Annotated in this window: 44 protein-coding genes (1 of these 44 only partly in view); 26 read left to right on the top strand and 18 right to left on the bottom strand. The window is 65.3% G+C overall.

Annotated elements, in window-relative coordinates; genetic code table 11:
* Window positions 1-197 precede the first annotated feature (197 nt).
* Window positions 198-965, bottom strand: coding sequence for an HpcH/HpaI aldolase/citrate lyase family protein (locus RBB46_RS15395; protein WP_306029901.1), 768 nt, complete (start codon window positions 963-965; stop codon window positions 198-200).
* A gap of 104 nt (window positions 966-1,069) precedes the next feature.
* On the bottom strand, window positions 1,070-1,393 hold the full coding sequence (locus tag RBB46_RS15390) for a DUF1476 domain-containing protein (protein ID WP_306029900.1): 324 nt from the start codon (window positions 1,391-1,393) through the stop codon (window positions 1,070-1,072).
* 417 nt (window positions 1,394-1,810) lie between these two features.
* Between RBB46_RS15390 and purC the strand changes: the two genes are divergently transcribed.
* Window positions 1,811-2,608: a phosphoribosylaminoimidazolesuccinocarboxamide synthase gene (purC, locus tag RBB46_RS15385; RefSeq protein WP_306029899.1), complete on the top strand. Its 798-nt coding sequence runs from the start codon at window positions 1,811-1,813 to the stop codon at window positions 2,606-2,608.
* Window positions 2,609-2,703: 95 nt separating this feature from the next.
* On the opposite strand, the gene RBB46_RS15380 is transcribed toward purC, so the two are convergent.
* Window positions 2,704-3,468 (bottom strand): SDR family oxidoreductase, encoded by a 765-nt coding sequence (locus tag RBB46_RS15380; RefSeq protein ID WP_306029898.1) that lies wholly within the window; start codon window positions 3,466-3,468, stop codon window positions 2,704-2,706.
* A gap of 220 nt (window positions 3,469-3,688) precedes the next feature.
* Between RBB46_RS15380 and purS the strand changes: the two genes are divergently transcribed.
* The 4 genes from purS to RBB46_RS15360 are packed head-to-tail and all read left to right on the top strand — an operon-like array spanning window position 3,689 to window position 5,069.
* The gene (purS, locus tag RBB46_RS15375) at window positions 3,689-3,928 is read left to right on the top strand and encodes a phosphoribosylformylglycinamidine synthase subunit PurS (RefSeq protein ID WP_306029897.1); all 240 of its coding nucleotides are present in this window, start codon (window positions 3,689-3,691) and stop codon (window positions 3,926-3,928) included.
* A gap of 39 nt (window positions 3,929-3,967) precedes the next feature.
* Window positions 3,968-4,075: a phosphoribosylformylglycinamidine synthase-associated small membrane protein gene (locus tag RBB46_RS15370; protein WP_306029896.1), complete on the top strand. Its 108-nt coding sequence runs from the start codon at window positions 3,968-3,970 to the stop codon at window positions 4,073-4,075.
* A 39-nt stretch (window positions 4,076-4,114) separates the two neighbouring features.
* On the top strand, window positions 4,115-4,789 hold the full coding sequence (purQ, locus tag RBB46_RS15365; protein ID WP_306029895.1) for a phosphoribosylformylglycinamidine synthase subunit PurQ: 675 nt from the start codon (window positions 4,115-4,117) through the stop codon (window positions 4,787-4,789).
* A 22-nt stretch (window positions 4,790-4,811) separates the two neighbouring features.
* Entirely contained in the window at window positions 4,812-5,069 is a 258-nt protein-coding gene (locus RBB46_RS15360; RefSeq protein WP_306029894.1) for a DUF2164 domain-containing protein, read from the top strand.
* On the opposite strand, the gene RBB46_RS15355 is transcribed toward RBB46_RS15360, so the two are convergent.
* Window positions 5,066-5,860, bottom strand: coding sequence for an AraC family transcriptional regulator (locus RBB46_RS15355; protein ID WP_306029893.1), 795 nt, complete (start codon window positions 5,858-5,860; stop codon window positions 5,066-5,068). The genes RBB46_RS15360 and RBB46_RS15355 overlap by 4 nt on opposite strands.
* A 145-nt stretch (window positions 5,861-6,005) precedes the next feature.
* Here RBB46_RS15355 and RBB46_RS15350 point away from each other — a divergent pair, with 145 nt between their 5' ends.
* Window positions 6,006-6,545: a peroxiredoxin-like family protein gene (locus RBB46_RS15350; protein ID WP_306029892.1), complete on the top strand. Its 540-nt coding sequence runs from the start codon at window positions 6,006-6,008 to the stop codon at window positions 6,543-6,545.
* Between the two features lie 18 nt (window positions 6,546-6,563).
* Here RBB46_RS15350 and yegS read toward each other — a convergent pair whose 3' ends face one another.
* Window positions 6,564-7,460 carry a lipid kinase YegS gene (gene yegS / locus RBB46_RS15345; protein ID WP_306029891.1) on the bottom strand — a complete coding sequence of 299 codons (897 nt, stop codon included), beginning with the start codon at window positions 7,458-7,460 and terminating at the stop codon, window positions 6,564-6,566.
* A gap of 166 nt (window positions 7,461-7,626) precedes the next feature.
* Between yegS and purL the strand changes: the two genes are divergently transcribed.
* From purL to RBB46_RS15325, 4 genes are all read left to right on the top strand, one after another.
* The gene (gene purL / locus RBB46_RS15340) at window positions 7,627-9,825 is read left to right on the top strand and encodes a phosphoribosylformylglycinamidine synthase subunit PurL (protein ID WP_306029890.1); all 2,199 of its coding nucleotides are present in this window, start codon (window positions 7,627-7,629) and stop codon (window positions 9,823-9,825) included.
* Window positions 9,826-9,937: 112 nt separating this feature from the next.
* On the top strand, window positions 9,938-10,171 hold the full coding sequence (locus RBB46_RS15335) for a BolA family protein (RefSeq protein ID WP_306029889.1): 234 nt from the start codon (window positions 9,938-9,940) through the stop codon (window positions 10,169-10,171).
* Window positions 10,172-10,237: 66 nt separating this feature from the next.
* Window positions 10,238-10,570, top strand: coding sequence for a Grx4 family monothiol glutaredoxin (gene grxD / locus RBB46_RS15330; protein ID WP_306029888.1), 333 nt, complete (start codon window positions 10,238-10,240; stop codon window positions 10,568-10,570).
* 211 nt (window positions 10,571-10,781) lie between these two features.
* On the top strand, window positions 10,782-11,060 hold the full coding sequence (locus RBB46_RS15325; RefSeq protein WP_306029887.1) for an antitermination protein: 279 nt from the start codon (window positions 10,782-10,784) through the stop codon (window positions 11,058-11,060).
* 123 nt (window positions 11,061-11,183) lie between these two features.
* Here RBB46_RS15325 and RBB46_RS15320 read toward each other — a convergent pair whose 3' ends face one another.
* The 3 genes from RBB46_RS15320 to RBB46_RS15310 all read right to left on the bottom strand — a co-directional run bounded on the left by RBB46_RS15320 (window position 11,184) and on the right by RBB46_RS15310 (window position 15,387).
* Window positions 11,184-12,452 (bottom strand): Hsp70 family protein, encoded by a 1,269-nt coding sequence (locus RBB46_RS15320; protein WP_306029886.1) that lies wholly within the window; start codon window positions 12,450-12,452, stop codon window positions 11,184-11,186.
* A gap of 106 nt (window positions 12,453-12,558) precedes the next feature.
* On the bottom strand, window positions 12,559-13,488 hold the full coding sequence (ttcA, locus tag RBB46_RS15315; protein ID WP_306029885.1) for a tRNA 2-thiocytidine(32) synthetase TtcA: 930 nt from the start codon (window positions 13,486-13,488) through the stop codon (window positions 12,559-12,561).
* Between the two features lie 117 nt (window positions 13,489-13,605).
* Window positions 13,606-15,387 (bottom strand): sensor domain-containing diguanylate cyclase, encoded by a 1,782-nt coding sequence (locus RBB46_RS15310; protein WP_306029884.1) that lies wholly within the window; start codon window positions 15,385-15,387, stop codon window positions 13,606-13,608.
* Window positions 15,388-15,691: 304 nt separating this feature from the next.
* Between RBB46_RS15310 and RBB46_RS15305 the strand changes: the two genes are divergently transcribed.
* Window positions 15,692-15,865, top strand: coding sequence for a hypothetical protein (locus RBB46_RS15305; protein WP_306029883.1), 174 nt, complete (start codon window positions 15,692-15,694; stop codon window positions 15,863-15,865).
* Between the two features lie 29 nt (window positions 15,866-15,894).
* Here RBB46_RS15305 and RBB46_RS15300 read toward each other — a convergent pair whose 3' ends face one another.
* The 4 genes from RBB46_RS15300 to RBB46_RS15285 form a co-directional block, all read right to left on the bottom strand.
* A complete protein-coding gene (locus tag RBB46_RS15300) occupies window positions 15,895-16,863 on the bottom strand; it encodes an MBL fold metallo-hydrolase (protein WP_306029882.1) in 969 nt (322 codons plus the stop codon).
* Between the two features lie 151 nt (window positions 16,864-17,014).
* Window positions 17,015-17,632: a 30S ribosomal protein S4 gene (gene rpsD, locus RBB46_RS15295; RefSeq protein WP_306029881.1), complete on the bottom strand. Its 618-nt coding sequence runs from the start codon at window positions 17,630-17,632 to the stop codon at window positions 17,015-17,017.
* Window positions 17,633-17,888: 256 nt separating this feature from the next.
* Window positions 17,889-18,353, bottom strand: coding sequence for a hypothetical protein (locus RBB46_RS15290; protein WP_306029880.1), 465 nt, complete (start codon window positions 18,351-18,353; stop codon window positions 17,889-17,891).
* A 178-nt stretch (window positions 18,354-18,531) separates the two neighbouring features.
* On the bottom strand, window positions 18,532-19,743 hold the full coding sequence (locus tag RBB46_RS15285; protein WP_306029879.1) for an NADP-dependent isocitrate dehydrogenase: 1,212 nt from the start codon (window positions 19,741-19,743) through the stop codon (window positions 18,532-18,534).
* A gap of 320 nt (window positions 19,744-20,063) precedes the next feature.
* On the opposite strand from RBB46_RS15285, the gene RBB46_RS15280 reads away from it, so the two are divergent.
* A complete protein-coding gene (locus tag RBB46_RS15280) occupies window positions 20,064-20,609 on the top strand; it encodes a molybdopterin-dependent oxidoreductase (protein ID WP_306029878.1) in 546 nt (181 codons plus the stop codon).
* Window positions 20,610-20,713: 104 nt separating this feature from the next.
* Window positions 20,714-22,147, top strand: coding sequence for an ATP-binding protein (locus RBB46_RS15275; RefSeq protein ID WP_306029877.1), 1,434 nt, complete (start codon window positions 20,714-20,716; stop codon window positions 22,145-22,147).
* 120 nt (window positions 22,148-22,267) lie between these two features.
* Here RBB46_RS15275 and RBB46_RS15270 read toward each other — a convergent pair whose 3' ends face one another.
* Window positions 22,268-22,825: an HdeD family acid-resistance protein gene (locus RBB46_RS15270; RefSeq protein WP_306029876.1), complete on the bottom strand. Its 558-nt coding sequence runs from the start codon at window positions 22,823-22,825 to the stop codon at window positions 22,268-22,270.
* A 146-nt stretch (window positions 22,826-22,971) separates the two neighbouring features.
* Here RBB46_RS15270 and RBB46_RS15265 point away from each other — a divergent pair, with 146 nt between their 5' ends.
* The gene (locus RBB46_RS15265) at window positions 22,972-23,775 is read left to right on the top strand and encodes an RNA methyltransferase (RefSeq protein WP_306029875.1); all 804 of its coding nucleotides are present in this window, start codon (window positions 22,972-22,974) and stop codon (window positions 23,773-23,775) included.
* Between the two features lie 22 nt (window positions 23,776-23,797).
* Complete coding sequence (gene murI / locus RBB46_RS15260; protein ID WP_306029874.1) at window positions 23,798-24,607, top strand: glutamate racemase; 810 nt, start codon at window positions 23,798-23,800, stop codon at window positions 24,605-24,607.
* 125 nt (window positions 24,608-24,732) lie between these two features.
* Here murI and RBB46_RS15255 read toward each other — a convergent pair whose 3' ends face one another.
* The 3 genes from RBB46_RS15255 to recA form a co-directional block, all read right to left on the bottom strand.
* Entirely contained in the window at window positions 24,733-26,130 is a 1,398-nt protein-coding gene (locus tag RBB46_RS15255; RefSeq protein ID WP_306029907.1) for a cyclic nucleotide-gated ion channel, read from the bottom strand.
* 5 nt (window positions 26,131-26,135) lie between these two features.
* Window positions 26,136-28,814, bottom strand: coding sequence for an alanine--tRNA ligase (gene alaS, locus RBB46_RS15250; RefSeq protein WP_306029873.1), 2,679 nt, complete (start codon window positions 28,812-28,814; stop codon window positions 26,136-26,138).
* A 360-nt stretch (window positions 28,815-29,174) separates the two neighbouring features.
* Window positions 29,175-30,254 carry a recombinase RecA gene (recA, locus tag RBB46_RS15245; RefSeq protein ID WP_306029872.1) on the bottom strand — a complete coding sequence of 360 codons (1,080 nt, stop codon included), beginning with the start codon at window positions 30,252-30,254 and terminating at the stop codon, window positions 29,175-29,177.
* A 278-nt stretch (window positions 30,255-30,532) separates the two neighbouring features.
* Between recA and RBB46_RS15240 the strand changes: the two genes are divergently transcribed.
* The 11 genes from RBB46_RS15240 (at window position 30,533) to RBB46_RS15190 (ending at window position 40,944) form a co-directional block, all read left to right on the top strand.
* Window positions 30,533-31,444, top strand: a complete 912-nt coding sequence (locus RBB46_RS15240; protein ID WP_306029871.1) for a PfkB family carbohydrate kinase — start codon at window positions 30,533-30,535, stop codon at window positions 31,442-31,444.
* A gap of 193 nt (window positions 31,445-31,637) precedes the next feature.
* Window positions 31,638-32,591, top strand: coding sequence for a pseudouridine-5'-phosphate glycosidase (locus RBB46_RS15235; protein WP_306029870.1), 954 nt, complete (start codon window positions 31,638-31,640; stop codon window positions 32,589-32,591).
* A 196-nt stretch (window positions 32,592-32,787) separates the two neighbouring features.
* Complete coding sequence (locus tag RBB46_RS15230) at window positions 32,788-33,969, top strand: cell surface protein (RefSeq protein WP_306029869.1); 1,182 nt, start codon at window positions 32,788-32,790, stop codon at window positions 33,967-33,969.
* Between the two features lie 121 nt (window positions 33,970-34,090).
* Window positions 34,091-35,029 (top strand): DUF6384 family protein, encoded by a 939-nt coding sequence (locus RBB46_RS15225; RefSeq protein WP_306029868.1) that lies wholly within the window; start codon window positions 34,091-34,093, stop codon window positions 35,027-35,029.
* 46 nt (window positions 35,030-35,075) lie between these two features.
* Window positions 35,076-36,509 carry a hypothetical protein gene (locus RBB46_RS15220; RefSeq protein ID WP_306029867.1) on the top strand — a complete coding sequence of 478 codons (1,434 nt, stop codon included), beginning with the start codon at window positions 35,076-35,078 and terminating at the stop codon, window positions 36,507-36,509.
* Window positions 36,510-36,707: 198 nt separating this feature from the next.
* Complete coding sequence (locus tag RBB46_RS15215) at window positions 36,708-37,199, top strand: hypothetical protein (RefSeq protein WP_306029866.1); 492 nt, start codon at window positions 36,708-36,710, stop codon at window positions 37,197-37,199.
* Window positions 37,200-37,385: 186 nt separating this feature from the next.
* The gene (locus RBB46_RS15210; protein ID WP_306029865.1) at window positions 37,386-37,997 is read left to right on the top strand and encodes a CDP-alcohol phosphatidyltransferase family protein; all 612 of its coding nucleotides are present in this window, start codon (window positions 37,386-37,388) and stop codon (window positions 37,995-37,997) included.
* Window positions 37,994-38,941 (top strand): phosphatidate cytidylyltransferase, encoded by a 948-nt coding sequence (locus RBB46_RS15205; protein WP_306029864.1) that lies wholly within the window; start codon window positions 37,994-37,996, stop codon window positions 38,939-38,941. Before RBB46_RS15210 ends, RBB46_RS15205 begins: the two co-directional genes overlap by 4 nt.
* Window positions 38,942-38,954: 13 nt before the next feature.
* Window positions 38,955-39,593, top strand: coding sequence for a lysophospholipid acyltransferase family protein (locus tag RBB46_RS15200; RefSeq protein WP_306029863.1), 639 nt, complete (start codon window positions 38,955-38,957; stop codon window positions 39,591-39,593).
* The gene (locus RBB46_RS15195) at window positions 39,577-40,137 is read left to right on the top strand and encodes a hypothetical protein (RefSeq protein ID WP_306029862.1); all 561 of its coding nucleotides are present in this window, start codon (window positions 39,577-39,579) and stop codon (window positions 40,135-40,137) included. The genes RBB46_RS15200 and RBB46_RS15195 overlap by 17 nt, the downstream gene beginning before the upstream one ends.
* A gap of 84 nt (window positions 40,138-40,221) precedes the next feature.
* On the top strand, window positions 40,222-40,944 hold the full coding sequence (locus tag RBB46_RS15190) for a LuxR family transcriptional regulator (RefSeq protein WP_306029861.1): 723 nt from the start codon (window positions 40,222-40,224) through the stop codon (window positions 40,942-40,944).
* 347 nt (window positions 40,945-41,291) lie between these two features.
* Here RBB46_RS15190 and cckA read toward each other — a convergent pair whose 3' ends face one another.
* Together cckA and flhB are read right to left on the bottom strand one after the other, a co-directional pair.
* Entirely contained in the window at window positions 41,292-43,835 is a 2,544-nt protein-coding gene (gene cckA / locus RBB46_RS15185) for a cell cycle histidine kinase CckA (protein ID WP_306029860.1), read from the bottom strand.
* A 114-nt stretch (window positions 43,836-43,949) separates the two neighbouring features.
* On the bottom strand, window positions 43,950-44,298 hold the final stretch of the coding sequence (gene flhB, locus RBB46_RS15180; RefSeq protein ID WP_306029859.1) for a flagellar biosynthesis protein FlhB. 728 nt of this gene lie beyond the right edge of the window; 349 of the gene's 1,077 nt are visible here — the last part of the coding sequence; its start codon lies beyond the right edge, outside the window; it ends in the stop codon at window positions 43,950-43,952.

Genomic DNA, 44,298 nt, shown 5'->3' with positions numbered 1-44,298 from the left:
CCACACCCTCAGGCTGTCACCCCCGGCTTGACCGGGGGCCCATTCGTTTCCAGAGCGGAGGCGACGGGAACACGGAGGCCGCGTACCGGCACGGACCACTGACGCCGGGGGGCTTCACGCCTGCCGCAGGCAAAGGCGAGCCATCGCCTCTGCCGAGGTTGGAACGATCGGTCTCGACGGGAACCAACGCCCCGCGCTCAGTCGAGTTCGGCCAGCTTTGCCTTGGCGGCATCCATCAGCAGCGACATCTCGACACCGTGGGCGAGAAAGCGGAAGCCCATGTCGCGGGCCGCGCGCGCATCCGCTGTCGTATTGCAGAAGATGCCGGCGAACTTGCCCGCCGCCCGCGCCTTCGCGGCGATTTCAGCGGCCATGGACTGCACAGCCTCGCTGCTCGGCGTCACGCTCGCGCCGTCAGAAAGAGTAAGCGACAGATCGCCGGGGCCGACGAAAATACCGTCCAGCCCCTCGACGGCAAGGATTTCGTCAAGCGCCTCCACCGCCGCCGGCGTCTCGATCATCGCCAGCGCCACGGTCTCGGCGTTGGCGGCGGCGAGATAGTCGGCAGGGGACACGCCCTGCAGCATCGCCGCGCGGTGCGGCCCCCAGCTGCGGGCACCGACCGGCGGATACTTGGCTGCCCCGACCAGCGCCAACGCGTCCTCGACCGAGTTCACCATCGGCATGATCACGGCTTCCGCGCCAAGATCGAAGGCGCGGCTGACTGTGGCGAAATCGTCGACCGCCGGCCTCATCACCGCATGGGCGCCGCCGAGACGGGCAGCAGCGATGCCCTCCCGTACCGTACCGATGTCATGAGCACCGTGCTGCATGTCCAGCGTCACGGCGCCATAGCCGGCCCGTCCCAGCAGTTCCGCCAGGATCGGCACGGCCAGCGTCGACCAGGCGGTGACGATGGTTTCGTCGGCGCGCAGGCGCGCGGCAAGGGAGGGAGCGGCGGTCATCGGGACATCCTAGCGGGAGGGAAATGTCCGGCCCCAGAGAAGGTCAAGGAAGCCGGGAGGGTCCGGCGGCGCGGGCGCCGCCGGCATCGGCTCGCAGTGCCGCGTCAGCCTTCGCTCTGGATCTGCTCGGCCGCCTGATGCAGCAGCTCGTCCATGGTACGACGGATCTGATGGTCCGACTGGTCGACGCCCGCGTCGTCGAAATCCTTGCGGATCTTGCGGAACACGTCTTCCTCGCCCGGCTCCTCGAAATCAGAGCGCACGACCTCCTTGGCGTAGTCCTGCGCCTTGTCGGCATCGAGACCGAGCTTTTCAGCCGCCCAAAGGCCAAGCAGCTTGTTGCGGCGCGCCACGGCCTTGAAGCGGAGCTCCTCGTCGTGGGCGTACTTGTTCTCGAAGGCCTCCTCGCGACGGTCGAACGTGCTCATGCCTGTGTCTCCTGCCTCGTCTCGGGTGCGGCCCGCCATTGCCGGTGGCCGCTGGAAGGGTTGCGGATCGCGCCATTCACATGGGTGTCTGGCATATGGGTATCCGGTGCGCTCTTGCATATCCTTCGCAGGCGGCCAAATCAACGCGATAAGAACCCCTGCCCGGGCATTGACCGGCCATGTCCACGGCGTTTCCGGGGAAAGCGCCAGCCCGTCCGAACGGTCCGGAAATTCTCTTTTCGCGCTTCATTGTACTTTACCAAGCGATCGTGTAGGTTCCGCGCCATCGAGCGGGGGGCCGAAAGTGCAACTGCCGTTCTCGCGCCTTCCGATGACCGTCCCGACCAGCCCGCATGGCCGATCAGACAGCGTCCACCGGGCTCGGGACCGCAGTCAACCGGAGCAACTCCGCCAGTTATGGATTTTCTTTCTCCAACACGGTACGTGCCTATGAACCGCCGCAGGCGCATTTACGAGGGCAAGGGCAAGATCCTCTACGAGGGCCCCGAGCCCGGGACGCTCATCCAGCACTTCAAGGACGACGCGACCGCCTTCAACAACAAGAAACACGAGATCATCGATGGCAAGGGCGTCCTGAACAACAGGATTTCCGAGTTCATCTTCAATCATCTCAACGGCATCGGCATCCCGACGCACTTCCTGCGCCGCATGAACATGCGCGAGCAGCTGATCCGCGAAGTCGAGATGATCCCGCTTGAGGTGGTGGTCCGAAACGTCGCCGCCGGCTCGCTGTCCAAGCGCCTCGGCATCGAGGAAGGCACCCAGCTGCCGCGCTCGATCATCGAGTTCTACTACAAGAACGATGCGCTCGATGACCCGATGGTCTCCGAGGAGCACATCACGGCCTTCGGCTGGTGCTCGCCGCAGGAGATGGACGACATCATGGCGCTGGCCATCCGCGTCAACGATTTCCTCTCCGGCCTGTTCCTCGGCGTCGGCATCCGTCTCGTCGACTTCAAGATCGAATGCGGCCGGCTTTGGGAAGGCGACATGATGCGGATCGTCGTCGCCGACGAGATCTCGCCCGACAGCTGCCGCCTGTGGGACATCCAGTCCAACGAGAAGATGGACAAGGACCGCTTCCGCCGCGACCTCGGGGGGATGCTCGAAGCCTACCAGGAAGTGGCGCGCCGTCTCGGCATCCTCAACGACAATGACCGCGCGGCCGGTACCGGCCCGGTGCTCGTCAAGTAGCACGGCTTGCGCGCCGCATCCCCGCGGCCATCGAAAACCAGGAAAGCCCCGGCCAGCGGCCGGGGCTTTCTTGCATCTCGCAGACCTCATGCAGCTCAGGTGCGGTTGATCGAGACCCCGCCATCGACCAGCATCGCCGTGCCGGTGGTGAAGCTCGATGCGTCCGAAGCCAGATACAGCACCGAGCGTGCGATCTCCTCCGGGCTCGAGATCCGCTTCATCGCATGCAGCCCCTCGACGAAGCTTAGTGCCTCCGGTGTGTCGGCCGCCTCGCGTCCCATCGGCGTGTCGATGCCACCGGGCAGGATCGCATTGACCCGGATCGCCTGCTGTCCGTGATCGGCGGCCAGCACCTTCATCAGTCCGACCATCCCCGCCTTGCTCGCCGCATAGGCTGCCATGCCGGGAAAGCCGACCGTGTGCCCGACGATGGTCGAGGTGAAGATCAGCGATCCGCCGCCGCGCTCCTCCATCGCCGGCACCTGATACTTGGCGCCGAGGAAGGCCCCGGTCAGGTTGGTGGAAAGCGCCATGTTCCAGTCGTCAAGCGACAGCGACGCGGCCGGCCCCATCGGTCCGAGCGTGCCGGCATTGTTGAAGCCGATGTCGAGCCCGCCGAAGCGGTTCTTCGCCAGATCGACCAGCGCCTCGGCATAGGCCTCCTCACGGACATCCCCGGCAAGCGCCACGGCCTGGCCGCCATTGTGCGAGATTTCGGCCGCCAGCTCCTCCAGCTCGTCCTTTCGGCGAGCGGCAAGCACCACCGCGCAGCCCTCTGACGCGAACAGCCGCGCCGTTGCCGCGCCGACGCCAGAACTTGCTCCGGTGACGATCGCGACCTTGTTTTCCAGTACAGGCATGAAACTCTCCATTGCCGTTGCCAATGACAAGCTTGGTAGGCGGGGAGAGGCGGCAGCGACACCCGATTAGAGATTGCTCCAACCCTTGTGCGAAATGCATAGCGTCATGCAAAATGTATAGAAGGCCCTTCCTTCCGTACGGCCGCCGCGCTAGAAGCGGCGCGAAAGCCCGACCGGCAGCGATCCGTGCCGGTTCCCCAGTTCGCGGAGACGAGCCCTGATGAAAGCACGCGTGACCGTCACCCTGAAGACCGGCGTCCTCGACCCCCAGGGCAAGGCGATCGAGGGTGGCCTTGCCGCGCTCGGCTTTGCCGGCATCGACAGCGTGCGCCAGGGCAAGGTCTTCGACATCGAAATCAGTGGCCGCGACGCGGACAGCGCCCGCGCCGACCTCGCCGCCATGTGCGACAAGCTTCTCGCCAACACGGTGATCGAGAACTACGACATCGAGATCGTCTGATCCGCACAAGGACGGGGTCTCCGGCCATGCCTGCCAGCCATGGATGACGACAGCGCCCGGGCCCCGCGCTTCCTGCTGATCAAGGCTGCCGTCTTCGTCCTGCTGCCGGCCGCGCTGGCACTGGCAGCTGCACTGTTTCTGGTCTGAAGCCCGTTCTGGTCCGAACTCCAAGGGAGCCGTCCCGCCATGAAATCCGCCGTCGTCACCTTCCCCGGCTCGAATCGCGAGCGCGACATGATGCACGCGCTGGAGCTGGTCTCCGGTCGCAAGCCGGCCGCCGTCTGGCATGCCGACACGCAGTTGCCCGACGTCGATCTGGTGGTGCTGCCAGGCGGCTTCTCCTATGGCGACTACCTGCGCTCCGGCGCGATTGCCGCCCGCGCGCCGATCATGGATGCGGTCCGTGCCTTCGCGGAAAAGGGCGGCCTCGTCCTTGGCGTGTGCAACGGCTTCCAGATGCTGACCGAGGCGGGCCTGCTGCCGGGCGCCCTGATGCGCAACGCGGCGCTGACCTTTGTCTGCCGCGAAGTGCTGATGGAGACGGCCTCCACCGCCAACCGCTTCACCGCGGCAATGCAGAAAGGGGCGACCTGGCGCTGCCCCGTCGCCCATCACGACGGCAACTATTTCGCCGATGCGGACACGATCCGCGCGCTGGAGGATGGCAACCGTATTGCCTTCCGCTATGCGAAAGGCACCAATCCGAACGGTTCGATCAACGACATCGCCGGCATCACCAACGCGGCCGGCAATGTGCTCGGCATGATGCCGCACCCGGAGAACTACGTCGATCCGCTGCAGGCGAGCACCGACGGCCGTGCCTTCTTCGAGAGCATCTGCAACGCCTTCGCCGTCGCCTGAGACCGAACCGACACAGGACGCCATGACCCGCAACCCCTTCAGCACCGAAGAGAAAGCGGAACTGGTGCATCGGTTGCGCGCGCATCTGCACGATCAGCTCGATGTGGAGATTGGCACGCTCGAGGCGGAGGAGTTTCTGGATTTCCTTGCCGGCGAGATCGGCAACGCCTTCTACAATCGCGGCCTCTTCGACGCTCAGGCGGCCATCGCGACCCGCCTTGAGGAGGCCACGGACGCGGTCTATCAGCTGGAAAGGCCGACGACCGGCGGGGCCCGCTAACCGGCCCGCGCGCAGGCGCTCGGCGCATGTCCGAACTGGCGCGAGAAGGCGCGGCTGAAAGCGGCCGCGCTTGAGAACCCGACCCGCCCTGCAACCGTCTTGAGCGACCCGCCACGGCCGATTTCCTGGCGGGCGATGCCCAGCCGCCAGTCCTGCAGATAAGCTCCGGGCGTGCGCCCCACGACATCGCGGAAGGTGGTGGCGAAGGCGGTGCGCGACATGCCGCACAGTCCCGCAAGATCTTCCAACTTCCAGCGGCGCTCCGGCGCTTCGTGCATGGCAACCAGAGCCAGCATGATCTGAGGATGTCCCAGGCCGGCAATCAGCCCGTTTTCGGCGCGGCCGGTCTCGATCGCATGGCGCAGGAAACGGATCACCACGATCTCGCAAAGCCGGTCGACAATCGCCTTGCCGCCGCATCGCGGCCGCTCGACCTCCTCCAGCAGAACAGTGGAGACGGCAGCCAGCGCGGGCGCGTCCTCGAGATCGACGCGCACCTCCGCCGGCAAGGCCATCGCCAGCGGCGATCCCTCCCCGCCCAGATCAACCCGCGCGGCAACCGCGACATCGCCCTCCGGCGGCACCGACACGCCGCCCGTCGGGGCCCCTCCCGTGCGGAACACCAGCCAGCGGGGGCGCGAGACCTGCTCCGCCATGCCCTCGGTGATCAGGAAGAGATTGACGCAAGACGCCGCCCTGCCCGCGAGCGGGGCATGAAGAACGGAGGCGTCGATCCGGAACCGGTCGATCAGGGCCGACAGCCGGTCAACCCGCTTCTGCATGACATCCATGGCGCACCTGAACGATATGGCAAGAAATTAGCATCGATGTTGTTCAGGAATACACTATCTAGAGATTCCGGACAATGCGCGCCGCACCCGTCCAAGACAGCCCGGCAGCCGGCCGGGCGCCCCCTTTGCCCAGAAGGATATGCACATGCCCCTCCTCCCCCGCCAACCCGTTCCCGGCCTGATCATCGACACGCTCGACCACGGCACCTTCGACCTTGCGTCCGAAACTCCCGATTTCGCCACGCTCGTCGTCTTCTATCGCGGCCTGCACTGCCCGATCTGCGCCACCTACCTGAAGGAGCTGGAGCGGCTGACCCCGGACTTTGCCGAACGCGGCGTAACGACCATTGCGATCTCCTCCGACGGGGAGGAACGCACCCGTGCGATGGCCGAGAAGGTCGGCGCGACCGCCCTGCGCTTTGGCTACGGGTTGCCGCTCGGGCTGGCGCGCGAATGGGGGCTTTATGTTTCCACCGGTCGTGGCACGACATCGATCGGCATTGAGGAGCCGGAGCTTTTCTCCGAACCCGGCGTCTTCCTCGTCCGCACCGACGGCACGCTTTATTTCGCCTCGGTACAGACGATGCCTTTCGTCCGCCCGCATTTCCAGGAGATGGTCGGCGCCCTCGATTTCGTGCGCAAGAACGACTATCCGGCGCGCGGCGAATATACCGGCGCGGTCTGAACGGCCCGGAACCGGATCTCAGGCTCCGGTCACAAAACGAAGCGCTCCCGGCTCGACCTTGACGTCGAGCCGGGAGGCCGACATCGGTTCGCCGTCGAGATTGAGCGACAACTCCTCTTCCGCCTCGACGCGCAGCGACGTGAAGGTCGTCCGCCTCGCATAGCCTTGCAGGTTGTCATCGGGCTCGCGCAGCAGGCTCGACAGGAGCGACAGGACATCATCGGCCTCGGGTTGGGGAAACAGCGTCAGGTCGAGACGGCCGTCATCGACCTTCGCCTCTGCGCAGAGCGGCACGCCGCCCCCCGCCATCCGCCCGTTTCCGATGGCCATGGCAAGAAACTGCCCTTCCCAGTTGAACCCGTCGGCGGAAAAGGAGGCCCGACTCGGTGTCAGCTCGCCAATCCGGCTGGCGCCAGCGACAAGATAGGCCACCCCGCCGAGCAAGCGCTTGGCGCGCGGGTCGGTTTCGCGGGTGATGCGGGTGACGGTGCCGCCACTGGCGACATTGACGAAGACGCGGTCATTGATGCGGCCGACATCGATCTTGCGCGGGGTTCCGGAGGCTGCAAGGGCGAGCGCCGCATACGGATCAACCGGAAGATCGAGACCGGCAGCGAAATCGTTCGCGGTCCCCAAAGGCAGCAGCGCAAACGCGCAAGACGTCGCGGCATTCGCCGAAAGGGCGGCGGCGACAACCTGGTTGAGCGTCCCGTCTCCGCCCCCGGCGACAATCACGTCGGGCTGTTCCCCGGTCTCCCGGCACACCGCATCGCGCGCGAAAAGTGCTGCGTCTCCCGCATCGTAGGTCACACGCACCTCAAGCTCGGTGCCCTGCCCGCGCACGCGTTCAACGGCCGCCCGCACATCCTCGCGCTGCGAGGACTTGCCGTTAAGGATGAGATGCATGCGGTGCATGGAGGTGTTCCGGTCTGTTGGCGGAAGGGAGAAAACCGGGACGAGAAAGTGGTCGATCGCCCCGTGTTCGAGGATGGGTGTGACGACAAGGAATGTCTACAATTCCCTTTGGCCTCCCGGTTTGCTAAACGGGCGGCATCTTTCGCATCCAAGGCTGCAGGCGCCCATGATCCCCAACGACATCGCGATCACTCCCGAACTGGTCGAGGCCCACGGCCTCAAGCCGGATGAATACGAGCGCATTCTGGCGCTGATCGGGCGCACGCCGAGCTTCACCGAACTCGGCATCTTCTCGGCCATGTGGAACGAGCACTGCTCGTACAAGTCCTCGAAGAAATGGCTGAAGACGCTGCCCACGACCGGGCCGCGCGTCATCCAGGGACCGGGCGAGAACGCCGGCGTCGTCGACATCGGCGACGGCGAAACGGTGGTCTTCAAGATGGAGAGCCACAACCATCCCTCCTATATCGAGCCTTACCAGGGCGCTGCGACCGGCGTCGGCGGCATCCTGCGCGACGTGTTCACCATGGGCGCGCGCCCCGTTGCCGCGATGAACGCGCTGCGTTTCGGCGCGCCCGAGCATCCGCGAACCCGCCATCTCGTCTCCGGCGTCGTCGCCGGTGTGGGTGGCTATGGCAACTCCTTCGGCGTACCAACGGTCGGCGGCGAGGTTGAGTTCCATTCCCGCTACAACGGCAACTGCCTGGTCAACGCCTTCGCAGCCGGCATCGCGCCCGCCGACGGCATCTTCCTGTCAAAGGCCGAGGGCGTCGGCTTGCCGGTCGTCTATCTCGGCGCCAAGACGGGCCGCGACGGGGTCGGCGGCGCGACCATGGCCTCAGCCGAGTTCGACGAGACGATCGAGGAAAAGCGGCCGACCGTGCAGGTTGGCGATCCCTTCACCGAGAAATGCCTGTTGGAAGCCTGCCTGGAACTGATGAAGACGGGCGCCGTCGTCGCCATCCAGGACATGGGCGCGGCCGGCCTCACCTGCTCGGCCGTCGAAATGGGCGCCAAGGGCAATCTCGGCATCACCCTCGACCTCGACGCCGTGCCGGTGCGCGAGGAGCGCATGAGCGCCTACGAGATGATGCTCTCGGAAAGCCAGGAGCGCATGCTCATGGTGCTGAAGCCGGAGAAGGAAGACGAGGCCAAGGCGATCTTCCGAAAGTGGGGGCTGGACTTCGCCATTGTCGGCGTGACCACCGACACGCTCCGCTTCATCGTCAACCACCAGGGCGAGACGGTCGCCGACCTGCCGATCAAGGAGCTCGGCGACGAAGCTCCCGAATACGACCGCCCCTGGGCGGAGAGCCCCAAGCAGCCCCTGTTGCCGGCCGCGCAACTCCCTGAGCCCACAAGCTATGCGGATGCTCTCCTGACCCTCCTTGGCAACGCCAACGGCGCCTCGCGCCGCTGGGTCTACGAGCAGTATGACACGCTGGTCCAGGGCAACACCGTCGCCTCGCCGGGGGGCGATGCCGGCGTCATCCGCGTCGGCGACAACGGCAAGGCCCTGGCCTTCTCCGTCGACGTCACCCCGCGCTACGTCGAGGCCGATCCCTTCGAGGGCGGCAAGCAGGCGGTCGCCGAATGCTGGCGCAACCTGACCGCCGTCGGCGCCGAGCCGCTGGCCGCCACCGACAACCTCAATTTCGGCAATCCCGAGCGCCCCGAGATCATGGGCCAACTCGTCGGCGCGATCAAAGGCATCGGTGCCGCCTGCGAGGCGCTCGACATGCCGATCGTCTCGGGCAATGTCTCGCTCTACAACGAAACCAGCGGCGAGGGCATCCTGCCGACACCGGCCATTGGCGGCGTCGGATTGCTGCCGGACGTGACGAAACGCGCCAGCCTGGCCTTTTCCGGCGAGGGGGACGTGATCGCGGTGATCGGCGGCCATGGCAGCCATCTCGGCCAGAGCGCCTATCAGCGCGACGTTCTGGGGGAGGAAAAGGGCGCGCCGCCCCCGGTGGACCTTGCGGCCGAGCGCCGGCGCGGTGAATTCGTCCGCGAACTGATCCGTGCGGGCCGGGTAAGTGCCGTCCATGACATCTCCTCCGGCGGCCTCGCCGTTGCCCTCGCCGAAATGGCGATGGCCGGCGGCAAGGGGGCGAGCGTCGCGGTTCCCGCTCCCGCCCATGCCGCCCTTTTCGGCGAGGACCAGGCCCGCTATGTGGTGACGATCCCCGCCGAGAGAGCCGCTGCCGTTGTCGAGGACGCACTCGACGAAGGGCTCGAGATTGTCGAAATCGGCAATGTCGGCGGCACGGATTTGACGGTTGAGGACATTCTCACCATATCCGTTGCAAAGCTGCGCGAGACCCACGAGACTTGGTTCCCGCGCTACATGGCCGGCGCCTGAGGCAACGGCCGCATGGCGTCCGCAAGGATTGTCGTGAAGGAAATGCAAACCGAGGATTGCAGGGCCGGGTCATCCGGCCTTGCGGACTGCCCGACAGGAAGGACGTGACAGTATGGCGATGCAGGCGCGCGAGATCGAAGCCCTGATCAAGGAGGCCCTGCCCGACGCGCGGGTGGAAATCCGCGATCTGGCAGGGGACGGAGATCACTATGCGGCGGTCGTGGTGTCGGATGCCTTCAAGGGCAAGACGCGCGTCCAGCAGCACCAGATGGTCTACCAGGCCCTGAAGGGCAACATGGGCGGCGAGCTGCACGCGCTGGCATTGCAGACCAGCGCCCCCGAATAGCCGGCCGGCCCGCAACCAATTCCACGCTCGCCGGACCTTGACCCGGCGGAACGAAAGGACAGGAAAATGAGCATCAAGGACTGGATCAAGAACGAAGTCGACAACAACGACGTCGTGCTGTTCATGAAAGGCACCCCGGCCTTCCCGCAATGCGGGTTCTCCGGTCAGGTCGTGCAGATTCTCGACTATGTCGGCGCCACCTACAAGGGCATCAACGTGCTCGAGGATGACGAGTTGCGCCAGGGCATCAAGGAATTCTCCGACTGGCCGACCATTCCCCAGCTCTATGTGAAGGGTGAATTCGTCGGCGGCTGCGACATCATCCGCGAGATGTTCCAGAACCAGGAACTGCAGTCGCATCTTGCCGAAAAAGGCATCGAGACACGCCAGTCGGCATGATGCTCACCTGAATTGACAGGTTAATAAATAGTTAATAAAGGGCGGATCGAAGTCGATCCGCCCTTTATTTTTGCAAAATTTGAAGACTAGGCAAAATTTGCCGAATCACCCACGATGAACGTCAGATGAACGCTCGCTTCAGGTCGTACTCAGTCCGGGCGGGGTAGTCCTCGGTTGTATCAGGGGTTCCCGACACCGAAAGGATTGGCAGATGCGGATCGCGAAACTCGCCGTTACCGGTATCGCTCTCAGCCTGGGGCTGGGTCTTGCAACATTCGCTCAGGAGTCGGATGCCGGCCTCCGCCGCATCTCCTGCGTCAATCTCATGGTCTTCGCACCCGCCAACGGCATCAGCGATGCCGATACCTGCCGCGCCCATGGCGGGCTGGCGGCGGAAGGCGCAACGGCGGCCCCCGCTGCTCTCGTCATCCTTGTGCGCAACCGGCCCGCAGGTTCCGACCACGGCCTCACCGTCGGCAAGGGATCCTGAGAGGGCCGCAGCCCTGATACCGGTCGGACCACGTCGGAGTGACGCCTGCTTCCCCGCGAGACGTCACCGCCCTGCTTCAGACCCGGAACGGCACCGTTTGTCCCGACCACGACGCAATACGGCTCACGCGGGGCCGTATTTGCGTGCCGCGTCAAGCGCCAGCCCCGCCCCCACGCTCCCGAAGACATCGCCCTGCACCACCTCGGCTTGCGGAAACAGGCGGGTCAGCCGTTCGCGCACGAAAGGCACGGAAGCCGAACCACCAGTCAGGAACACGGACGAGATTGCCTTTGCCGGAACACCGGCCTGGGTGAGACAGCCGCCAAGCGCGCCCTCGATCCCGCCGACCGACTGCTCGATCGCCGCAATCAGATCCTCACGCGCCACATCGATGTCGAGATCCTCGTCGCGCATCGGAAAATGCAGCCGGTGAAGATCCTCGGCCGAAAGCATGATCTTCGCCTCTTCCACGGCGCTGGCAAGCGCATGCCCCTGACGCTCGGCGATCACCGCGATCAGCCGCTCGACGAGCTCCGGCCGGTCCGCGTCCTGCCTTAGCTCCCGCAACCTGGTGTCGACCTGCGGCGCATAGAGGAAATTGATCCTGTGCCAGGTGGCGAGTTCGAAATAGGCCCAGTTCGGCAGGTCGCGCCGACGGTCGCGCGCCAGCGTGCCGTATCCGAATGCCGGCATGAGCTTGCGCAGGCTGAGCAGCCGGTCGAAATCGGTGCCGCCGATGTGGATGCCGGCGCTGGCGAGAATGTCGTCGCGGCGGTCCGTGCTGCTCCGGCGCTCGGGCGACACGCGCACGATGGCGAAATCCGACGTGCCGCCGCCAAGGTCGACGATCATCGCAAGCTCTTCCCGCGACACCGAGCGCTCGTAGTCGAGCGCGGCGGCAATCGGTTCGAACTGGAAGGCGACGGAGGCAAAGCCCGCGGCGCGGGCGATCGCCTCCAGCTCCCCCTCGGCGCGGCGGTCGGCCGCCTCGTTGTCATCGACGAACCGGACCGGCCGGCCAAGCACCACCGTGTCGAGCGGCCGTTCCGCGGCCTGCTCCGCCCGGTGCTTCACCTGCCCGAGATAAAGCCCGATGATCTCGGAGAAGGTCCAGCGCTGCGCCCGTATCGTGGTTTTTTCCGCCATCGTGCTGGAGCCAAGCACGCTCTTGAGAGCCCGCATCAACCGCCCTTCGATCCCCTCGACATAGGCGCCGACCGCGGCGCGGCCGAAGCGGACATGCCGCTCCTCGAAGGGAAAGAAGATCGTGCTGGGCAGTACGACGCTGTCGCCTTCCAGGGGCAGGAGACGGGCCGAACCATCTCGATCCAGGATCGAAGCCGTTGAATTGGACGTGCCGAAGTCGATGCCGCAAGGCGTCTGGAGTGTCATCGTCGGGTCCCGGGAATTCACGCCGCCGATGGTGGCGCGGGAGAGAAAGGAAAAGCCGGGAAAGACGCCCTTCCCGGCTCAGCTTGTCGGTCTGGAACAGCTGGATCTATTCGGCGGCGAACAGCCGTGCCGTCATCGCAAGAGCGGCGCCACAGCCCTCCGCGTCCTCGCGCGCCTCCCCGCCGGCAGGAGCACCCGGTGCGAGACCGGCAAAATCGAACAGCGTCCCGTCATGCAGATGCGAGGGGCGAACCTGGGTCAGCGCCTTCGCCATGGTTGCGAGCCGCCCGGGATGCGCATGTTCCCACTCCTCCAGCATGCGCTTGACCTCAGCACGCTGCAGGCCGTCCTGGCTGCCGCACAGGTCGCACGGGATGATCGGAAACTCCATCGTCCGGGCAAACCGGGCGATGTCGGCTTCCGCGCAGGAAATCAGCGGACGCAGCACCATCAGGTCGCCATCGTCATTGACCAGCTTGGGCGGCATCGACGACAGCCGGCCGCCATGGAAGAGGTTCATGAACATCGTCTCGAGCGCATCCTCGCGGTGATGGCCGAGAACGATCGCCTGGCACCCCTCCTCCCGCGCCGTGCGGTAAAGCAAGCCGCGCCGCAACCGCGAACAGAGCGAGCAGTAGGTCCGCCCTTCCGGGATCTTCGAGGTGACGATGGAATAGGTGTCCTGATACACGATCCGGTGCGGGATGCCGTTCCCGGCAAGAAAATCAGGCAATACATGCGAGGGAAAGCCCGGCTGCCCCTGGTCGAGATTGCAGGCAAGCAGGTCGACAGGCAGCAATCCGCGCCACTGCAGCTCCAGCAGCACGGCCAGCAGCGTGTAGCTGTCCTTGCCGCCCGACAGGCAAACCAGCCAGCGCGGCCGTCCGCCGCTCGCCTCGACCATTGCATGACGGGAGATCGTCTCGCGCACTTCCCGCACGAGCCGCTTGCGCAGCTTGCGGAAACCGACCGAGGACGGCGCATTGCGAAAAAGCGCCGGTACGTCGCTCTCCGCGCTGTTGGCAAGATCGGTCATGGGACTATCCCGGGAATCTCGAAGTGTCGGCTGCTCGCCGTTGGCATAGCGGCTCGCGGCAGCCGCGCCAAGCGGAAAGCCGCTTCCGCGCGAACGTCTTCCCGATGCAGCGATCGTTCAGGCTTCGGCGGCAGCGTCCCGCACGGTCCGGTTGCGCCCGGACGCCTTGGCCGCGAACAGGGCCCCGTCCGCACGGGTGCGTACCGTGCGCAAGGACCGGCCGTCGCGGCTGTCCGCGATGCCAATCGACACGGACACCGTGCCGAGAATGCGGCCCGTATGGCTGAGCGACAGGGTGGCCGTGCGCGTGCGGATATGTTCGGCGATCTGGTAGGCCTCCTCCGCCGGAACATCGGGCAGGAGAACAGCGAACTCCTCTCCGCCGAAGCGGTAGCAGGTGCCACGTTCCCCGACGATCTCCGTGAGGACGCCGGACACCGTCTGCAACACCGTGTCACCGGCATCATGGCCGAACTCGTCATTGAAGCGCTTGAAGTGATCGATATCGATGACGAAGCAGGTCAGATCCGCTGCAGCGTCCTCGCGCACATGCGTCGCAAGCGCCAGGTCCAGCGAGCGGCGGTTCAGCAGGCCGGTCAGCGGATCGCGCACGGCAAGACGGGTCAGGCGCTCGCGGAGCTGCAGGTTGGCGACAGCAAGCGCGACATTCTCCGCGATCATACCGAGATAGGCCTTGTACTCCCTGATCGAGGCGGCATTGCCGGAAATGTCCGCGAAGGCGAGCAGGCCGAGCGTGTCCCCGTGGGCACTGAGCGGAATGCAAAGCGACGAGTTGCAGGTTTCGGTCATGTGCCGGCAGTCGATATCCTCGCCATCGGTCGAACTGTGATGCGGCTGGCCGCGGCGCAGACCCCAGCACTCCTCCGGATCGAAGTTTCCGACCGCATCTTCCGGCAGCCGCCAGCTGCCGATCCGGGTCTGCAACGTATTGGCCTCGTTGCGCACGAACAGCGCCCCGCCCAGTTCGGGAAAAATCTGCGGCGAGAAACGACCGACGACCTCCGCCACCTCCGCCACCTTCTGGCAGGCCTGCATGCGGTGCATCATTTGGAGAATGAGATCCTTCATCTTCAGGTCCCGGCGGCGCTCGGCATCGAGCCGTTCCCGCTCCAGCCCGTTCTCCCGGAAGATGCGGATCGCCGAGTTCAACTCGCCGATCTCGTCGCTGCGGCCGTCGTGGGGAACCTCGACCGCGAAGTCCTGCGTGGCAAGACGCTTGACGATGCCCGTCATCCGGGTCAGAGGCACGGAGACCCGGCGGCGCAGCACGAAATAGAGGACGGCGAGAAACACGACCGCGGTCACCCCCAGCAGGATGCGCGCGATGGATCCGAGCCAGTCGCTCCAGATCTGCGCACGCTGCAGCTCCAGCCCGGTCCTGACATCGACCATTTTGCGGAACCGTTCGACCTCGTCGACGAGACGAACATGCTGACCGTAATGTTCATCGCCGAAAAGCGCGGCACGCGCTGCCGTGACGTCTCCGCCCTGATACGTCTTGATCGCCTGCGTCTCGATTTCCTCCAGCCGGTCGATGGTGGCGGTCGTCTCCTTCAGCAAGGCGAGTTCCTCGTCCGTGCTGCCGAGGGCCTCTGCACGGCGGGCCAGTTCCTCGAGCCGGTGCTCCTCCTCGTTGATCTTGTCGAACACGGCAAGATGCGTCGGATCGCCCCGCATGACATAGAGGCGGGCCTCGTCCGTCCTCAGCTCTGCGTCAATCTCAAGCCGTGCACCAAGATCATTCAGCGCCATGTGCACTTCCACGGCCCGCCGCTCCTCGGCTGCCATCTGGCCGGACATGATGAACGCGAAACCCGACAGGACCGTGAGGACGACCGTAACGCCGTAGGCCAGATTGGTGATCGTGCTGATCTTCATGGTGAATGCTGGTACTTCCGGATTGTGGACTGCCACCCTGCATTAGCATGTGCGCAGTATCGGGAAAGCAAACAAGCGCCGTCAGGCGTGCAGGCTCGAAGATTTTCAGGAGATGTGGCAGTTTTGTTCCCCGCAGCCGGAACGACGAGGAGAGGCCCGACCGGACGTCGCTTGCCGCACGAATGCAGGCCCGCACCGCGGCTTGCAATCGCGGCCCCGATCCGTGACCGTCGGGAAGTCATGCCGCAGCCGAAGCAGGATGCCTCCCGGCACACAGCCCCGCTCAAACCGATCAAGGCCCGCCTTGCAACCACTTCTGCCGATCAGTCTCGCATTTGCCCTGCTCGTCGGGGCCTGCGCCTCCGCCTCGGTTGGAACGGTGGTGCTGAAGTCCGACGGACGCGGCGGCGCCACCATCGACACGCGCTCGCTGACCATCGGGACGCCGGGCAAGGCCGACATCCCGCCCCCGCCATGACCGGCGCCCGGTCCCCGGTGTAACTGGCGTCAGCCCGCCGGCACGTAGCGCCAGGCCGTATCCTTGACCTCGACCCTGCCAACACCCGGCCAGGGCAGGTGATACCCGATCAGCATCAACCCGTCCGTCGCCGCCCGGTCGAGCAGCGCGCGGCGGGTGGCGATCGCCTGCTCCGGCACCTGGTCGGAGGTCGGCTGCCAGTCGGGCCGCTCGAAGGAGATCGTCGGGTGGGTCAGCGCATCGCCAAGAACGAGGAGCTGTTCGCCGCCATCCTCCACCAGAACCGACATGTGTCCCGGCGTGTGGCCCGGTGTCGCGATCATCGTCACGCCCGGCACGACCGCATGATCCGCGCCAACTCGGGTGATCTTTTCCGCCACCGCGCCAAGATTGCGCTGCGCGCCCAGCCCGAAGGAATGCAGCTCTTCCGGGTTGTTGGCCAGAAAGTCCGGATCCATCCAGAAATCCCATTCCTCCGTGCCGATCAGATAGCCGGCGTTCGGGAACCGTTCCGCCTCGTCGAAGTCGTCGATGATGCCCCACACATGATCGGGGTGGGCATGGGTCAGCACCACATGCGTGACCGCTTCCCGGTCAAGGCCGGCCGCGTCGAAGCTGTCGGCAAGCAGGCCCGCGCTTTCGAAGAAGTTCATGCCCGCACCCGTGTCGACGAGCACCAGGGCATCGCCGGAGCGGATCAGGGTGATGTTGAGAGCGCTGTCGCGCATCGCCGTGTCGAAGCCGCCGGCTGCAAGAAAGGCGGACCGTTCGGCCTCTTCCACGTTGCCGGCCAGGGTCGAGGCCGGCAGTGACAACCCGCCGTCGCTCAGCACGACCAGTTCCGTTGCCCCGAGTGTCAGGCGGTGCGCGTCCTGCGCCGCACGCGCGGGCGAAGGCAGGAGCACACTTCCCGCCGAAGCCCCGCCGAGCGCGCCAAGCCCCAATGTTGCCGGCGCGGCGAGACCGCCGCCCAGAATTGTCCGTCTTGAAATGGTCACCGTGGCCTCTCCCTTTTGCAGACATCATATTCGAGCACACGAATATGAAAAGGGAAGAAGTCGCAATCGCACCGGCGGATCGCTCGCGCCAACGAGAAAGGGGCGCGCCGGTTGGCGCGCCCCTCTTGCAGGCCTGGCGAAACTGCAGGTATCAGCGCGAGTAGAACTCGACGATGAGGTTCGGTTCCATCTGGACCGGGTAAGGCACGTCGCCCAGCGTGGGAACGCGGGAGAAGGTCGCGCTCATCTTGCTGTGATCGGCAACGACATAGTCCGGCACGTCGCGCTCGGCGAGCTGGACAGCCTCGATCACGGTGACGAGCTGCTTCGACTTCTCGCGAACCTCGATCACGTCGCCCGGGTTGCAGCGGTAGCTCGAGATGTTGACCCGGCGACCGTTGACCTTGACATGGCCGTGGTTGATGAACTGGCGCGCGGCGAAGACGGTCGGAACGAACTTCGCGCGGTAGATGACGGCGTCGAGACGGCGCTCGAGCAGGCCGATCAGGTTCTCGGACGTATCGCCCTTCATCCGCGAGGCTTCCACGTAGATCTTGTGGAACTGCTTCTCGGAGATGTTGCCGTAATAGCCCTTGAGCTTCTGCTTGGCGCGCAGCTGCACGCCGAAGTCGGAGAGCTTGCCCTTGCGGCGCTGGCCGTGCTGGCCGGGGCCGTACTCACGGCGGTTGGCCGGAGACTTCGGGCGACCCCAGATGTTTTCGCCCATCCGGCGGTCGATCTTGTACTTTACGCCATGGCGCTTCGACATACGCGGTTCCTTCGTTGTATGTGCGTTTTTACAAGGAAACGCGACCTCCTCTCCTCATCCGCTGCAAGCATCGGAAGAGGCGACAGGACACCCGGCCAAACAGCGCCGGCGCGGGTCTCCACGGTTGCGTGAAATGCAAAGCGGGCCAACAGGGCCCGCCAAGCGACGCGATGCCTACCCCAAAGCAGGCCGCGAGTCAAACGGATCCGCCGGATTTCTCTCCTCTCGGAGCAGTGCTGCATGCGGCAAGGACCGTTCAGTCCGTGCCCGGCAGCAGGCCATGCGGTACCTGGCTGTAGAGCGGGTCGCCATCCCAGAACGCATCGGTCGGGCCAACCGCGAAATCGACCACGTTCCAGCGTCCATAGGCCTGGTGCATCAGGACATAGGTCTGCAACCCGTCCATGTAATCGACCTGCTCGCGATAAACCGTCCCCGCCATGTCGATCGCCCCGCCACCCGGACGCTGCGGCGCCACGACGGCAAAGGCCCAGCCGGCCGAGACCCGCAACCGGTCGATGACGAATTCGACCGGAGGACCGACCCGAACCTCGATCAGCGGCCGGATCGTGTTCATCAGCTCGGCACGCTCCGCCGTGCCCCGCGCCGGCTCGTAAGCCCCCTGCGCCAGAGCCCCCGCGCCGCCGCCAGCCGCCACCGACAGCATCACCAGCATGGCCCCTAGCCAGGCCGGCACGCTTCTCGTCCATGAAAACAGCATCTTGTCCCCAGCCCTTTCTGCTCCGGTCGATGCCGCGCACGAGCATCGCCGGCAAGCTTTTCACCTTGGTCGTCCTTCAGGCAAGACCGCACGCGGCCGCGCAAAGAAAAAGGCGCCAGGAGGCGCCTTTTTCCGGATTTCAGGACGTGATCGCCAAACGGCGCTCACGGGTTGGCACTCAGGCCATCGCCGTCTTCAGATTCTCGTCGATCTTGTCGAGGAAGCCGTTGGTCGTCAGCCACTTCTGGTCCGGGCCGACGAGCAGCGCCAGATCCTTGGTCATGTGGCCGGACTCGACCGTGTCGATGCAGACCTTCTCGAGCGTCGCGGCAAAGTTCGCCAGTTCCGGCGTGTCGTCGAGCTTGGCGCGGTGGGCAAGGCCCCGGGTCCAGGCAAAGATCGAGGCGATCGGGTTGGTCGAGGTCTCCTCGCCACGCTGGTGCTGACGGTAATGGCGGGTCACCGTGCCATGGGCGGCTTCCGCCTCGACCGTCTTGCCGTCCGGAGACATCAGCACCGAGGTCATCAGGCCGAGCGAGCCGAAGCCCTGCGCGACGATGTCCGACTGCACGTCACCGTCGTAGTTCTTGCAGGCCCAGACATAGCCACCCGACCACTTCAGCGCTGCCGCGACCATGTCGTCGATCAGGCGGTGCTCGTATGTGATCTTCTTTTCCTCGAAGGCGTCCTTGAATTCCGTGTCGAAGATCTCCTGGAAGAGATCCTTGAAGCGGCCGTCATAGGCCTTGAGAATGGTGTTCTTCGTCGACAGGTAGCAGGGCACGCCACGCGCAAGCGCGTAGTTCATCGAGGCCCGGGCGAAGTCGCGAATCGAATCGTCGAGGTTGTACATCGCCATGGCGACGCCCGACGAGGGGGCATCGAACACTTCATGTTCGATCGTGGTGCCGTCTTCGCCGACGAACTTCACCGTCAGCTTGCCCTTGCCCGGGAAACGGAAATCGGTGGCGCGGTACTGGTCGCCGAAGGCATGGCGACCGACGATGATCGGCTCGGTCCAGCCCGGCACCAGGCGCGGCACGTTCTGCATGATGATGGGCTCGCGGAAGATAACGCCGCCGAGGATGTTGCGGATCGTGCCGTTGGGCGAGCGCCACATCTTCTTCAGGCCGAACTCCTCGACGCGCGCCTCGTCCGGCGTGATCGTCGCGCATTTCACGCCAACGCCATGTTCCTTGATCGCGTTGGCCGCGTCGATGGTGATCTGGTCGTCGGTTTCGTCGCGCTTCTCGATGCCGAGGTCATAGTACTTCAGGTCGATGTCGAGATAGGGATGGATCAGCTTGTCCTTGATGAACTGCCAGATGATCCGCGTCATCTCGTCGCCGTCGAGTTCGACAACCGGATTGACAACCTTAATCTTCGCCATAGTGCAGATGACCTCGCGTCTTGGGTGGCTCCCGCGCCTCATGCGCCCGATACCGCCGGTCCTGCCGGCGCGCCTGCCATGACCGGTTGGCGCCGCCGGTCGCAGCGACCGCGCGGCCCCTATACCAAAGGGGCGGCGAAACGGGAAGCCGGCCATTCGTCAATAAGCGCGCAAGGTCGTGCCGCGAATGCCGCTTGAGGCTGTCCCCGTGATCCCCAGGGCGTAACCACGATCGGCGCCGACGCTTGCGGGAACTGCCTATTCGTCGCATACCTCCCCTGTAAAAGATTCGGAGGGGGATGCGGCTCGAATGGTGCGGAATGGGCAATTTCGATAGATTCACGCGGAGCAACCTGGCCCGCCGTGCCGCAGTCATTCTTGCGATCTGCCTGGCATTCGTTGTTGCCGGCGCGTTCGGCACGCGGTCCGCTGCGGCGTCGGACAAGCCGGTTCTCGTCGTCAGCGGCGCCATCGCCGGCGACGTTCCCCGGACCTTCACCCGCGCGGATCTCAAGCGCATCGGCATGACCGGCGTTTCCACCGACACTCCCTGGACGCGGCGCACGACCTTCTTCGAAGGACCCTTGCTGCGCCAGTTGCTCGACCATGTGGGCGCGCGCGGCGACAGGATCGAGGCCGTCGCGCTCAACAACTACAGGGTCGAGGTTCCCATCGAGGACGCCCGCGACTACGACGTCATTCTCGCCATGCGCGCCGACGGACAGGATATCGGCATCCGCGACCGCGGGCCGCTCTGGCTGATCTATCCCTGGTCGCAGCACGAGGCGCTGCAACGCGAACTCTACTACTCGCGCTCGATCTGGCAGATCCGCGAGATCATAGTGGTAGCCAGCGACGCTGGGTAGTTCTGGTTGAAATGCCGCTTCCATCGACGCCGCGTCGATTGTAAGCTGCCTCGACAGGACACCCGCACGATATTGTGCGCGTGCGTCGAGTGGACCGGGTGGCAATGGACCTCAGCGCGAAATGGGTGCGGGCACTCTATGTGTCCCTCATGATCGGCGTCGCGATCATCACCGGCTCGCTGTTCATCGTGGTATCCACCCTCAACCGCCAGAACAGCGAAGACCGCTCCGAATACCGTCAGAGCCTGATCTGGTACACGGCCCAGCTCGTGGTCGAGTACCAGGACCTGATGCACGCCCTCAACACGATGATCGTGCATGACGGCGGCGAGGACCACCGCCAGGAGGTCTCGGCACGTTTCGACATCCTGTGGAGCCGGGCCATGCGCCTCGACGAGGGCGAGGCCGGCCAGGAACTCGTGCGTGTCGACGGGTCTGTGCCGCTGATGGCCGAGCTCGAAAAGACCCTGCTTGCGTCCGACCCGCTGATCAAGCGGATCAGCGCCGGCGACGTGGGTGCCGCCCGCAAGCTGCGCGGCGACTTCGAGGCGCTGCAATCCACCCTCGATTCGTTCCGCTCCGCCGTGTACCGGCTGCAGCTGGAGGCCGCCTCGCGCCAGCGCGGCGTTCTCCAGCGCACCGTCGATCTCGTCCTCTTCCTGATCATCGGCCTGCTGGTCGCCGGCGTCTCCATGGGCCTGCTGCTGCTGCGCGACCGCCGCCGGCTGGTGCGCCTGCAAACGCAACTGGAGCGCAGGGTTGCCGAACGCACCGGCGAGCTTGCCCATGCCAACGCCGAGCTCTTGTCCGCCAACGAAAGGCTCACCCAGTTCAACAACCTCGCCTCGCATGACCTCAAGGAACCGGTTCGCAAGATCACCGTCTTCAGCGACCTGCTGCTGGAGGGCGTTGCCAACAGCGACAGCGAGACAATCGACTACGCCGCGAATGTCATGCGGGCTTCCGCCGGCCGCGCCAAGACGCTGATATCCAACCTGCTCAACTATTCGGCCGCCTCCGACCGGGAACTCTCCAACGAGCCGGTGCGCCTGTCCGTGCTGATCGACCGCGTTCGCGACAGCCTGTCGGAGCGGGTGCGCGAGGGCGAGGCCGAGATCGTGCTGAGCGAGGGCGACGCCGAACTGCTCGGCGACCCGGTTTTCCTGGAGCAGCTCTTCCAGAACCTCGTCGGCAACGCCATCAAGTTCCGCGATCCCGAGCGGCGTCCCCGCATCGAGATCCTTGCCGAGCGCGACGAGAACGGCACCCCGACGAGTGTCGTTGTCCGGGACAACGGCATCGGCTTCGACATGGCCCACAAGGCGCAGGTCTTCGAGCCGTTCCGGCGGCTGCATCCGCGCGATCGCTATGCCGGCACCGGGATGGGACTGGCGATCTGCTCGGCCATTGCCCGTCGCCACGGCTGGGACCTTGATGCAACGAGCGTGCCCGGCGAAGGCTCCACTTTCCGGATCGACTTCGCACCGGGGAACCGCCTGGCGGCATCGGGCGCCACCCAGTTGGCCGCGGCCGAGTAACCGGGCCCGGCACAGCCGGCGACGGGAGCCCGCGGTTCTGGGCTTCGTGCCCGTCCCGCCTTCAGGACGGCACTCCCAGGCTCCCGCTCTTCAAGCTTCCGCTCGTCAGGCGCCTGTTCGTCAGGCGCCTGTTCGTCTGGCCGCCAGCGCGATCGCGATATAGCTCCATCCATTGGTGAGAACGGCAACGCCGCCGAGCAACCCGAGCGCCCACAGCGCCGAGGTGGGAAACTCCAGCCAGATGCACAGGCCGGCAAGGATCGAGATGACGCCCGCCGCAAGCACCCATCCCCAGCCATCATGCGGGCGCACCTTGAGGGCCAGCAGGATCTGCGTGACGCCCTGGGCGAGAAGGATGCCGGCGACAACCAGTGTCAGCGTGAAAGTGCCAACCAGGGGATTGTAATAGACCGCCGCGCCGCCGATCAGCGCGATCAGCCCGGTTGCGACGTTCCACAGGAACCCGCTCCACCCCTTCACCGAGAAGGCGTGCCAGATCTGCAGGATACCGCCGACGACGAACACCGCCGCGATGATCATCGTGACGGCGATGGAACTGGCCAGCGGCAGGGCGATCATCAAGGCGCCGCCGAGTGCCAGCGCAATGCCAAGGGCGAGAAACCAGCCCCATTTGGCGCGCACGATGTCCGTGATGGAGGGAGAGGGAGCATCTGTCATGTCATTGATCCACCGTGTTGCGACCCGGAATGCGGGCCGTCCGAGTGTAGCGCGTGACACGGCGCTGTCGATGACGGACGGCTGTGAGAACGGCCCCGACGCGTCTCCACTGGAAATACGCGCCGGATTGGGATATCTGCCGGCGCATGACACGCAACGCCTCCATTGATCCCGCCGCGCGGGACGTCGACCTTCTCCCGCCCTGCGTCATCCTGTGCGAACCGCAGCTTGGCGAGAACATCGGCACCGCCGCCCGGGCCATGGCGAATTTCGGCCTCACCGACCTGCGCATCGTCAACCCGCGCGACGGCTGGCCCAACGAGAAGGCGCGTGCCGCGGCCAGTCGCGCCGATCACGTCATCGACGCCGTCCAGGTGTTTGACAGCGTCGAGGCGGCGGTAGCCGACCTTGGTCATGTCTTCGCGACGACGGCACGTTCACGCGAGGTCGCAAAACCGGTGCGCGGCCCCGACGAGGCGGCCACCATCGCGACCAGGCTGGGTGCCGGCGGCACACGGATCGGCTATCTGTTCGGCCGTGAGCGCTGGGGGCTCAACAATGACGAGGTGGCGCTGGCCAACGAGATCGTCACCCTGCCGGTCAATCCCGACTTCGCATCGCTGAACATCGCCCAGGCGGTGCTCGTGTGCGCCTATGAATGGCGCGTCAAGGCGAACAACGGCGCCCTGCCCTTCCGCCTCGACGAACTCCAGAACCCGCCGGCGACAAAGGACGACCTCGTCCGCCTGTTCGAGCATCTGGAGGGCGCGCTCGACGCGGTCAACTTCTTCCGCCCCGTCGAAAAGCGCCCCTCCATCGTGCGCAACCTGCGCAACATCCTTCAAAAAGCCGCACTGACCGACCAGGAAGTGAAGACCCTGCGCGGCGTCATCGCCGCGCTCGAGGGACGAGCCACTCGGCCGCGCAGTACAGAGCCGGACCAGCTGTAACCTTCCGGGAGACTTCGGCGCAGTGACCCAGCAGGCACCGGTTCTGGTCTTTGACAGCGGCGTCGGCGGGATCACGGTAGCCCGCGAGATCCGGCGCCTGATGCCGGAACTGCCGCTTGTCTATGCCGCCGACGACGCAGCCTTCCCCTACGGCGCATGGGACGGAGATGCCCTTGCCCGCCACTGTGTCGCGACCGTCACGGACCTCGTTCGCCTTCATCGCCCCCAGGCCGTGGTGATCGCCTGCAACACCGCATCGACCCTGGTCCTGCCGCCACTGAGGCAGGCGCTCGACATTCCGGTGGTTGGCACGGTTCCCGCGATCAAGCCGGCCGCGGAGCGCACGCGCTCGGGCCTGGTCAGCGTGCTGGCAACGCCTGGAACCGTCAGCCGCGACTACACGTTCGACCTGATTCGCCGTTTCGCCCCCGACATCGCCATCACGCTGGTGGGATCGAAACGGCTGGCGGCCCTTGCCGAAGACAAGCTCTCCGGCCGCCCGCTGGACATGCAGGCGCTGGCCGCGGAGGCCGCGGCCTGTTTCGTCTCCCGGGACGGCAGGCGAACCGACGTCGTCGTACTTGCCTGCACCCATTTTCCGCTTCTGGCCGACGAACTGGCAGCCGCCGCGCCCTGGCCTGTCGAATGGCTCGACCCCTCCCCCGCCATTGCACGGCGCCTGCGCGACGTGATCGCCGACCGGCCGCCGGATCTTCCCGACCCTGCAACACCACCCGTGCCGGACAAACTCGTCGCGACCTCGGGTGCGGACCTGTCACGCGTCCTGGGATACGGTCTCCTCTTGCGGGAAAGGGCACCCGGCACCGCATAGCGGCCGAGCTTGCGCGGGCCGCCGCTCCCGGCCAGCGTGAGACCGTGTGTCATCCGGAGACCCCGGTGATCGGGCGATACTGGAGCCTGCTGAGCGTCCCCTGGATATAGCACCGGGACAGGCGGTCAATCGTGCGAGGGCGGCGGCTTACGCTCATCCAGGCTGAGAAGATCGGCTTCCGGCTCTTCTTCATCGCCTGCCGCCGGCTCCTCGTCCAGTAGACCGGGGATGGTCTCGGCCGAGGCGAGCTCGTCCTCCACAATGTCTCCGCCGCTCTCCCCGGCGGGAGCCGCGCGGCTGCGCTCCTCGACCTCGGCGAGGATCTTGCGCGCCACATCCGGCTTCTCCCGCATCAGCCGGTGCAGGTCATGCGCCTCCAGCACCATCAGCTGCGTCGGCTCCAGCGCGGTGACCTCGGCCAGGGCGTGGCGGTGGCCAAGAATTGCCATCTCACCGAAGAACGCCCCTTCCTCCAGCCGCAGCCGGCGGTCGCCGATCCCCACTTCGACGGCGCCATCCGCGACAAAATACATGCAGGTTGCCTCTTCCCCACGCCGCGAGACGACCGTGCCGGCGCGAACCGACTGGGCGCGAAGCAGGCGGGCGATCTCCGCAATCTCCGCGGCCTTCAGGTCTTCGAACAAGGGCACCCGCGCAACCATCCCCCAGGTGACGGCGAAATCGCGCGAATGGATTTCCCGCGCGAAAGCCGTCGCCACGATCCCGACGGGAAGGGCCAGCAGCCCGTAGCCAAGCAGCATCACGACCCCGCCGATAACCTTGCCCAGGGCAGACACCGGTACGGCGTCGCCATAGCCGACGGTCGTCAACGTCGCCGTCGCCCACCACATGGCGCGCGGTATCGAGCCGAAGACCTCCGGCTGCAGGCCGCCCTCGGCCAGATGCATGGCCGTCGCCGACAGGATCATGGCGCCAAAGATGATGATCAGGCTGGCAACGATCGCGTGCTTCTCCTCGCCGATGGCATTGGCAAGAGACCGCAGCGCCGGCGAATACCGCGCCAGCTTGAGAAACCGCAGGAGACGCAGGACCACGAATGGCTGCAACTCGTCGAACGGTGTCAGCAGGCTGACCAGAAACGGCACGATCGCCAGAAGGTCGACGATCGCCGCGCCCTGGCAGGCGTAGCGCCAGCGCGCGGCAAGCGGACCCAGCCGCCGATAGGGCGGATGCAGGTCCGCAACCCACAGCCGCGCCAGATATTCGGTGAGAAAGGCCGCCCCGATGGCGAGCTCGGCGAGATAGACAAGCCCGCCCCAGCGGGCCGCGACCTCCGGCATGCTCTCCAGCAGCACCAAAATGACTGTGGCGAAGATGAAAACGACGAGAAGACGATCGACGAAACGGCCTTGCGGGTCGCCGGCGGACCCCAGTTCCAGCCAGCGATAGATCCGCGCCTTCAACCCGCGCTGCGCGCGGGGGCCGCCGCGTCCGGCCGGGCCGGCGCCTGCGTCCGGATCGGACCCGCCCGGCGCTTGATCACGCTGAGGGGTCCGGTCCATATCGCTCACGCCTGTGTCAACGAGGCCGCGCTTTCCAGATGCCCGGCGATCGCATCGATCGCCTCCTGCGCCTTCGAGGCATCACTGCCGCCGGCCTGGGCCATGTCGGGACGCCCGCCACCGCCACGCCCGCCCAGGATCTCGGAGCCGACACGGACAAGATCGACGGCGCTTACCCGGTCGGTCAGGTCGGACGTGACGCCGACGACGATTGCCGCCTTGTTGTCCTCCCCGGCATTGATCAGGACGACGATGCCGGAGCCGATCTGCTCTTTCGCCTGATCGGCAAGGCCCTTGAGATCCTTGGGGTTGAGCCCCTCGACCGCACGCGCGAGAAGGCGCGTCCCTGCAATCTCGCGAACGCCGCCGTCGGTCTCGCCGCCCCCGCCCATGGCAAGCTTCTTGCGGGTTTCGGCAAGCTCGCGCTCCAGCCGGCGCTTTTCCTCGACCAGGGCCGTGACACGTTCGACCACCTCGGCCTGTCCGGACTTGAGGACACCGGCGACCTCGCGCAGGCGCGCGTCCTGGGTCGCCAGATGGTGGCGCGCCGCCGCCCCGGTCAACGCCTCGATACGGCGCACGCCGGCAGCAACCGCGCCTTCCGCGACCAGCGTCACCAGCCCGATATCGCCGGTGCGCGCCACATGAGTGCCGCCGCAAAGCTCGAGCGAATAGGTCTTGCCGGCCTTCTCGCCCTCTGTCGCCACGCCCATCGAGACGACGCGAACCTCGTCGCCGTACTTCTCGCCGAACAGCGCCATCGCCCCCTGCTCGATCGCCTCGTCGACGCCCATCAACCGGGTCTCGACACCGGAATTCTGCAGCACGATCGCATTGGCGAGATCCTCCACCCGGGCAAGCTCGCCATCCACCATCGGCTTGGGATGGGAGAAGTCGAAACGCAGCCGCTCCGGACTGACGAGCGACCCCTTCTGCGCCACATGGGTGCCGAGCACCTCGCGCAGTGCTTCGTGGACCAGGTGGGTGGCGGAATGATTGGCGCGGATCGCGGCCCTGCGGGCCCCGTCCACGAGAAGCTCCAGCGGCAGGCCGAGCGAGACCTTGCCGGCAATCACCTTCACCTCGTGAACGAAAAGTCCGTCCGCCTTCTTCTGCGTGCCGGTGACCTCGATCTCGACACCGCCCTCGCCCCGCATCCGGCCCGTGTCGCCGACCTGACCGCCGGACTCGCCATAGAACGGCGTCTGGTTGAGGACGATCAGTCCGCTGTCCCCCGCCTGAAGCTCCATCGCCTCGGCGCCCTCACGCACCATGGCGGTGACGACACCCTCGGCGACTTCCGTATCGTAGCCAAGGAAATCGGTCGCTCCCAGACGGTCCTTCAGGGTGAACCAGACAGTGTCGGTGGCCGCCTCGCCGGAGCCGGACCAGGCGGCGCGCGCCTCGGCGCGCTGGCGCTCCATCGCGACCTTGAAGCCCTCGGTATCCACCGAGATGCCGCGCGCGCGCAGTGCGTCCTGCGTCAGGTCGAGCGGGAAACCGTAAGTGTCGTAGAGCTTGAACGCGGTCTCGCCGTCGAACTCCGCCCCTTCGCCCAGATCGCCGCTGGCATCGTCGAGCAGCGTCAGGCCGCGCGCCAGCGTCTTGCGGAACCGGCGCTCCTCGAGTTTCAGCGTCTCGGTGATCAGTGCCTCGGCGCGGGAAAGCTCCGGATAGGCACGCCCCATCTCGCGCACCAGGGTCGGCACCAGCCGCCACATCAACGGCTCTTCCGATCCCAGCAGATGGGCGTGACGCATGGCGCGGCGCATGATCCGGCGCAGGACATAGCCGCGCCCCTCGTTGGACGGCAGCACGCCGTCTGCGATGAGGAAGCTGGCCGAGCGCAGGTGATCGGCGATCACGCGGTGGCTGGCGCGCGCATCGCCTTGCGCCTCGACACCAACCGCGTTCTCCGAGGCGGAGATCAGGGCGCGGAACAGGTCGATGTCATAGTTGTCGTGCACGCCCTGCATGACGGCGGCGATACGCTCCAGCCCCATGCCGGTATCGATCGACGGGCGCGGCAGCGCCACCCGCTCGCCGGGCAACTGCTCGAACTGCATGAAGACGAGGTTCCAGATCTCGATGAACCGGTCACCGTCCTCGTCCGCCGATCCCGGAGGGCCGCCCCAGATATGATCGCCGTGGTCGTAGAAAATCTCCGAACAGGGGCCGCAGGGACCGGTGTCGCCCATCGCCCAGAAATTGTCGGAAGTGGCGATGCGGATGATGCGATCCTCGGACAGTCCGGCGATCTTCTTCCACAGGCCGAACGCCTCGTCATCCTCGGCATAGACGGTCACCAGAAGACGGTCCTTCGCCAGACCGAACTCCCGGGTGATCAGGTTCCAGGCAAGCTCGATGGCTCGATCCTTGAAATAGTCGCCGAAGGAGAAGTTCCCCAGCATCTCAAAGAAGGTGTGATGTCGGGCCGTGTAGCCGACATTGTCGAGGTCGTTGTGCTTGCCGCCGGCGCGTACGCATTTCTGGGCGGTCGTCGCGCGGTTGTAGTCGCGTTTCTCGAGGCCCGTGAAGACGTTCTTGAACGGCACCATCCCTGCATTGGTGAACATCAGGGTCGGGTCGTTGCGCGGTACGAGCGGACCCGACGCCACGACCTCGTGGCCGTTGCGGGCAAAATACTCGAGAAAGGCAGACCGGATTTCGTTTACGCCGCTCATGAAGATGCCACCCACTGCGCCGCGCATGCCTGTCCCTGGCGGTTTCAGACCTGTGGAAGGGGGATGCGCGCCTGTCTTCGTTCTTGAGCCCGCTTTTAGCTTTGCACCGCCGACAAGTCCAGCGGGAGGCAGGCGCGCGCTGCCCCGAGGGTGGACCCCGTCCAGCAGCGCATCCGATCGACGGCCTGTGACGCAGAATTTTGCAAGAATTGCGCGATTTCTTTTCGAAATTGCATCACGGCTGCATCAGGGCGGCACAAAAAGACCGCGCGGCGAAGAACCGCCGGCACGCTCCGTCAACGGGAGGACCGCACCGGCGGGACAGAGGATCGCGGCCGAAGGACGGCGAGACGCCGGCGGTCACGCCTCGCCGGCATCCTCGTTGTCGCCTTCCGCGAAGGGGTCGGTGATGCGCTCGGCGATCAGGCCGGCATTCTGCCGGATGGCCAGCTCGATCTCATCGGCGATCTCGGAATTCTCACGCAGGAACTGCTTGGAATTCTCACGCCCCTGACCAAGCCGCTGGCTGTTGTAGGAGAACCAGGCACCCGACTTCTCGACAATGCCGCCCTTGACGCCAAGGTCGATCAACTCGCCCATCTTGGACACGCCCTCGCCATAGATGATGTCGAACTCGACCTGGCGGAAGGGAGGCGCGAGCTTGTTCTTGACGACCTTGACCCGGGTCTGGTTGCCGACCACCTCGTCGCGGTCCTTGATCGCACCGATACGGCGAATGTCGAGGCGGACCGAAGCATAGAACTTCAGTGCGTTGCCGCCCGTCGTCGTCTCCGGCGAACCGAACATGACGCCGATCTTCATGCGGATCTGGTTGATGAAGATGACCATGCACTTGGAGCGTGAGATCGAGGCGGTGAGCTTGCGCAGCGCCTGGCTCATCAGCCGTGCCTGCATACCCGGCAGGCTGTCGCCCATCTCGCCCTCGAGCTCGGCCTTGGGCGTCAGCGCGGCGACGGAATCGATCACCAGCACGTCGATGGCGCCGGATCGCACCAGCGTGTCGCAAATCTCCAGTGCCTGCTCGCCAGCGTCCGGCTGCGAGATCAGCAGGTCGTCGATGTTGACGCCGAGCTTGCGGGCATAGATCGGATCGAGCGCGTGCTCGGCGTCGATGAAGGCGCAGATGCCGCCCTTCTTCTGGGCCTCGGCAACGGTATGCAGGGCCAGCGTCGTCTTGCCCGAGGATTCAGGGCCATAGATCTCGACGATGCGGCCGCGCGGCAATCCGCCGACACCCAGCGCGATGTCGAGGCCGAGCGAGCCGGTCGAGACCGTCTGCACCTCGACCACCTGCCCCTGCCCCATCTTCATGATGGAGCCCTTGCCGAATGCGCGTTCGATCTGAGAAAGGGCGGCGTCGAGCGCCTTGTTCTTGTCCATCTGCATGCCTTCGACCAAGCGGAGTGAATTCTGAGCCATCGGATGTCATCCTTATTCCACGCCACGCCTGGCGATTCAAACTGCGCTTTTGTACCTCTTTTGTTCTGATTTTACAATACGCATCAACATATTGAAAAGTATCAATAAACTGTTTTTGTTCCATTTTCGTTCAACGCCTTGTTGCAACTTTTGCGAGAAATGAAACCGAAACGGCAGTGCCGAAGCGGAGAATCACTTCTGTTCCGGCCCGACGGTTCCGCTTCCGGGAGCGGGCGCGAATGTGGCATGAGGGACGTCCTCGTTCCCGGAGCCGTACCATGCCCGTTGCCGCCTTCGGCGCCATTCACCTCGACACGATCGCCCATGCCGGCGTCCCGATCCTGCGCGAGACATCGACCCCGGCGCACCTTTCCGCCAGCCCCGGCGGGGTCGCGGCCAATGTCGCGCGCGCACTTGCAAGGCTCGGGGTCACAACCGCGCTGGCCGGCAATGTCGGCACGGACGCCGAGGGTGACGCACTGCTGGCGCGTCTGGTCATGGAGGGGGTAGACGTCTCCGCCGTGCAGCGCTCCGCCCTGCCAACCGGCCGCTACCTCGCCCTGCATGATCCGGACGGATCCCTGGCGGCCGCCGTGGTCGACGGCCGCATCACCGATGCGCTTGGCGCCGGCAGCTTCCTGCCACCCGCCCCGGCAGTCGAACGGGCGGATCTCTGGTTTCTGGATGCCAATCTGCCGGCAAACGCGATCGCGGCCCTCGCATCGGAAGCGGGACCGCGCCGCCTGGCCGCCGATGCAGTCTCGCGGGCCAAGGCCGCGCGGCTTGCGCCGGTTCTTTCCCGGCTGGACATGCTCTTCTGCAACGCCGACGAGGCGGCGGCAATCCTAGCATGCAAGGGGTCGGACAAGGACAGGCCGGACACGGAGGAGCTCGCGCGCAGGCTCAATGGCGAAGGCGCCCGCACCGTGGTCCTCTCCCAGGGAAACGGACCTCTCATCCTGGCGATAGAGGGCAACGTCACGCGGCTCCCGGTCCGGAGCGCCCCGGTCGTCGACGTGACTGGGGCGGGCGATGCGCTGATTGCGGGAACGCTCGCCGGCTTGGAATTCGTCCTGTCTGTTGCCGAAGCCGTCCAGGCAGGACTGAATGCGGCGGCCCTGACGCTGGCACAGGCCGGCGCGGTTGCCGAGACGCTCTCCTGGCCGGCGGTCGCACCCCCTCGGGAATAAAGCTGCCCGCACAAGTTCGCTCTCTCCAGAGACACCCCGTGCTCGACAGAACGGGCGGGCACGGCCTATAGGAAACGGGTTCCGGCCGGCCCTGCGGACAGGGTGCGGCCCTGCAATATCGGTCGCGCCACGCCGAAGGCCCCGACAGGGCGCCTCCCCCAAGCCGCAGATCGCCGAAGAACGGACCAGCAGCATGCAGCACACCATCGCGCCACAGACCGGAATGCCCGTCGTTCTCGGTGAGGAGGTCGAAGCCGCGGTGGCAGCGGGCCGGCCGCTCGTGGCGCTGGAATCGACCATCATCACCCATGGCATGCCCTGGCCGAGGAATGTCGAGACCGCCCGGCTGGTCGAGGCCGATATCCGCGCCGCCGGCGCCGTTCCGGCCACGATCGCCGCCCTGGACGGCAAGCTGCATGTCGGCCTTGCCGACGGCACACTGGAACGGCTGGCACAGGCCGAGGGCGTGATGAAATGCTCGCGTGCGGACCTTGCCATCGCGCTCGCCTCCGGACGGCCCGGATCGACCACGGTTGCCGCGACGATGATGGCGGCACACGCGGCCGGCATTCGCGTCTTCGCCACGGGCGGCATCGGCGGCGTGCATCGCGGCGCGGAGACAAGCTTTGACATGTCCGCCGATCTCGACGAACTCGCACGCACGCCCGTCTGCGTGGTGGCGGCCGGCGCCAAGGCGCTGCTCGACCTGCCCAAAACGCTGGAAGTGCTGGAAACGCACGGCGTGCCGGTGATCGCCTACGGGCAGGACGCCTTCCCGGCCTTCTGGTCGCGCGACAGCGGCCTTGCCGCGCCCTACAGGATGGACACCGCGCGGGACATCGCCGACCTGCTGGACATGCGCGAGCGCTTCGGCGGCCATGGCGGCGTGCTGGTGGCCAACCCGGTGCCGGCGGAGGCGGAAATTCCTCCCGCGGAGATCGCGGACGCGATTGATGCAGCGGTCGGCCAGGCCGCGCGGGAAGGGATCGCCGGCAAGGAGGTCACGCCTTTCATCCTGTCGCGAATATTCGAGATCACCGGCGGGCGCAGCCTGGAAACCAACATCGCGCTGGTGCGCAACAATGCGCGTCTGGCAGCGGAGATAGCCGTCGCCCTTGCGGAACGTGTGGCAACCGGCATCCGTTGAATTCGCGAGGCTGTCGGGTTCCGCGCAGGGGACGTGTAACTGTCGCATTTTATGTGCTTAACTTGCCCTGCCCCGGGACGGGAGGCGGCCTTGTTCCGGTCGCTTTTCCCTCGGACAAGGTCGGGCATAACATCAAAGCGCCCGCATGCGAACGACGACGCGTGACAGGCGGCACAGTCAAGACAGAGGACGGACGATGGCGGAAACAGTGGCGCAGACCGGACTTTCCCCGATGCAATATCTCGACAAGGCGATGACCGCCCTGCGCGACATGGGCCTGATGCCCGATGGCACGGCCGAAGCGCCGATCAACGCGCTGCTCGAGAAGATCTCCGACCTCTCGCCGGACAAGATCGCGGTCATCACACGCACGCTTGGCCAGTCGCAGACCTTCAACGAGGTGGTCCGCAACGAGATCCAGGGAATGTCGATCGGTGAACGCTACGAGGCGATCACCGAGGCGTTCAATTCGATCCGCGACGATGCCAAGGGCATGGTCGACCAGCTGTCCGACGGCAAGATCTCCTTCTTCGAGAACATCTCGAACAAATGGCGCGACATGACACGCGGTACGGTTTCCGACCGTTTCGGCAAGATCCGCGACATCTACATTGACGTCGCCCGCGACACCAAGGACCAGATCGAGCGCGAGCAGCGCATCCTGGAGGCCTATCGCGATTTCCGCGGGGCGCTGAAGCAGGCGGAAGTGCTGGCCCTCGAAGTCCTGTCAACCGCGACGGCAAAGCTCGACGACGCCAAGACCGACCTGGAAGTCGCCAACAAGGAGGTCGAGGCCTACCAGGGCACCGATCCGGCCGGCCGGGCCCGGCTCGAGCTTGGCCGCGACGAGAAGATGCGCACGATGCAGGACGAGGAGAAGCGCTACCAGATCGCCAAGGACCTCTCCGACAACCTGACCATCGGCTACAACACCTCGGAAGTGATCATGGCGCGTCTGATGCAGACGACCAACGCCAAGGAGCGCGTCTACGCCCAGGCGGTCAGCTTCTTCTCGACCAATGATTCCGTGCTGACGGCGCTTAATGCCTCCTTCACCGGCCTGCAGGGCCTGCACGAATCCACCGAGACGCTCAACGCGATGAAGGACGGCGTGTCGAAGTCCCTGGAAACACTGGCGGAGATCGGCGATGCGGTGCAGGAAGCGGCACTGAAGGCCGGCTACGGCCCCACCGTGCAGGCGGCGGCCGTGAAGAAGCTGGTCGATTCCGTCGTCAACTTCCAGGTCAACTCGCGCGAGATCATCAACGAAATGCGCGCCATGTCGACGAAGAACTCCGAGGAGATCCGCGACGCGGTCGAGGACGGCAAGCGCCGCCTTGCAAAGCTCGCCGCGCAAGGCAACATGATCGGGGCCTGACCGGCCCCGGGGACACCATGATCGGCGCCCGGTTGGCGCCGGTCGTTTCTTGACACCGGACGATCCGGTTCCGCTTGCCGGAACCGGCCACCCTGACCAGGGACCGCAGGGGAGCGATTGGATGGTCTCCGACACCGCCTCGACCAGGGCGCCGCTCGACGAAGTGATGATGGCGATGGACGTGGTCGACACGCTGCGCCACGACGAACGAATCGCGCTCAAGGAACTTGGCACCGAACAGCGCGACGCGCAGATGATCGAGCGGCTGCGGGACATCTACCGCAGCCAGGGGATCGAGGTTCCTGACCGGATCCTGCTTGAGGGCGTCGAGAACCTGAAGCAGAACCGGTTCGTCTACGCCCCGCCTGCCGCCGGCTTCCAGCGCACGCTGGCCCTGATCTACGTGACGCGCATGCGATGGGCGAAGGTCCTGCTGGTGCTGGTGCTGCTGGCGGTGGCCGCCTTCCTCGCCTGGCGGTTTCTTGTGGTGGCCCCGCGCGAACGCGCCGCCGAGGCCCTGCGCATCGAACTGACCCAGACGCTGCCGGCGGAGTTCGGCGATGCCCTCACCCGCATCCGCGACGTGGCCGAGGTCGATGCGGCGGTCCAGCGGGCGGAAACGCTGGCCGCCAGCGGACGCTCGGCCGCTGCCTCGGGCGATGTGGCGGCGGCGCGAAAGGCGCTTGCCGACATGCGCAAGCTGGAGGCCCGCCTGCTCCAGGTCTTTGAGGTTCGTATCGTTTCGCGCCCCGGCACGCCGACCGGTGTGACCCGTATCCCGGAAGCGAACACCGCGACCCGCAACTACTATCTCTTGGTCGAGGCGGTGGCACCGGACGGAAACGTGGTCTCCCAGGAGATCACCTCCGAGGAAAACGGCGCGGTTTCGTCCGTCGATATCTGGGCCCAGCGCGTGCCGCGCGCCACTTTCGACGCCGTGCGCCGCGACAAGGAAGATGACGGCATCGTTCGCGATGCGGTGCTCGGCAGCAAGGCACGTGGCCGGCTGGAGCCGGATTGGCGCGTGAGGGTTGACGAAGGTGCGATCACGCAATGGTAGCCAGGACTGAACGACAGCAACGCGAACCTGCGCGAGGGCAGCTGGCATGGTGAGTGGACGGCAGACGCTCGGGTCCATCGAACGTGCCCTGAACGATTTGCGGCATGAGGAAGACCAGCTCAAGCGGCGCGTTGAAGGGGCGATGCGCGAGATCAACGATCTGCGTTCGGCCGAACTCGATGCCTATCGCGAGCTTGCCCGCTTTCGCATGCGCGAAGGGGGCGACCGGATCTTCGGCCAGCGGATCGACCGCGACGAGGCCGAGGCCAAGCGACGGCTGGAGCAACGCGAACTCGCCCTTTCCGCGCTTCGTGCCCAGCACGACCAGCTGGAAAGCGACATCGCCGAGCTGACCGAGCAACGACGCCGACTGACCCGCGAACGTGACGGCGCCAGCGACCGGCTCGACGGCATCCTGGGCGCCGTCGACGAAAAGCTTGCAGGCGACGAGGCCTATACGGCCCAGCGGGCGGCAGCAGAAGCGGCGGAGCAGACCGCGGCAGCGGCCCGCTCCAAGGCCAAACAGGCCCTGGCCGACCGCCAGACGAAGGGTGTCGCCTACGAGAGCGACGCGCTGTTCCTTTATCTCTGGCAGCGTGGTTTCGGAACATCCGCCTATGTATCGAAGGGCATCATCCGCATACTCGACCGCTGGGTGGCGCGGATCGTCCGCTATGACGATGCCCGGCCCAACTACGCAATGTTGGTGCAGATCCCCGAAAGGCTCGAGACCTACGCGCTCGACCGGGAGGCGGAAGCCGAGGCCGAGAAGGCAAGACTTGGCCAGCTTTCGCGCGCCGCGGCCGCGGATATTGCCGGCGAGGACCTTGCCGCGACCATCGAGACGGCGGAGGCCGGGATCGCCGATGCGACGGCGACACTGGAAAAGCTCGAGGCGGAACTGGAGGATGTCGCCCGCCGCGAGCAGCCTTACCTCTCCGGCGAGGATGCCGATTATCGCACGGCGGAAGAAGCCTTGCTGCGCTCGCTGCAATCGGAGGAACTGGGCACGTTGTGGCAGGAGGCGCTCGCCACCCCCTCGCCCGACGACGAACGCATCGTCCGCCGCCTGCAGGATCTTGATGCCCGCATCACCCGCAGCACCGGCACGATCGAGGCCGATCAGCAGGATCTGCGCGACATGGGACGGCGCCGCGACGAACTGGTCAAGGTCACCCGCCAGTTCCGCCAGAAGCGCTATGACACGTGGGATTCGACCTTTGACAATGACAGTCTGACCGGCGTCCTGCTCGGAGAACTCGCCAAGGGTGCGCTGTCAGGCGCCGATTATTGGGCCAAGGCGGAGAAATCCCGCCGCAAGCGCAAGCGCCAGGGCGGCGGCGTCGGCTTTCCCGGCGGCGTCGGCCTGCCTGGGTCGATGGGCGGTTCCGGCCACGGCGGCGGCGGGTTCGGAGGTGGAGGCTTCGACAGCGGCGGCTCCTTCGGCGGCGGCGGCTTCACCACCGGCGACACGTTCTGATCCACTTTGCACCGGGCCTCGCCCATGCCCTTCGCGCGGAGCTGATTGGCAATATCGCCGGGATGTCGCCCTACCCAGTCTTTGTTAACCTTGGTCACGCATGCTGATTTGCGACCGAAAGCCGGTGACTGGCGTCCCGCCCGTCGCCAAAATGGTTCGTCCTGTTCCAGGCCGTCCTTCTCCTTGGGGAATGCCGTAATGCTGCTCCGTCTGACCCTCGTGCTCGCCGCCGCGCTGCTGCTCACCGCCTGTCAGTCGGGCCGGCGCAGCAATGTCTCGCTTCAGCCGCAGCAGGAAGTGCTGACCGTGCCGGTCGGCGCCCAGTCGATCTCCGTGCGTGCCGACGCCGAGACGATCCGCCAGACCATTGTCGCCAACGCGACCGAGCGCGGCACGCCGATCGCCCAGAACCAGCCCAACATGGTCGTGCTGGAACGCACAGTGACGGAAGCCAATCCGGCCCTCGACAGCGAGTTCGGCCCTTCCGACAACGGCCCGCGCAAGTTCCGCATCCGCATCCGCTTCCAGGGCACCGGCTGCGACACGCTGGTCGTTCAGGACGTGGCGGTGGTCAACAATGCCGGCACGGCGCTGGAGCAGGTCTTCACCCTCACCCAACCGCAATACAACCCGCGCGACAGCCTCATCGGCATGAAGGGCAAGGCGGAAGCCGGCGCCCGCTGCGCCTGAGGCGGCGTGGCGCGCATCATCCTCGTCATCGAAATGCGGAGGGCATGACCGGGCAGCGGAGGGCATGACGGCAAAAGGCCGACCGATACCCCCATTGCGCAAAAGGCGAAAACGCGCTTGTCTCGCGGTCGGGTTGAATCGCCCGCCTCTTGCAGTCCCGTCACATCCCGCGCAACCGATACCGCCATGGCCTCCGTCTACGAGCTGAAATCCCGCTTTCAGGACCTGCTGCGCCCTCTTGTGCGCCGGATGGCGGCTGCCGGCATCACCGCCAACCAGGTGACGCTCGCCGCGATCCTGTTGTCGCTGGCCGCCGGCGCGGCAATCGCGATATGGCCGGGCCATCCGTTGCCGCTGATCCTGCTGCCGGTTGTTCTGTTCATCCGCATGGCGCTCAATGCCGTCGACGGCATGCTGGCGCGCGAACACGACCAGAAATCGCGCCTCGGTGCAGTCCTCAACGAGCTCGGCGACGTCGTCTCCGACACCGCCATCTACCTGCCCTTCGCGCTGCTGCCCGGCATTTCGCCGGCCGCCGTCGTCCTCTTCTGCCTGCTTGCCGTGATCAGCGAAATGACCGGGGTCGTCGCCATCCAGATCGGTGCCTCGCGCCGCTATGACGGGCCGATGGGAAAGAGCGACCGCGCCGCCCTCATGGGTACCCTTGCCGTGCTGATCGGGCTTGGCCTCGTAGGACCCGCCACGGCCGGCTGGGTGGTCGGTCTTGCCGCGCTGCTGGTCCTGCTCACGATTCTCAACCGCGCCCGCAAGGCGCTTGCCGAAGGCGGACCCGCATGACGAACCTGCTGCCGATCCACATCGCGCTTGGCGGCATCTGGGCGCTGCTGATCGTCGCCAGCCTGATCGTTTTCACCCTGACGAAGGCGCAGCCGGAACGCGACCATTCGGAACTGGTTCAGCGCACGACAAGCTGGTGGGCGATGATCGCCGTCTTCACCGCCGCCTTCCTGCTCAGCCGGACGCTCTCCATCACCGTCTTCGCGCTGGTGAGTTTCCTTGCCCTGAAGGAATACCTGTCAATGATCCCGACACGCCGCGCCGACAGGCGGGTGCTGTTCTGGGCCTATCTGGCAATCCCCGTGCAATATTACTGGGTCGCCGATGAATGGTACGGCATGTTCGCCGTCTTCATCCCGGTCTACATGTTCCTGTTCCTGCCTTTCGCGATGCTCCTGTCGCAGCAGACGGAAGGTTTCCTCAAGGCGGTCGGCACACTCAACTGGGGCCTGATGCTCTGCGTGTTCTCGCTGAGCCATGCCGCCTTCCTGCTGGTGTTGCCGGTCGAAGGACCCGGATCGATTGGCGGCACGGCGGCGTCCGGAGCCGGGTTGCTGCTCTTCCTCGTCTTCCTGACGCAGTTCAACGATGTCGCCCAATACACCTGGGGCAAGCTCTTCGGTCGTCGCAAGATCGTCCCCCAGGTCAGTCCGAAGAAAACCTGGGAAGGGTTTCTCGGCGGGATGTTGACAACGACGGTGCTTGCCGTCCTGGTGGCGCCGCTGGTGACGCCCTTTTCCGCGCTCCATGCCGGCCTTGCCGGGGCGATGATCGCCGGGGCCGGCTTCATCGGCGACGTTACCGTGTCGGCGGTCAAGCGGGATCTGGGCGTCAAGGACACCGGCGCGCTGATCCCCGGCCATGGCGGGATCATGGACCGGATCGACAGCCTGACCTTCACCGCGCCGCTGTTTTTCCACTTCACCCGTTATCTCTACACCTGAAAGGGCGGGACCTATGACACGGGTGCTGCAACTGGTGTTCTTCCTCATGGTCAGGGTGGTCGTTCTTTTCGTCCTCGGCCTCAATGTGCGCCGCCGCGAATGGCTGCCGGAGGACGGGCCGGCGATCCTTGTCGCCAACCACAACAGCCATCTCGACACGCTGGTGATGATGAGCCTGACGCCGCTCGCCAGGATCGCGAAGCTGCGCCCGGTCGCCGCCGCCGACTACTTCCTCGCCAACAGGGCGATGGCCTGGTTCTCGCTCAACATCCTGCGCATCATCCCGATAGACCGGCAAAAGGGCACGGCCGGCGGCGATCCGCTGGCCGAGTGCCACGAGGCGCTGGCGCGCGGCGAGATCCTGATCCTGTTCCCCGAGGGCAGCCGGGGCGAGCCCGAGGAAATGACCGCGCTGAAGAAGGGGATTGCGCATCTTGCCGAAAAGAACCCGGATGCGCCCGTCGTCCCGGTGTTCACCCACGGCCTCGGCAAGGCGCTGCCCAAGGGCTCGTTCCTGCTGGTTCCCTTCTTCTGCGACATCTTCGTCGGCGAGCCGATTGTCTGGCCGGGCGACAGGCCAACCTTCATGAACATCCTCGCCGCCCGCTTCGCCAGCCTGTCGGCGGAGAAGACCTTTGCCCCCTGGGAATAGGAACAGGCTGGTCGCGGCGGGCGCCGCCTTGTGGGGCTTCGCCGAAGCAACGCTCTTCTTCATCGTTCCCGATGTTCTGCTGACATTCCTCGCACAGACCGGGCTCCGCCGGGCCCTCATTGCCAGCCTCGCCGCCAGCTGCGGTGCACTGGCCGGCGGGGCGGCACTTTATGCCTTCGTTCTGGCAGCCCCCGAAACGGCAAGGTCGGTGCTGCTCGCCGTCCCTGGCATCTCGCCGGAGCTCGCCTCCCGCGTGGCGGTGCTGCTGGGCGGCGACCTCTTCGCCGGCCTCACGGCCGGGGCGCTTAGCGGCGCGCCCTACAAGCTCTTCGTCGCCGAAGCGGCAATGACCGGCGTGCCGCTCTCCACCTTCCTCATGGCGAGCCTGCCAGCCCGGCTGCTGCGCTTCGCCCTGGCGGCGCTCGCCAGCTGGCTGGTCTTCGCACGGCTCCTGGGCGCTCTTGCCTTGCGCACGCGGCAACTCCTGCTCGCCGGCTTCTGGTTGGTCTTCTATGCGGGCTATTTCGCCGTCATGGGATGGTGACAGTCTTTCTTCCACACCTCCGCCCGGAAACCGTTTCGCGCGCAAAGAATAAATTCAAAAAATATGAAACCAATGAGGTAGAAAATGAACGCCGCCGAAATAAGAACATATGAAACAATTGATAGAATAAACAACTCAAAATCAAAAGAATTTGTCTATCGAGAATTTCGCGGCTTCATTTCACAGCATGGATTTGAGAATTTCATACTCACAGGAATGCCTGACCAAGAGGAAGATTTCGAGAGATATATAAGCATAAATGGATGGTCTGAAGAGTGGTACAAATTATACATAGAGAACGAATTCTACAAAAACGACCCAATAGCGGCTCACACCAGAACATCAATACTCCCTTTCAGGTGGTCAGATGTTCATGTCTCGAAAGACGATGTCAGAGCTTCAAATATAATGAGCCTCTCCAAGGATTTTAGAATGAAAGACGGATACTGCATACCGTTCTACAAGCCAAAGTCCCAGAGCTCATGCATTACCATGTCAGGTGAATTCACCGAAATAAATGAGGAATTTCGTCAGTCAGTGCAAGTTATCTCGACGTTCGTCCATCAGATAGTTGAGGAAATCAATAATAAAAAAGACGAAGAAAACTGCATTCTGTCGGAACGCGAAAAGGAAGTTCTAAAATGGGCTTCTGGTGGAAAGACGAACTGGGAGATAGGCGTCATACTGGGAATATCAAGCAGGACTGTCCACGGCCATATTCAAAGTGCGGCAAAAAAGCTCAATACCTGCAACCGCACTTCAACAGTCGTTCGCGCCATCCGGAGCGGCGAAATCCCTTTGATCTAGGCTGTCAACCGTCACAAATGCCCCCTCCTCAACGCGACCGCCATTTGCGACCCTGCCTTCATGCAACTCGCGAGGAGAAGTACTGATTGGGGCGGCACGCCCCAGCACGGCATAGCAGTCGGAATCCACGGGAGAGAGTATTGCACAAAAATAGAGCCGAAGTGATGGATTACATAATATCTCGTATAGAGTTCGTACTGGAGAAGATAAAGTGCGATGAAAGTCTCAAGGCAACGAGAAATTTCCTGTCACTTGCAAAGGCGAACGCAGAGCATGAGCGTTCGAAATACCTTACAGAAAAAATCTGACCGGCGTCTCTGACTGAAGATTTCAGCTTGAAATAACCATCAGCTCGCCAGCACATCCTTCACGACGGTTGCCAGCTGCTTCAGCGTGAAGGGCTTGGGCAGGAACGAGAACTTCTCGTTTTCCGGCAGGTTCTTCTCGAACGCGTCCTCGGCATAGCCCGAGACGAAGATGATCTTCAGGTCCGGCTGAGTTTTGCGCAGCTCGCGCAGGAGCGAAGGTCCGTCCATTTCCGGCATGACCACGTCGGAGACGACCAGGTCGATCTCGCCGTCGGTCTCCTCCATGATCTCCAGCGCCTCGGCGCCGCTTGCCGCCTCGTGAACCGTGTAGCCGCGCGACGTCAGGGCGCGGGCGGCGAAGGCGCGCACCGCCTCCTCGTCCTCGACGAGCAGGATGGTCGCCGAACCGGTGAGGTCGGTCAGGGGCTGCTGCTCGACCTGCTTGACCTCCACCTGCTCCGCCTCGTTGCGGATGTGACGGGGCAGGAAGATGCGGAACACCGTGCCCTTGCCGACCTCGCTGGTGCAGAAGATGAAGCCGCCTGTCTGCTTGACGATGCCATAGACGGTCGAAAGCCCGAGACCCGTGCCCTTGCCCACGTCCTTGGTGGAGAAGAACGGCTCGAAGATCTTTTCCATGATCTCGGGCGTCATCCCGGTGCCGGTGTCGCTCACCTCGGCCAGCACGTATTCGGCCGCCGGCATGCCGCGCGTGTTGTCGAACTCCCTCGACTGCTCCTCGGTGACGTTGAGCGTGCGCACTGTCACCCGCCCGCCATCGGGCATCGCATCGCGCGCGTTCACCGCCAGGTTGACGATCACCTGCTCGAGCTGGTTGAGATCGGCCATCACCGGCCACAGGTCGCGGCCATGGACGACGTGGAGCTCGACCTTCTCGCCAAGCAGCCTGTCCAGCAGGATCGAAAGGTCGGCCAGGACGTCGTTGAGGGCCAGTTCCTTCGGCCGCAGCGTCTGCCGCCTCGAAAAAGCCAGAAGCTGGCGCACCAGGCCGGCTGCCCGGTTGGCGTTCTGCTTGATGTTCATGATGTCCTGGAAGGACGGATCGCTCGGCCTGTGACTGGCGAGCAGCAGGTCGGAAAAGCCGATGATCGCCGTCAGGACGTTGTTGAAGTCATGCGCCACGCCGCCGGCAAGCTGGCCGATGGCCTGCATCTTCTGCCCCTGCGCGAACTGGGCTTCCAGCACGCGCTGCGCTGTCGTCTCCAGCACATAGACGATCGCGGCGTCGCCGTCGTCCTCGCCATCGCGCACCGCCGACACATAGACGGTCGCCGAACGCCCGTCGTCACGCTCGTCGAGGCGCACGTCGACCGGCGGGATCTCGCTGCGCCCCTCCGTCGCCGCCGTCAGCGCCTCCATCAACGCCGGGCGCGAGACCGGCTGGACGTAATCGACAAGCTTCAATGCCCCGTCGGCGGCCTCCGGCGTGCCGAACAGGCGCACGAAGGGGGCATTGGTCTTGCTGACGCCGCCGTCCCGGTCGATCGAGGCGATGGCGATCGGCGTATTGTTGAAGAAGCGGGCGAAACGCACCTCGGACGACCGCAGCGCCTCGGCCGAATCCTCGCCCCGCGAGCGGTTCAGGACCAGGGTGCGGCTTTCGCCGGGCAGTCCGCCGGCGCCGAAGGGAACCCGGTGCAGGATGCGCACCGGAACCGAACGGCCGCCACGGGTCGTCAGGTCGAGATCGAAGCTCTCGCTCTTCACCTCGCCGGCCTTGCCCTGCATCGAAAGGAGCAGTTCCGCGCCATCGCCGCGGATGAACTCGTCGAGGCCGAGCGATCCGGCAACGAAACTGACGAGATCGTATCCCAGCCAGTCGGCGAGCGTGGCGTTCAGATAGACGACGCGTCCGGCAGCATCGCACGAGAAGAAGCCGGCGGGCGCATGATCGAGGAAGTTGATCACCCGCTGCAGCTCCTGGAAGGAGGTCTCCTGCTCGGTGCGGTCGCCGCTGATGTCGGCGATCTGCCAGACAGTGCAGGCACGCTCCTGGCCGCCCTGCCCGGTAAGCGCCAGCGGCCGCACGCGAACCCGGTACCAGCACGGATCCCCGTCATTGCGGCCAAGCGGATGCGGCAGGCGGATTTCCTCCTCCGCGCTGCGCTCGGCTTCGGCCGCGCGGGTCAGGTGGAAAATCGCCTCGGTCGCGGACGGATCGGAGGAAAACACCCTTTCCACGCCCCGCACGTCGGCGGTGCTCTGGGCGTCGACCATCCGCGCATAGGCGTCGTTGGCATAGACGATGCGCCCGTCGCGCTCGGCAATCAGGACACCTTCGTCCAGCGTGTTGAGAAAGGCGGAAGGAACCGGGCTGGCCGGCGCGCGCGCGGAAAAGCGCAGCAGGCCGATGGCGCCTGCGAAAAGCGAGAAGACACCGATGACGGCGAGCACCCCGAGCAGCGCCAGCACATAAGGCTCGGCCTCGTCCTTGCCCATCATCGAGAAGGTGACCGCCGCGGCGATGAGCCCGATCGCCAGCGCGATCAGCAGGCCGATATTGCCGGACCGTTCGGCGCGTTCGACAGCAGGCGAGGACGGACCAGGTTCAGTTCTGCTCATTCAACCACCCCGCGGCGCGCCACGCGCGCCCGCCTCCCGCTTCTCGTCCGACAACCATTCCCGCGTGTCGCCCCGGCGCGTCGGCGGGCCCAAGACGGCAACAGCCGGCATGCCCTATCCGCGCCAGGAGCCACGCTCCCGCATTCGATAAACGAAACCGATCACTTCTGCCACCGCCCGATACTGCTCCTCGGGAACTTCCTGGTCGATGTCGATCAAAGCATACAATGCACGGGCGAGCGGAGGATTCTCGATGATCGGCACATCGTTGTCGCGCGCCACCTCCCGAATCTTCAGCGCAACCTGGTCCGTGCCCTTGGCAAGGCAGAGCGGCGCCTGCATGCCCTGCTCGTATTTGAGCGCCACCGCGTAGTGGGTCGGGTTGGTGATCACCACCGTCGCCTCAGGCACCGAGGCCATCATGCGCCGGCGCGACCGCTCCATGCGCAATTGCCGGATCTTG

This window comes from Stappia sp. MMSF_3263, assembly GCF_030733745.1.
GTDB lineage: Bacteria > Pseudomonadota > Alphaproteobacteria > Rhizobiales > Stappiaceae > Stappia.
This window is presented reverse-complemented; position numbering and strand designations above follow the sequence as displayed.

Bases quoted from the DNA above. Each gene is read 5' to 3' on its own strand.
- yegS (WP_306029891.1), bottom strand. From the start codon at position 7,460: ATGCACCGCATGCATCTCATCCTTAACGGCAAGTCCTCGCAGCGCGAG.
- RBB46_RS15235 (WP_306029870.1), top strand. From the start codon at position 31,638: ATGCAGCACACCATCGCGCCACAGACCGGAATGCCCGTCGTTCTCGGT.
- grxD (WP_306029888.1), top strand. From the start codon at position 10,238: ATGAGCATCAAGGACTGGATCAAGAACGAAGTCGACAACAACGACGTC.
- RBB46_RS15275 (WP_306029877.1), top strand. From the start codon at position 20,714: ATGGACCTCAGCGCGAAATGGGTGCGGGCACTCTATGTGTCCCTCATG.
- RBB46_RS15325 (WP_306029887.1), top strand. From the start codon at position 10,782: ATGCGGATCGCGAAACTCGCCGTTACCGGTATCGCTCTCAGCCTGGGG.
- RBB46_RS15200 (WP_306029863.1), top strand. From the start codon at position 38,955: ATGACACGGGTGCTGCAACTGGTGTTCTTCCTCATGGTCAGGGTGGTC.
- RBB46_RS15240 (WP_306029871.1), top strand. From the start codon at position 30,533: ATGCCCGTTGCCGCCTTCGGCGCCATTCACCTCGACACGATCGCCCAT.
- RBB46_RS15355 (WP_306029893.1), bottom strand. From the start codon at position 5,860: ATGGATGTCATGCAGAAGCGGGTTGACCGGCTGTCGGCCCTGATCGAC.
- purS (WP_306029897.1), top strand. From the start codon at position 3,689: ATGAAAGCACGCGTGACCGTCACCCTGAAGACCGGCGTCCTCGACCCC.
- RBB46_RS15210 (WP_306029865.1), top strand. From the start codon at position 37,386: ATGGCCTCCGTCTACGAGCTGAAATCCCGCTTTCAGGACCTGCTGCGC.
- cckA (WP_306029860.1), bottom strand. From the start codon at position 43,835: ATGAGCAGAACTGAACCTGGTCCGTCCTCGCCTGCTGTCGAACGCGCC.
- recA (WP_306029872.1), bottom strand. From the start codon at position 30,254: ATGGCTCAGAATTCACTCCGCTTGGTCGAAGGCATGCAGATGGACAAG.
- RBB46_RS15225 (WP_306029868.1), top strand. From the start codon at position 34,091: ATGGTCTCCGACACCGCCTCGACCAGGGCGCCGCTCGACGAAGTGATG.
- RBB46_RS15395 (WP_306029901.1), bottom strand. From the start codon at position 965: ATGACCGCCGCTCCCTCCCTTGCCGCGCGCCTGCGCGCCGACGAAACC.
- RBB46_RS15335 (WP_306029889.1), top strand. From the start codon at position 9,938: ATGGCGATGCAGGCGCGCGAGATCGAAGCCCTGATCAAGGAGGCCCTG.
- purL (WP_306029890.1), top strand. From the start codon at position 7,627: ATGATCCCCAACGACATCGCGATCACTCCCGAACTGGTCGAGGCCCAC.
- RBB46_RS15215 (WP_306029866.1), top strand. From the start codon at position 36,708: ATGCTGCTCCGTCTGACCCTCGTGCTCGCCGCCGCGCTGCTGCTCACC.
- RBB46_RS15350 (WP_306029892.1), top strand. From the start codon at position 6,006: ATGCCCCTCCTCCCCCGCCAACCCGTTCCCGGCCTGATCATCGACACG.
- RBB46_RS15265 (WP_306029875.1), top strand. From the start codon at position 22,972: ATGACACGCAACGCCTCCATTGATCCCGCCGCGCGGGACGTCGACCTT.
- RBB46_RS15290 (WP_306029880.1), bottom strand. From the start codon at position 18,353: ATGCTGTTTTCATGGACGAGAAGCGTGCCGGCCTGGCTAGGGGCCATG.
- RBB46_RS15280 (WP_306029878.1), top strand. From the start codon at position 20,064: ATGGGCAATTTCGATAGATTCACGCGGAGCAACCTGGCCCGCCGTGCC.
- RBB46_RS15320 (WP_306029886.1), bottom strand. From the start codon at position 12,452: ATGACACTCCAGACGCCTTGCGGCATCGACTTCGGCACGTCCAATTCA.
- purC (WP_306029899.1), top strand. From the start codon at position 1,811: ATGGATTTTCTTTCTCCAACACGGTACGTGCCTATGAACCGCCGCAGG.
- RBB46_RS15380 (WP_306029898.1), bottom strand. From the start codon at position 3,468: ATGCCTGTACTGGAAAACAAGGTCGCGATCGTCACCGGAGCAAGTTCT.
- RBB46_RS15390 (WP_306029900.1), bottom strand. From the start codon at position 1,393: ATGAGCACGTTCGACCGTCGCGAGGAGGCCTTCGAGAACAAGTACGCC.
- RBB46_RS15230 (WP_306029869.1), top strand. From the start codon at position 32,788: ATGGCGGAAACAGTGGCGCAGACCGGACTTTCCCCGATGCAATATCTC.
- RBB46_RS15190 (WP_306029861.1), top strand. From the start codon at position 40,222: ATGAACGCCGCCGAAATAAGAACATATGAAACAATTGATAGAATAAAC.
- RBB46_RS15255 (WP_306029907.1), bottom strand. From the start codon at position 26,130: ATGGACCGGACCCCTCAGCGTGATCAAGCGCCGGGCGGGTCCGATCCG.
- alaS (WP_306029873.1), bottom strand. From the start codon at position 28,814: ATGAGCGGCGTAAACGAAATCCGGTCTGCCTTTCTCGAGTATTTTGCC.
- ttcA (WP_306029885.1), bottom strand. From the start codon at position 13,488: ATGACCGATCTTGCCAACAGCGCGGAGAGCGACGTACCGGCGCTTTTT.
- RBB46_RS15370 (WP_306029896.1), top strand. From the start codon at position 3,968: ATGGATGACGACAGCGCCCGGGCCCCGCGCTTCCTGCTGATCAAGGCT.
- RBB46_RS15285 (WP_306029879.1), bottom strand. From the start codon at position 19,743: ATGGCGAAGATTAAGGTTGTCAATCCGGTTGTCGAACTCGACGGCGAC.
- purQ (WP_306029895.1), top strand. From the start codon at position 4,115: ATGAAATCCGCCGTCGTCACCTTCCCCGGCTCGAATCGCGAGCGCGAC.
- RBB46_RS15360 (WP_306029894.1), top strand. From the start codon at position 4,812: ATGACCCGCAACCCCTTCAGCACCGAAGAGAAAGCGGAACTGGTGCAT.
- RBB46_RS15205 (WP_306029864.1), top strand. From the start codon at position 37,994: ATGACGAACCTGCTGCCGATCCACATCGCGCTTGGCGGCATCTGGGCG.
- RBB46_RS15310 (WP_306029884.1), bottom strand. From the start codon at position 15,387: ATGAAGATCAGCACGATCACCAATCTGGCCTACGGCGTTACGGTCGTC.
- RBB46_RS15270 (WP_306029876.1), bottom strand. From the start codon at position 22,825: ATGACAGATGCTCCCTCTCCCTCCATCACGGACATCGTGCGCGCCAAA.
- rpsD (WP_306029881.1), bottom strand. From the start codon at position 17,632: ATGTCGAAGCGCCATGGCGTAAAGTACAAGATCGACCGCCGGATGGGC.
- RBB46_RS15220 (WP_306029867.1), top strand. From the start codon at position 35,076: ATGGTGAGTGGACGGCAGACGCTCGGGTCCATCGAACGTGCCCTGAAC.